Source organism: Terriglobia bacterium, assembly GCA_035712365.1.
GTDB lineage: Bacteria > Acidobacteriota > Terriglobia > UBA7540 > UBA7540 > SCRD01.
The window spans coordinates 1-47,822 of the sequence record DASTAW010000014.1; the positions used below are offsets into that span (position 1 = coordinate 1).

Sequence of the window (47,822 nt, forward strand, 5' to 3'; positions counted from 1 at the left end):
TCGAGTCCACGCCGGATAAATTCAGTACCTTCATGCACCGGCAGCCCGAGCACGTCGAGATCGCTGGCGCTCTGGGATTGGGCGTATGGGACCGCGACAAAATCGACTTTCGGCAGGCGAAGGTCTAAACGGCAACGGCGGTTTTGTGAATTCGCCGGTGAGGCATGTCAGGCTGACGGTCCGCAACACTTCTTATATTTCCTGCCGCTGCCGCAAGGGCAGGGATCGTTTCTTCCAGGCTGTCCGTCGCCGGGGCTTTCTTCTTCCCGCATTCGGACCCAGTCCATCACGTTCGCGGGCGCTTTGCCCTGCTGGAGTTCCCCGGCCATAAACCTCATGCACGGATCGATGTGGCGGAAAAACTTCTTGTATCCTGCGCACAAGTAGTTCAGGCCTTCCTCCCCGTCCGGCGTCCGGATAAAGCGGTGCTTGGGACACTCGCCGTTGCAGGCAAAGCGCACTTCGCATTCCCGGCAGTATCGCGGCAGCTTATCGAGCTTGTCCTGGCCGAATTTGAGCTGCTGGGGAGAAGTGACAAGCGAACTGAGGGGATTGTCCATGATGTTGCCCAGCTTGTTTTCCGGATACACAAAATGGTCGCAGGAATAGAGGTCGCCGTTATGCTCAATGGCCAAGGCTGATCCGCAGGTCTCGCGAAAAACACAGAGGCTGGCCGGGTATCCCATCCAGCTTTCAAGCGCCACGTCGAACATCTGGACAAAGCAGCGACCCACATCGTTGCGGACCCATTCATCGAAAATCGCGCACAGAAATTTCCCGTACTGCAGCGGCTCCACAGACCACTTTGATACCGGCGCGGACTCCTCCGATTCAGGGCTGATCAGAACCAGGCCGTCCGGATTCGGCGACTTGGCCATTCTTTCCACGATGGGAATGAACTGCATAAAGCCGCTGCCGTGCTCTCTCAGAAAGCGATAGACCTCCAGCGGATGGTGCGAATTGTGGCGCTGGACCACCGTCAGTGTGTTGAACTCCACGCCGTGCTTTTTCAGATACCCCAGGCCGCGCATTACGCGCTTAAAGGTTGGCTGCCCGCCCTTGTCCACGCGATAGTGGTCGTGCAGTTTTTGCGGCCCGTCGATTGAAAGACCCACCAGGAATCCATTTTTGGAAAGAAACTCGCCCCATCCGTCATCCAGCAGAACTCCATTGGTCTGAAAGGCGTTTTCGATCCGTTTCCCATCCGCATACTCCTTCTGCAGTTCGACGACTTTCTCGAAATATTCAACGCCCAGCAGGGTGGGCTCGCCTCCCTGCCACGCAAAGGAAACCTGAGGCACATTCTGGGTTTGGATATACTCCCGGACGTAGGTTTCCAGCACGTCTTCGGGCATGGCCCAACTGGAAGTTCCTGGGTAGAGATTTTCTTTTTCGAGATAGAAGCAGTAGCGGCAATCCAGGTTGCAGATGGGACCCACGGGCTTAGACATGATGTGGAAAGCCGTGAGCGCTGGATGCCCGGTTTGCGGCTTCTCAGCGACGCTGCTGCGGGGTGGCGGAGACATACAGGGTCAGTCTATTCCATGCGGCAAACACGTGCAACCAAGCCCCCTGTCGTCCGCAGTCCAGTGCTGATCATTCAAGCCACGGCGCTGATGCCACGCGCTGATTGACGGAAAACGGTGCGCATGCTATTTTCAGGGTCGCTTTCAGGCCCTCGATTGAAAGGATTCCAGGCCCGCAATGATTTCTGTCGTCATTCCGACTTACAAAGAGGCGGGTTCGATCCAGGATGTCATCCGCCGCTGCGGCAAAGCCCTGGCAGAGTCCGGCGAAGAATATGAGCTGATTGTCGTTGACGACAACAGCGGCGACGGGACCGCCGAACTGGCCGAGCAATTGAGCAAGGAATTCCACGTGCGTGTGCTGCGACGCGCCGGGCGCCTGGGACTTGCCACGGCCGTGGTGGATGGCTGGAAGCTCGCCCAGGGGGACTTGCTCGGCGTGATCGACGCAGACCTGCAGCACCCGCCGGAGATCCTCGTGGCGCTGGCGGCCGCTCTGCGCCAGTCTAACGCCGACCTGGCGATTGCCAGCCGCTACACCGCAGGGGGCGGGACCTCCGATTGGGAATTCATCCGCCGGGTGATTTCCGGCGGCGCCACCCACCTGGCTGCTTCCGTTTTGCCTCTCAAGCTTTCTGCAATCAGCGACCCCATGTCGGGCATGTTCGTCGTACGGGCGGCGGCGATTTCAGGCGTGGAGCTTTCACCGTTGGGCTACAAAATCCTGCTGGAAGTTCTGGCCAGAGGCCGAATCGAGCACGTCGCAGAAGTCGCTTACCAGTTTGAAGAGCGGACGCGCGGCGCTTCCAAGCTGGGCGCTCGCCAGTACGCAGAGTACCTGGCCCACCTGGTTCGGCTCGCCTTTGCCACGGGCCAGTTCCGCGCCTGGGCGTTGTACAGCCTGGTGGGGATCACTGGAGCCGTGCTGGACGTCGGCATTATTCATTGGGCGGCGAGGCGTGCCGGAGGCAGCATCGTCTGGGTCGTTCCGGTGGCCGTTGAGGTTGCACTGCTGTGGAACTTCCTTTGGAACCAGCATGTCACCTTCGCGCGCCGCCTCCGCAGTCCTTCCGGGGAAGTCGGAACCATCTCCCGTCTGTGGCGTTATCAGAAAGTGTGCCTGCCTGGGGCCGTCCTGAATGTCGTCCTCACGCTTGTTCTCGACTCACAAGGCGTGCAGTTGCTTCTCGCCGCAGTAGCCGGGGTGCTCCTCGATGGTGTCGTGAATCTTGCCTTCAATGTCCCCTCCATATGGAAAGTCTGGGGCCCGAAGCCTTCTACCCCCAGCGACCGGGTTGGAAGCCAGTCTGGAATCGAGAGTTTCTAGTTCTGAATTTTCTTGCCCTCACCCGCATCCCCGATCTTGCCGATAAATAGCTTGATCGCGCTATGCGCAAGCTCGGCGAAACTTCGGGCGGTCCTGATTCGTTGCGCGACTCTCGAATCTGGCTGATTGCGGCCATGGCTGCGGTTTTCATCCTCTCCCTGCCCAATCTTCAATATCTCATCGGCCGTGATCAGGCGACCTATTGTGTGATTGCTGAGGGCCTGCTGAAGGGCAAGCATCTCTACCGTGATCTTTGGGACAACAAACCGCCGGGGATCTTTTATCTCTATGTTCCCATCGTTACGCTACTGGGGCGGGCAACCTGGCTGGTGGGCGCGGTGGACCTGATTTGCACTTTGGCTGCTGCAGTGGCCACATTTCATTTCTGCGAGCGGTATCTGGGACCGCAGGCGGGCGCCCTCGCAGCCGTGCTTTATGCATATTGGCACGACAGGAAGGGTTACATCGACGCTGCGCAGCCGGAGGTCTTCGTCGTCTTGTTCGTATTTGTGGCCTTCTTCCTATTGCCTTGCGAATGGCGCTTTACCAAGTGGCGGAGCTTCGCTGCAGGGCTGGCGCTGGGCGCGGCTTTCTGGATCAAATACAATGCGCTTGGATTCCTGCCTCTGGTCATCTTGCTTCCTTACCTCGATACCAGACGCGTCGATGCACCTTCTCCGCGATTGTCGCTGACAATTCCAAGGCGGGAATGGCTCACCCGGACCGCTGTACTGCTCGGCGGGCTTGCCCTTACCATCGCAGCGGTCCTGGCCTGGTTCCAGCTATCGGGCGCGTGGCCGGCCATGATGGAAGTCCAGTTTCAGGTTCTGCCGCGCTATGCCGCGATGGTTGTTGAGCGAACGCCTCACTATTTTCTCTGGTCGCTCGGCCAGATCAACTTCAATCTTGGAAACTGGCCGGAGTCGGGCGTAGCACTGGCTCTGTTCATCACCTGGAGATGCCGCGACCTCCATCGCACCGCTCCAATTTTCCTGGCCGCCGCCTCAGGGCTGCTGGTAACGGCGTCCCAGGCGCGATTCAACGCCTACACCTTTGAAACCTTCTTTCCATTCTTGGCCATGCTCTGGGCCTATGTGGCCGTACAGACTTTTCAAGGCTTCCGCGCACTTTCCGGGCATTTCGTCGGCAGCGGTTGGCGCACCGCAAGAATCGGCGTATGGCTGGTCTTTATCAATTGTGCTTACTTCCCACTTCCCGTGCCGGCCATGCGCCAGGTGGAACGATACCAGGGTCTCGTGAAGTGGTGGCGCAGTCCCGAAGAGTCATATGCAAGCTACTGGTGGCCGCTGGGGATTGAACACTTCGGCGGAGAGCTTCAGGTCGTCCGTTACCTCCAAAACCATTCCGTCCCGGGCGACAAGGTCTACGTGTGGGGAACCGCACCTCTCGTGTACTTTTTATCCGGGCGCGAGTGCCCATCGCGCTTCGTTTCCAACCTCGCACTGGTTTCAGACTGGGCGCCGGCAGCGTGGCGTGAGGAACTCGTCCAGACGCTGAAGTCAAAGCGGCCGCGCTTCATCATCGTCGAACACCGTGATGCCATCCCCGCCGTTTCCGGAACCACGCTCGATTCCCAGGAATATCTCGTGCGGTATTCTGCACTGGCTAACCTGCTCCATCAGCGGTACCGTCTGGCTAAGGTCTTCAGGAACTTCACCGTCTACGCGCGGCTGCGGGCGTCAGCAGCAGGCGGCGCGTGGTGAACTCCGATCGGCCATCTTCGCGCGGCTGGTTTCACGCGGCCGGCTCAGGACGCTGGCTGGCGCTGGCACTCGGGCTAGTCCTGCTGATGGCCATTCCGAATCTCAGCTACCCCATCGGGCGCGATCAGGCGACGTATTGCGTGATCGGGCGTGGCCTTCTCGACGGAGCGCGGCTCTACCGGGACCTCTGGGACAACAAGCCACCCGGCATCTTTTATCTATACGCAGCCATAGTGAAGGTCTTCGGGCCTGCGATGTGGAGCGTCGGGCTGCTGGATATTCTCTGGTTGCTGGCCATCTCGGTCTGCATATTTCGCTTTACGGAACCAAGCCTCGGCAAGGCCGCTGCGTTCTTCGCCGTCCTGGTGAACGCAGCGCTGCACATCCGGGCGGGCTACTGGGACGCGGGCCAGCCGGAAACTTTCCTCATGCTCTTCGTCTTCGGCAGTTACTTCCTGCTTTCCGGCCGCGGCCGGGGGATGAAGCGCAGGGAAATGCTCGCCGGAGTGCTGTTCGCCGCCGCCTTCTGGCTGAAGTACAACGCCGCCGTGTTCCTGCCTTTCTTGCTACTGGCACCGCTGCTGCAGGCGGGCGAGGCCGGCGACACCTCGCTGGGGGGAAGGCTCGGAATTCCCTCTATCAATTGGACTTCCTCTGTGTTCAGGTTTGCAGCCGGCTTCCTTTTGGGCAGTTTTTTGGTCGTCTCCGGCTGCTTGTTCAGTGGCGGATGGAGCGGATTCATCGAAGAGCAATTCCAGGTGCTTCCGCGGTATGCCGCCACCGCGTCCGCCGGCGTGCCGGATTATTGGGCATGGGCGGCCGGACGCATCGAATTCTGGTTGGGCTTCTGGACGCTTGGGGCGGCGCTCGCGGCCGTCATCCTGGCCTGGAGGCAGCACCACCTGCTCCGTCTGGCCCCAGCTCTCGTGGGCGCGGCTGCCGGGTTTGCGGCGCTGGCTGTGCAGATCCGCTATCAGCCCTATTATTTTGAAACCTGCTACCCGTTCTTTGCGATCTTCTCGGCCTATCTCATTGTCCAAACGTACGAAGGTGCGCTGACGCTGGCGCGTTACTTTGCCCGCCGCAACTGGCAAGTGGCGCGCGTACTCACCTGGGTTGTGTTTGCGAACCTGGTTGGCCTCTGCGTTCCGGGGCCGTTGATGCGAATGGTGACAAACTACCGGGCGTTCAACCAGTGGCGGCAGAATCCGGTCAAGTTTTACTCCAATTATTCCTGGCCGGGCGCGGCGGAAGACTTCCACGATGTCCTGCGCGTCGTTGATTACCTCAAGCGCCATCCCGGCACCGCGAATGGCGTCTACGTGTGGGGCAACGAGCCGCTAATCTATTATCTCAGCGGCTACCGGCCGCCCGTGCGCTTTGTCTGGAACCTGCCTCTGATCGCTTCCTGGCGGCTGCCCGGCTGGCGGCGGGAACTGGTCAGCCAGTTCAGCGGGACCCGGCCCGGTTACATCATCGTGGCGAGGCGTGACGAGGTCCACGATCTATCGGGCACCTATCAGGATTCCGCCCAGGCGCTCCGCAATTTTCCGGGACTTAACGATTACCTCCGCAACTTCTATCAGCCATGCGCAGACGACGTAACGTTTGAAATCTACTGCCGCGCGCCGGGCGCGGCAACCGCCGCCTCCACCGGCCCGCCTTCCTGAATCTCCTCCGCCCGCTCGGCCCCACCGTCATCTTCGGAGCGGCGCTCGATCACCGCAACCTGCAAATCCAGCCAAAACAGAATCCCGCACAGCGCCAGCGCACCAAGCGAGACTGCCAGTCCCGCCCCAAGTCTGCGCTGCCGGTAAAAGAAGCGGACGGTGTGCTGGCCGGTGCTCGCCCGAACGGCGCGAAACAGGAGGTTGGCGCGCAGGGTCGGCACTTCCTGCCCATCAACGGTGGCGTGCCAGTTGGGATCGAACCGATCCAGCAGCACCACATAGCCGGGCCGCGAGAGCGTCACCTGCAAAGTGACGGTGTTCGGCTGGCGGTCGAACGACTCCACCTGCCCGGCGGGATACGAAGCGGCTGCGGGAGGCCCCGCTATCTCCTTCGACGCCAGCAGCACCGTGTCGCGCGCATCAAACCGTGGATCGGCCAATCGCGCCAGCGTTTCGTCGGGATTGGGTGAATAGACGGCGCTGCCTGCCACGTAGGCCCTGGGCAGGAAGCATCGGTTCTCGTAAAGATAGCTCGGAAAGGGCGTGCCATCCGCCACGGGCGCGACCTCGTGTGCCGTTTCATAACTGCCCGGCCGGCCGAGAATCTCGTAACGCACGTTGCTGCGCCCCATCAGGCATAGCGTCTGGGCGGGACTCGCGGCCTTGTGCAGCGCGAACAGCCAGAACCGGTAGAGCGGCACCGGGAAGCTCCATTCGGGATCGACGTTTGAGATGCCCTCGGCGCCTTCCAGCATGCCGCCGTGCTCCAGCAGCAGCCGTTCCTGGAACGCCGCAGGCGCGGGCGCATCAAGATTCCGTACAGCAGGGACGGAGGAGAAATCCAGCGACTGCTCCAGCGCATCGGTTGAGACGGCCGCCAGCGCCGAGCCGCCAAAAATATCGCAGTAACGGTATGGCATCGGCGACGGCGCGAAGTGCCGCAGCACCGGCGGTCGATAGGCGTAGAAAGCGGCGGGAACGGTGGGGTTGGCGGAATAATTCACCAGCAAAAGCTGACCGGCCCCGACAGCGAGTGCCAGTGGCAGCCCCAATCGCACGCGGCGGTCGCCCCGTTTGAGTCCAGCGAACCAGAGCGCTGCGCCCAGCGTCAGCCCCGCGAGGCCCGGTGCCTGCCACCGCAGCATGTTCAGGAAATAGCGCGCTGCGCCGTCCACGGCCGTGCGGCCATACGCCGCCAGAGGATGGATTCCCATGGCCGTAATGGCGTGGCCGAGCGCCCGCCCTGCGGCCAGCTCCACCCATTGCGGAGCGAGCCACGACGCTCCCCACACAAGCCAGGCCACAGCCGCCGCAACAGTCAACATCCCGAAAACGCCCGTGGCTTTTCCCGACCGCAATGGGCCCGGCTGGCGCACCACATCAATGCCCCAGCCCGCCAGCAGCGCCACCGGCAGCATCACTGGGACCAGCAGCTTGATGGGAAAGCGCACCAGCTTCAGGATAGGCAGCGCCACAAGCGCCAGCCTGTAAAGCGGCGTGAATCGCCCAAAGGCGAGCAGTAGCAGGACCAGCGCAGCCCAGCCTGCAAATCGCCGTCGGCGGTCGCGGCCCAGGGCGAAACCGATAAAGGCCAGAAACAGCGGCACAAATCCCAGAAAGAGCGACGGGAAATAAGGCTTGTTGTCGAAATTCAAAACCGGCGTCCACAGCGACGTCGCGGTGAACATGGGGTCGGGAAAACCCGCGACGAATGTTCCGATCAACTGCAGCGGATGGAGCGACCAGTAGGTGTTCTGGCTGAAAGGGAATCCGATGGCTCCGCGCAGCGAGCGATGCAGCAGCACCGTGGCCGGAAACAGTTGCACGGCAGCGAGCGCCATCATCAGCCCGCCCGAGCAGACGAAGGCCGCAAGCACCCGCAGGTTCGCTCGCGCGAGCGGCCGCCGAAAGAACCCTGCCTGAAAGAGCGCGTACGCGAAGCACAGCCCGAACGTTGCCAGCAGCGTGAATGGCTCGCCGGCCAGAAACTGCATCAGGAATACCAGCGTCAGCAGCATCCAGGACCGAATCGACCGGCCGGCGATGGCGCGGTCGGCGGCGAGCAGCGCCCACGGAATCCAGGCTGCGCAGGCGGCTTCATTATAAAAACTTCCAAGCGACAGTACCGGCCCGCTGAACATGAAAAACAGAGCCGCAAAAAACGCCGCCAGGTGCGATTGCCGCCAGCGCCGCGCCAGGCAGTATGTCCCGGCCGCGGCCAGCAGGAAGTGCAGAACAAAATGCAACTGGAAAGCCAGACGGACCGGCAGCAACACAATCAGCAGCGTGGTGGGGTAGAAGAAGAGCGCGTTGGGATTTTCCAGGATGGGCTGGCCGAAGTTCAGGTACGGGTTCCAGTAGGGCAGCGAACCGCTGCGGCAGATCTGGTGAATGAGGCGCGCGAGGGGATAACTTTGGTTCAGGATGTCGCGGTAAAACAGCATTTGGGAAGCGAACAGCACCTTCCAGAACATCAGCGCCACCGCGCCGGCCAGCATGGACAGGGCGTAATAGTCCCGGCGGTCAGGGAAAGGGGCGGCGGCGCTCAGCCCGGTTTCGGGCTCGCCGTAGGCTTGCGATGTTTCGCAAGGCCCGCGGCCAGGAAAGCTCTGGCCGCGGCTCCCGTTGCCACTCGTGCGCCGCCCGGGATTTGTGAGGGAGAGAATTCGCATAGCGGCCGGAACCAACGAGACGCCGCCACGGCGGGTCCTAATGAAGGAAATCGTCGGAATCGGCCTGAGGGTTTATGGGTTTAGTTTTGCGTGGGGTGGCACAGGCATTATGCCTAGGCTTAAGTGGTCAGCGTAGCTGGGTGGGGTTAAAAGGTCATACGGTGACGCTGAAGTACTGGCGGCACTGTCGCATCAGGAAAAGGGGGCCAGGAGACGCAGCCTCCTAAAGTCGATTCGCCAATTCCTGGAAAGCCGTAATGATAAAGGGCATCTGCGGGAGGATAGTGCTGATGTCCACATTCACACGCGGGTTATGGGCCGCTGTGTCCCCGAGGAACTTTATTCCCTTGATCTCGTGTGCTGTTTTTGGTACTAGGAATGGTATCCCATTCAGTTTTTCACGCGCAGCAGTTTCCATCAAATCCTTCAGCCCTACCCAACCGCCAGGCCGAGAGCGATCCTCAAGCAGATGTTCTTTCCCGTGCTTGGCAAATACGATAATTATCAGCTTCTCAAGAATCTTCCTGAGGAGAAACGCAGTGCAGTTCCCGTTCCTGCCAAAATTTTCTCGGAGTTCAACCAGTTCTTTCCCAAAGTCCTTTTCGAGCGATTTGGTGAGTTGTTGGGAGAAAAGCTCTTCCTCGATTTTTCTGATCTTTCCCTTCTTCTCGATGGCCCTCAGAGCGTCCTCTGGATCAACGCAAGCGAGAACCCAGTAGTTGCCGTTGTGACCTGGCCGCTTGACAGCCTGGATGATATCTTCCTTCATGAACTTCTTCATATAAGTGTGCACATGATTTGTCTTCCATCTTTTACCCGACTTGGTGAGAATTCGCGACACCACCATCTCGCTCGGCACCGGAGAGTCGAAGAAACCGCCCAGGATTAGCTTTTGCAGCTGGCCGTGCCTACTGTGGGGATCAATTGGAAGGCTTCGAGCGTTCTCTTTTAGCAGTTCTGCGGACATGAAACATCTCCTCTTTTATCGTTAGTCATCGAGGTGTCTCATCTTTTCCCCTCGAGATTTCTCCTCGACGAGCGGATATTTTTGGATGTATTCATAGCATCCTCTCGTCCCCCTGCGAGTGAGGTATTCGGCCCTTTTAAGTGCCATCCCAAGCTCGGGCGCTCCAAAATTATGGCCCGTCCCAGCCAGATGGGTGACGATTTGTGGCTGGGTCTTCGGCGTCCGGAACAATCCATCTCGCCAAAGCATTCTTAGTGCCTCCGTTGCGGTTTTGGCGACTGTAATTTTCGGATTCCTCATTCTTTTCACGCCTCCCTTTACGACCATCTCGTTGCGATGCTCTCCATTTCCGTTAGGTGGCGATAGACATTTACTCGTCATCAAGCATTGGAATACTTCCAAACCTTTTTCTTCCCTTCGACAGCCTTTTGCCGCCGCAGTTCGCGACGCTGCACGAGGTCCTGCAAGACTCCGCTCAGCGCAGTCAGTGGGTAGTGCCATCCGTGTGTCGCGAGCTCTTGCCGGACTTCACTGATGGTCCGTTGATCACGGAAATAATCTTCGTTCCTTAGCTCCAAGATGCGATCCCGCTTTGAGGTCGGGACCGCCGCTTTCTTCCTTGCCCGCCCTTCAGCTGAATCCAGGTGCGCGGCTGGGCTTTCTTCCCTGCGAACCTGCCTGTGCTCCCTGGCGAGCAACAGGTTGGTCAGGATCACCTCAAATGCTTTCAGCTTAAGCTCGCCTTCAGGCATATCGGAAACCGCTTCCTCGGCCTTACGCCTCAACTTGATCATCTGTTCCGCGTCCATCTTCACCTCCTTGTACTTGCAACAAGACCGTTATCGCGCCGCGCGACTCGGAAGCCTTCAAGCTCGCGGCGGGAACTTCTGTACGAATGAATAGGTGCCCCGTTTACCAGTCAACGCAAGGAACGGAGCAGCTTTCAATGCCATGAATATGCTCTGTCTACTGAAGTTGTAGCCTTCTTCGCGAAGCCTCGCACAGACATCTGGAAGTCTGCGAGACTCCTTGAAGAAACCACCTTTATAAAGGAACTCAACACTCCCGGAGGGCTTGGTAGCGTAATCACCCGGTGATGGCTCCGCAGAGGCACGAGTCATCGCGTGTACTTTCCGAGCCGCCACGGCTTGGACCTCTACTTCGCCGACGTACGTCTGGCCCTCGTGCATAATCGTTAGTTTGACCAACATCTGACTTTCCTCCACTCCGGGGCTCATTCGACTTGCAATTATCTTCCAATTTGCCCGTCAGATTTGAACAGATTCTCTCTCCTGCAAACGTCAATTGACGCCATTTAACAATATACACTGAGATTTTATATATGTCAAACGATATATGCGTAAAATGTTTAGGGTATCTAAGAGCCGATGCTATTTCATCACGGAACGGATCTTTCCCACAGCAGACCGAATTCGGCGGTCTGCGGTATGGATCGAGTCAACAGCTTCTCGCCCGAGGTGGCGCTGTGACAGCTCGGCATCGTGGTGTAACTAGCTGCATGAAAACATGTTGTCTTGAAAGCTCGGCTTTCGTCCACCGCCTGAGTGACGTTGCGCTGGTGTGGCGAAGGGGCCTACTGCCAGGTTCGAACAGCTGCGAACGCAAGGGAAGTTTGATGGGTTGGAGATGCAGACAGGTCGATTAACATTTAATATAAGGAACACTTAACAACTGCTTAAGCGTGGTCTTAGCTTTATACCGATCATAATTAGCACAAACTAATAGTGATACTTATCACAATATGTGCTGGTCCTTCAGAGTCTTGAGATATCGTAAATTATTACGTTCGTAAAATTCAATGTAATCTCGCAGCCCAGGCTATTTCATCACGAAACGGACCTTTCCCACAGCGGACCGAATTCGGCGGTCTGCGGTTTGGACCGAGTCGACAGCTTCCCGCCCGAGGTGGCGCTGTGACAGCTCGGTATCGGGGTGTAACTAGCTGCATCAAAAGCTGTTGTCTGGAAAGCTCGGCTTTCGTCCACCACCTGAGCGACGTTGCGTTGATGTGGCGAAGGGGCCTGCTGCCAGGTTCGAACAGCTGCGAACTCAAGAGAAACGTGATTGGTTGGAGAGCTCTAGGGCAGAAAGTGATTTTAATGCGGGCCCGCGTCAGATCCATACCGTTCTCGAAGAGGACGAGCCGAGGCGCCTGCTCACCCAGTACCCAGCAGATTGTTCAAGGCAGACCCGGCGGTGACGGGCTACGTCCCGGACCTGGCCATTTTCCCAGGTGTCTACCCAGCCGTTTGGCTGATGTGGAAGCATTGCAAATCCTCCAGAATGGTTCTGGAGGTAGAAAATGCAAAACGCATTGGTAAGTCTTTCAGACGAGCTTACAAAGCTCGTTGAAGAGTTTCAGTCTGAAGTTGTGGCTGTCCACGCGCGTCCTCGATACCCATCGAGCGGCGTTCATTTGAGGCCGGGGCTGGTGGTAACGGCGGACCACACCATTCGCCGGGAAGAGGACATCCAGGTGACGCTCGACGGCGGCAAGACGGTCAACGCAACGCTCGCCGGCCGCGACGGCGGAACGGACCTTGCGCTGCTGAAGGTGGATGGCCTGGGCTCCCCGCACGCTCGGACGAATGACGGCGAATCTGCGCGAGTGGGCGAGCTGGCGCTGGTGCTCGGACGTTCGCCGGATAGCGGCCCGAATGCCAGCCTTGGAATCATCAGCGCCGTTTCCGGCCCCTGGCGCACCTGGCGAGGCAAGCGCCTCGACCAATACATTCGTCTTGACGCAAATTTCTTTCCCAATTCATCCGGGGGCGCGGTAATTGATGGCCGGGGGCGCCTGGTGGGAATTGCCACGGCGGGCCTTTCGCGGATTGCAGGCCTGGCGATTCCGGCTGCGACGGTCAACCGCGTGGTCGATGCTCTGCTCGAGAAGGGGCATGTGCCCAGCGCCTACCTGGGCGTGGGCGTTCAGCCGGTTGGCATACCGGATGCCCTTCGAACCAAGCTGTCGCTGGCGAACAGGAGCGGAGTGATGGTGGTGAGCGTCGAGCCTGACGGCCCAGCCAGCCGGGCAGGTGTGTTGCTGGGTGACATTCTGGTGAGCCTGAGCGAAATACAAATCGAGCAGATTGAAGATCTTCAGTCTGTTCTAGATTCGCTGGGAGTTGGCAAGGCGGCCAAAGCGCGGCTGATCCGCGCCGGAGCGCTGCTGGAAGTGACGATCACATCGGAGGAAAGGCCGGGAAAGTGAGGTACAGGCATGGCGCTCTATGGATTCGGCGAGATTGCCGAACAGTTGCGCCGGTCGACCGTCGAGGTGAAGAGCGGCCGGCGCGGGCAAGGGTCAGGATTCATCGTAAAATCAGATGGGGTCATCGTGACCAACGCGCACGTGACAGGCAATGCCGGGCTTTCGGTGCGGCTGTGGGATGGGAGTTCATTCCCGGCGCATCTTGCGGCGCGAAGCACCCGGCGCGACCTGGCTCTGCTTGAAATTCCTGCGCGAAATCTCATGCCTGCCACGCTGGCGAATTCGGATGAATTGCGGGTGGGCGAACTGGTGATGGCGGTGGGCAATCCGTTCGGGTTTACTGGGGCCGTGACCACGGGCATTGTCCACGGCATTGGACGCCTGCCGGGCCTGGGGCCGACCAAATGGATCCAGGCGGACGTGCAACTCGCGCCGGGAAACTCGGGCGGTCCATTGGCTGATGCGCGCGGGAACGTGGTCGGCGTCAATACAATGATCGCAGGCGGGCTGGGGCTTGCGGTGCCAGCCAACGCAGTGGCGCGCCTCATGGCGGGGGACCTTGAGCAGGCGCCGCTGGGCGTGGTGCTGCGTCCCGTAGTGGTCAGAGTGTCGGGAGCGGAGCGCCTGGGACTCCTGGTTCTTGAAGTGGTCCCGAACGGCGCGGCGGAATATTCTTCCTTGAGCGCCGGCGATATTCTAACCGGAATCGAGGGGCGGGCGATCAAGTCGCTTGACGACCTCGAGGAGAAGCTTGAAGGCAGTGGCGAGCGGCTGTTGCATCTGCAATTCGTCCGGGGCGATCCGGGCAAGGTTCGGAATGTGACGGTACGCCTCGGCGCTCCGCAGGCGGTCATGGCATGATTCGCGTGCTGGTGAAAGCATCGTCCACGATCGCCCGGGCAGGCCTCGAAAGCCTGGTCAGAGAGCATCCAGGTTTTCAATTGATCAGGGATTCGCCCGGCGGCGGTTCTGCGGGCGGCGCGGAATCGCTGGCGGACGTTCTGGTTGTCGAAGCAGAGAGCGTGGCTGACGACTCCGCGCGGGAGGCTTTGGACTGGGCAAGCGCCAACGGGGCGGTGGTCCTGCTGGTTCGGAACCTCGCCAGCGAGTCAATTGCTGAGGCGCTGCGCGAAGGCGTCAAGGCGGTGCTCCCAGCGGGCTTGACGGCGGCAGAAATCGCCGCAGCCATCGAGGCAGCAGCCGCAGGCCTGGTGGTGCTGGATGGGATTGGCGCGGAGGCGCTGGTGCGCTCGGCGGCTCCCGTTGGCGGCGGCGAGGTGAAGCCGTTGATCGAAGCGCTAACGCCGCGCGAGATCGAAGTGTTGCGCCTCGTTGCCGCAGGGCTGGGAAACAAAGAGATTGCTTCGCGTCTCGAGATTTCCGAGCACACCGTCAAGTTCCACGTGGCGTCTGTAATGGGCAAGCTGGGCGCCTCAAGCCGTACCGAAGCCGTGACTCTCGGAATCCGCCACGGCTTGATTATGATTTGATCCGCAATCCGGGACAGCCACGCCCTGGCGTTCCGCTCCCCCGCGAATGGGTCAATGGTGTGGTAAGATGAGGGCGTGAAATTGTTCACTTATCCGATTACGGTGGAGCGCGAAGGCCGTACCTATTACGCCTACAGCGAGGACTTTCCGGGCGTGTACGGAATCGGGAAGTCTATCGAGGAAGCCAAAACGAGCATCCTTGAAGCCATGCGGATTTATATCCGCGAATGCCGCGCCCGCCGAAAGCCCGTGCCTCGCGCCAGGACGGTGTATACCGAAACTGTATCGATAGCTGTCTAGGCTTGAGCAGGCGTGTCCGTGATTTGTTAGTTTGTTAGCCCTTCAGGAAGTTGTCTTCGGTAAATCCCGCGTCCTTAAGAATTCTCAGGAACAGCCCGCGAGGGATATCTCCCTTGTGGACTGGAATTACCAGCATGCGCCGCGAAGGGTGATCAAGTATCAGATGGGAACCCTTCTGCCTCTGCTGAACGTACCCCTGCTTTCGCAGAAATCGAAGAAGTTGTTTCGCAGTCGGCATAAGGCAAAAAATCCGCGTTCCCTTAGCGCGCCTCGCCGTTGCCGGAGTGTGGCTGAGCGCAGGCGCGCGCTGCGGCTGGGCATCGCGCTATTTTAGCCACACTAAGCTTCGCTGAACAAGGCGGATTCCTCTTCACCCTCGCGCTGGCGAGGCTCCTCGGGATGACGGGGCTGAATGCGCTGCCCATCATAGTCAAGAGAGACTCGACCTTCTTGCGAAGGGTTACGCCTGGGAGCGGGCGAGTGTGCCGGCCTGTTTCTGGATTTTTCTGATGGCCTCTGCGATCTGGTCCATGTCGCTCCGGGGGCCCAGGAACATGGTTTGTTCGAGCCACACCGCCCGTTCGCAGAGCTTGTCGTTTTCAGGGCAGTGGTTCCGCTCCGCGTACTCGGCAAGTTCCTTCTGGGTGTAAATAGCCTTGAAGGCGCGCGAGCCGAGGGCCTCTTTCAGGAAAGGTTCCTTGTTCAGCGGCGTATATCCACCGGAAGCTGGAACGCCTTCCGCCTCGAGCGCCTTCAGGAACCGCGAGCGTGGCAGGCCGGCAAAATGCGCGCTGTCATAATGGAACATATAGAGATGGTAGGCGTTCCGGGTGCAGCCGTCGTACATACGGGCGGGCGAAATTCCGGGAATCTCCTTCAGTTGCTTCGTCAGGTATTCGGCGTTCTCAGTCCGCCTCCGGCTTTGAGCTTCCAGGCGGGTCAATTGCTGCAGCAGGAGCGCGCCCTGAAATTCCGTCATGCGGAAATTCGCTCCGTTCCGCACGTAGCTCAAACCCGAATTGTATTTCCCTCGGCCCTGGTTGTGGAAGCTCAGGCAATATTCGTAGAGATCGTGATCGCTGGTGAGGATGGCCCCGCCTTCGCCGGAGTTCAAATTCTTTGAGGCCTGGAAACTGAAGCAGCCGAGATTGCCGAGCGTGCTCACCTTCTTGTGCCGCCACTCGGCCAGATGGGCCTGGCAGGCATCCTCAATGACAAAGAGCTTATGCCGATTTGCTACATCGAGAATGGCGTCCATGTCGGCGGCCGATCCGCCCAGATGAACGGGAATGATGCAGCGCGTCCGTTTGGTAATGGCAGCCTCGACCTTGCGCGCGTCAATCTGGAAGGTTTCGGGATCGGTATCAACAAAAACCGGAAGGGCGTGCTGCAGCAGGACGATGTTTACCGTCGCCACAAAGGTGTAGGGCGGCACGATAACTTCGTCGCCGGGACCGATGCCCAGCGCGTTGGCCGAGGTCAGCAGCGCCGTTGTGCCGCTGGCAGTGGCCAGGCAGTATTTCGCGCCCAGCAGCCGCGCCCAGGTGGTTTCAAACTGGTGCGCAAAGTGGCCGTCCAGCCGGTTCCATTTGCCGGTCATCAACACCTGCATCCAGCCCTTTTCGTCGTTCTGCTCGATCACGGGCCATGATGGAAAGAGTTTTGTCCGTACGGGGCTGCCGCCCAGAATCGCCAGGCCCGCGCCTGCCGATGATTTCGGCGGAGCCTTCGGAAAGGCGTTTGCAGGCGCTGCCAGTCCCGCAGCCACGCCGACCGCGCTCCCTAGAAAATCACGACGTGTAAGATTGCTTTTCATATTTCCTCCCTGAAATTCCGCTTGAAATACGGGGATGCGTCTCCCGCTTCGCGGGATCAGCATGACAGATCAGAGTCTCACTGCTCCCGGAGCTTTCCAATCACCTGGTGGACCTCGCCGATGATGGTTTCTTCAATGCCGGGAGCGAACGGGCCGGGCTGCCCATAGTAGATCATCGCTCCACCGCCTTCGTAACCGCCTTCCTTAAGGATTCGTTCCGAAGGAATATAGGCAAAGACATCGTTGCTGTACCCGGCCACCCAAAGCTTGTCCGCTCCCAGTTCCTTCTTCAACCTCAAATCGTAATCGACGACCACCTCGCCCGCCAGGCCGACCAGGGTGAGGCTTCGCCCGAATTGCCATACCTCGAGCGAATATGGATAGCTGGATGGCACATGGCCCTGCTGGTCAATAATCTTCAGCATGTCCTCGGCATGCTTTCGAACGTAAATGTCGTCGCTCTTGAGCCGTGATTCATAGTCCGCGCGGGTTGGCGGGCCGGCGAACTGGACGGGGAAGACCTTAAACGCCGTCCTGAGCGGCCCGGTGATCGGAGCCAGAGGACCGCCCGCCGCCTTTTCGACTGCTGCGGCCATTTCCTGGCCGTGTTGCTGCGCGAGTGGCACTCCGCTTCGCTCCTTGTCCCAGCGCGGATAAGGATTGGCGTCTGCTCCGCATCCCTCCACAAACATGGCGACCGCGCCGCCGTAGCGTTTCTCCAGCCGCTGCTGGGCAAAGCCAGCGTAATCGCCGCTGAACTTGTAAAAATTTGAGCCGATGGTGGTGTTGTGGCAGGCGTAACCGAAAAGGATGCCGAGGATTTTGCCGCGCTGATTGCGAACAACCAGGACGGGAACATCGTGATCCACGGGACCGTCCCGGTTGACGCCTCCAACGTACCCGGCGGCGGTTTTTACGCGGCGGTTGATGGCGAAATCGGCCTGCCCATGGCCAAGGCTGAGCGTGGCCGGCCGCAGCTTGTGGAGAGCTTCTCCCACCACTTTCACCATCTGGTCCTCCAGATGGCCGGTGTATGCCTGCACGGCTTCCCACTGTTCGGCGTTGATGCCGTGCTCGCCTTCGTATGCAACCGACAGCATGTTGCCGATCACCGGCCCGGAATGCGTGTGCGAGGAGTTCAAAAACAACTGATCGCGGCTGAGGCCATACTTCTGCTTGACACGGCTGGCGACTGCTTCGCTGACGGGCCGAGGAAGTCCCAGCAGGTCGGTGGAAACCAGCACGGCACGGCGGCCTGTCTCGTCTTCGAGCGCCAGGGCCTTGGCGTGCAACTCGAGAAGCGTTCCCTCGGAGGCGTGGGTCCTGGCGGCATAACCGGCCATCCAGAGCGGGCCGTGGGGCGTAATGTTGATCTTGGCGAATCCCGCTTTCCAGGCCGCGCGAGCAGGAAGGGCCGCGCCAACGAGCAGCACAGAGAGCATCAAAGGAATTGCGGTGTTGAACAACCTGGGATGTCGCAAAGTCTCCTCCTCGCGCGCCGGCAGCAAAAATTTGTCTGCCTTCCGGCCGGTCTTTGCACGACTTGCAAATAATATGCGTACCCAGGCCATTTGCAAGAGGCGCGGCGCGCTCGCGGGCTTGTGCGCTACGTCAGACGGCGCTCAGGCCCAAGCCGCCGAGCCTCTCGGTGTGCAGTTTGCCATCACGCACCTCGAACAGCCCGGGAAATTTTTTCAGCCACGGCTTGTTGGCTGCCGGCACGTACTCCCGCCCATTCGACTCCAGCAGATTAATCGGTGCAACGTGGGCGGCGATGCCTGCGGACTGTATCAGCGACGCTCCAGGGCAGGTGAGGTCCTGCGCTGACATATACATTTTGAACTTCTGCGCGGCGGCGTTCAGCAGCACGGTCTGGCTCTGCCCCTTGCAGGCCTTGAGGGCCACGCCCGTATATCCAAGCTTGCGGCCCCGCAAAAGCGCGTCGTAGCCGGTCAGCGATTCGTCCATCACCACGGGCTTCAGCTTGGAGACTTCGAAGAGCATTTGTGACGGATTGTCGATCAGGTCGCGCGACTCCGGCTGCTCGAGATAAAGGATGCGCTCGTAGCCGCCGGGCGACTTTTCCTTGATGCGGCGGATCGATTCCATCAGGTAATCGGCGTTCGGGCACCCCTCGTTGAAGTCCAGCGTGTAATACCAGTGGCGGACGCCGCGGCGGGTTTCCGCCTCCGTCGCTACACGGTCAATGCGCAGCACCCGGGCGACATCGGGTCCGAGATTGTTGCCGTCGAGCTTGATTTTGAAGTGCGTGAGCCCGTCCGCCACAATCCATTCAGCAAGCGTTTGCGGCAGTCCGTCATTCAGGCGCTTCTTAACGTCGGAAGCATCGATCGGATCAGAGGCTCCCACGGAATGATTGCACCACACCCAGGACTTGGGCTTTTGCAGCAGATACCGGCTGGGATACTCGCCTTTGAATTGCGGCGCGAGGTAATGGCCGAGGTCATGGCTCATGAACTCCGGGCCGTAGGTCTGGTAGCAGTTGAGGCCGTGGGCCTTTCCGAAAGCATCGTGGATGGCGGCGTCAAAGGCGCTGGCGGTGACCAGCGTGCAAAGTTTGGGGATGGGCTGGCCAAGATTCGATTCCTTGGTGACCTCGTCCGCCGCCCGCAGATATTCCGGCTCGAGCGCGAAGTTGATGTCAACGGGGTGGCCCGGCTGGTTGTAATCCGCGGTGATTTTGGAGATGCGCCCGGCCAGCCGCTTCATGGCCTCGAGCGTGGCGTCGTAGGAGAGCGTTTTCGACGGGAAAGCCCATTCATTGCCCATCGTCATGGAGCCGAATCCATGGGCCACGCGGCCGCCAAGGGTCTCAACGGTGCAATGAACGTCGAGGAGCGTCACTTTATCAACGCTGCGCCCGCCGAATTCATAGGGAGTGCGATAAGGGAAGTCCTCATAGCTGACGCGAATCTCCTTCACGCGAATGTCGCTGGGTTTGCGCTTTGGCGCGGCCATGGTGATTCCCGCTGCCAGCGGCGAGAGCGATGCTGCCGCGGCAGAGGCAGCTTTCAGAAAATTCCTCCGCGTGATTTTACAGCGCGGTTGCAAACTCACCTCCTGTTAAGGGTTGCTGAACAAATGTCCTCGCCGGTCATTCCGAGGGCGTTCTTCTTTATCGCCCCGAGGAAGCTGCTTTGTTTTAAGCGCACAGAGCAAAAGCAGATTCCTCGCTTCGCTCGGAATGACGGAGTCCAAAGCGTCTGTAAGCAACCCGTTAAGCCCCTCCATAGGCCTCGTGAATGACCGATTTAATGTAATCCAGATTTTCTTTGATCGCTGCCATCACTCTGGGAACTTTATCACGCGACAGCACAATTCCCGATGGGTGAGAGTAGCCGGGAATTCCATACTCATGCTGGTAAGAGATGGGGCCATGGAAATCGGACTTGGCGAGGAGTTGGAAAAATTCCTTCCAGCGGGACATCCCCTGGCCCATGGGGCAGATTTCAGCTCGCCACTCGTGAGGCCCGGTGCTTTTCCAGACAAAATCCTTGGCGGCCACCATCTTCAGACGAGGCATGACGAGATTGGTTGAAACTCTCCATCCGCTTTCTCCGCCCTCGATGGTGGCCTGGCACAAGTCATAGTAGTAGCCGCACCACTGCGCATCGAGCGGTTCGATTACCCTTGCCATGTCCCAGATGGCTTCGCCGATATAGCGAGGGTGATTATGATACCCCACCTGGATCCCGTGGTCCCTGGCCAAATCGACGAGGGTGCGGAACTGCCGCCCGGCCTCGTCAACCTCCTCCACAACGTTGATCAGCTTGTACTTGTAATATCCCGGCTTCAGATAGGGGATGTGAAGTTTGCTGGCCGTGCTGATGATCGGTTTCGCTGTGGGATCATCGCCGGAGAGCAGCTCGGTTGTAATCATTGGGACTTTAAGCCCAGCCTCCCGGATGGCCTCCACCGCCTTCGGAAGATCGGTCTCCGCGCGCTCGGGAAGGACGTGGCCCTCCGGGCGTACGGTCAGGTCGATCCCGTCAAAGCCCGCGCGCCTGGTGCTCTCCGCCAGCTCCTTCCAGTTCAGTTGCGGGACGGGCTTGGAGAATAAACAGAGGGTGCCCCGGAACGGCCCGCGTGTGGCCGCTGCCGCGGCTGTGCTCCGCGCCTGAAGCGCCACAGTTCCCCCCAGCGCGCCAGCCGACGATACCTTTAAGAATTCACGTCTGGAAATATCTTCGTCCACTGTGTTTTTCCTCCTTCAGGGCAGACCAAAGCACAAGATGTTGGCACCGACTGTAAGCGCCACGTACTGTTTTCCGTTCACCGTGTAAGTCATGGGCGATGCCTTGTTCAACCCACTGGTTGGGAAGCGCCAAAGCGTCTTCCCGTTGCGGGCATCGGCAGCCACAACGTAGCCGCTCGGATCGCCATAAAAAAGAAGCCCGCCTGCGGTCGCCAGGATTCCCGAATCCTGCTCTTCCGCATCTGTGTCTGAGCCGGACCCGAACTGCTGGACCTCCCACGCTGTTTTCCCAGTGTCGATATCGATCGCGCGCAGATATTTCCTCGCCGGCTCTGCCTTGAGGTTTTCGGTGTTCCGGCGGCGGGACGAGAGCCTCACCGTACACGCATCCAGCGCCATCACATAATACAGGCGGGTGAGGGGACTGAAAGCCTTGGCGTTCCAGTTGGTTCCAATTCTCGGGCAGACCGGGCCGCTTTCGGGCAAAAGCTGGGGACGCCCGTCCGCGCCGATGCCGCTCGCCCATGTCACTCGCGCAAACGGGCTAGCGAGCAGAACTTGGCCATTCGTCCGGTCGAGCACGTAAAAAAAACCATTCTTGTTCGTGTAAAGCAAAAGCTTACGAGGCTGCCCCTGATAATGGGTATTGACCAGCACCAGCGGCGCGGTGGCGTCCCAGTCATGAACGTCGTGTGGCGTGACCTGGTAATACCACTTCAGTTTTCCAGTCTCCGGCTCCATAGCCAGGATGCAGTTGGTGTAAAGGTTATCGCCCGGCCGGATGCCTCCATTCGAGTCCGGGTAAGGATTGCCGGTGGTCCAGTAGAGCGTGTCGGTTTCGGGATCATAGGAGCCGGTTAGCCAAGTGGCGCCGCCTCCCACGTTTTTCGGCAGATTCCCGCCCCAAGTCTTCACCTCAGGATCGCCGTCGTCTGGAATGGCCCGGCGCCTCCAAACGAGTTGGCCATTCGAGGCTTTATAGGCGGCCACGAATCCGCGCACGCCGGGCCAGTCGCCGCCGGAAACACCAGCGATCACCATGTCCTTGACGATCAACGGCGCCACGGTTGAGCCATAGTTGGTGAGCTCTCCGGGCGGCATGACCACGTCCCAAACGGGCTTTCCCGTGGTGCGGTTCAAGGCGATCAGATGCGCATTCTGCGTCACCTTGAGAACCTTGTCGCCGAGAATGGCCACGCCGCGATTGGTGCCAAGCGCCGCGTCTCCCACGTTCAACTCCGGCGGGCGCGGACGCCGGTAGTCCCAGATTTGCTGTCCGGTGCGGGCGTCGAGCGCGAAGGCCTGGTGCGGGCCCGTTGCGTACATGATTCCATCCGCAACGATTGGCGTGGTCTCCACGCCAAAATGCTCCATTTTGCTGCGGAAATAAGCCGTGTCAGGAGGAAGCTGCTTCCACAGCGGTACCGTAAAGATCCACTTCAGGCGCAACTGGTTGATGTTTGATGGGTTGATCTGCGCAAGCTCGCTGTATCGGTTCCCGCTCAGATTGCCGTTGTAAGTCAGCCAGTCGCCCGGCCGGGGATGGAGAATTCGGGAGAAAGGAACGTCGCCCTCGCCCGAGGGCCCGCTGCCCATGGCCGCCGTGCCCGGCTTTACACCGGCGAGGCCGCTGAGAAAGGCGACGAGGTCCTGGAGTTGCTCAGCGCTTGCTTTGGCCGGAGGCATCTGGGATTCGTGGCTTTCGCTGAGGGCTGAAATCTCGTCCATCGGCAGCAGGTGGAACTGCCCCTTCAGGTCCTGCACAACGATCTCAAAATTGCTGCGGCTCCGCGCAAAACCGCTCAAGGTGGCTCCGTCGCGCAGGCGCGCCGTCACCATCTGATAGCCGGGAGCAATATGCTCGCTCGGTTGCAGCAGGCTCGACCGAATCTCCTCAGTGGTCATCTCGCCGCCAGCATCAGACAGATCGGGCCCCACGGCTGATCCCTTGCCGTAAACCATGTGGCAAGAGGCGCATTGTCCCGCGCCGAAGAAATACTCTTCCCCGGCCGCGCGATCGCCGCGAACGCTGTTTTCAGCAGCCGGCGAATTCAACGAGTGGACCAGCGCGGCAAGCGCGTCCAATTCGCCGGCCGGCAGGGTGTTGAACGCCGGCATGCCTCCGGTGGGAATTCCGTCGTGAATTGTGCGACGCAACCAGGAAATTGAGCGTCCTTGCAGCCTGCGGTTGGCTGCCAGGGGAGGCCCATACTCGCCGCCCCGCGCGTCCACCCCGTGGCAGCCGGAGCACTGCGTTGCGTAGATGTCGCTGCCTGGCGTCTTTGACTGGCTGGCAGGCGTTTGGCCCCTTAGCATCGCCAGGCTAAAGGCTACGGCCACGAGCGCCGGGCCAGCCGCCCGCCGGAGTCGTGATTTGCGGATCCGTTTGCGCACCGTTGAACAGAACCTCGTTGACAATGTCCGGGTCTCCAGAGCCGACGAAATAAGTTAAGCGCCGGTCGGTTGCGCCAACTCTTACCGGAGGTTTATCTATCCCGGCGCGCGGCTCAGGTCCGTTTTCTGCCGTAGCCGGTCAGGGCATCGCAGGCAGTAATTATTAGCTTTCTTTTTCCCGTGCATCCCGAGACCGGCTCCCATTGTACTCCTGGGTTCAAGAATGTAGACGTTTTCTGCTGGGGGAGATCGAATTAGCGCAGGCGCGAGCCGTGGGGACAAGGAGAGAAGTCCGGAGCCGGAAGGCGGTAGGCGGCAAAACCCCGTCCAAGCGTCGAAACCCCCGAAGAATGCCGAAAACGACGCTTCAAAGCAACCTTTCACCACCCGGATTGCGTCAGAAAGTAGTCCTGGCGTTTGACTATGGCCTGAAGAATTGGTGTGCCATGCCTCGGTGCCGCCGGTAATTGGCGCCTCCTGGCCTTGTTATAATGTCCGGCTTGATACCAGCAGCATCCGGCAACCGCCGGAATGATGATGTTGCATCGGGAACCAACAGGTTGTATTGTATTTTGAATATCAGCGTATCAGGAGATGGACTTTGTCCAGCGCGCGGGGCAGGTGCGGAGTTTTCGTCGCTAAGGCCTTGTGCTCTATGCTAAAGGATAAACCAAGTGGGGAAAATCTACAGGGTACTGCTCGTCGCCATACTTATCTTCTGGGTCCCAGTTTGCAGCAGGGGACAGGACTCTCAAGACCAGCAGGGCCAGGAAGCTCAGACTGCCGCGGCGGCGAGTCCGACGGGGCCGACGGCCTTCGCCGCTGTCGTTGGCAAACACTCTAATCTGGGAGGGGTCTACAGCGCGGGCATCGGTATCGGTTACAACATCACCGAACATCTCGGGGGCGACGTCGGCGCGTCGCTCTACACGATTCAAAGCCCCTTTTCCGTGATTTCGAAGCGCGACTGGACCTGGACAACCCTTGCCGGGGACCCCTTCGTGGACCTCCGATACACGATGAAGTGGCATGGGTTGGACGCGACTTCCGTTCTTACCGGAACCATACCCCTTTCGAACCCCCAGCGCGTTTTCACCACGGGACGCTTCGGCGTGGACTGGTATAACCACGTCAGCGCGAATTACGCCGGGTTCACTCCTTTTCTGAATTTCGGGGCGGCCAACGAGACCGTTGACCGATGGCTTTTTCCGCGTCCTTACAATATCGCCCGGCCGTATCAGATTTTTGGCCCCAACGGGAATGCTGAAGCCGGAGCCAGCTTCACCATATTCAAACGCTACACGGTTGGCGCTTCCGCATACGGCATCGTTCCTGTCGGGAAGCAAAAGGTTTTCAGCAGGCTGGTCACCCCTAACACCAGTGTTGTCGGAGACGCGGACCACAACCGCGTCTGGAACCATGCCTTTGAAACCATCGGCGACTCCAGGCTCGGGCGCGACAACGGCTATTCCGGGTGGCTGGACGTCGCCCGGGTCAAGAACCTGACCGTCGAGGCTGGGTATACCTATAGCACTCATTACAAATGGGGCTCCGCCTACATCATGCTGAGATACGACGGGACTCGGCTGATTCGGTTCCTGACGGCAACCGAGTAGATGCGTGGCAGGGACAGTGAAGCCCAGTTGCGGCCGCCTGAATTCGAACAGGCGAACCCAGCGAACTTTTCTGGAGCGAAGGGAAAGAAGATTTTGAAAAGGAACACGGTCGTCTGCCTCCTGACATCCATCTTCATCGGGCTCGCGACCTGGTCATCGAGCCATGGCCAGGAGAAGGCCCAGGTCCGTTTGCAGCCCGCCGCGGGCCTTCAGGCCAGGCAAGCCGTTTCGTATGGCCGCCTTCCCCTCAGCTTTGAGGTCAACAGAGGCCAGGTAAGCCCGCAGGCCCGATACCTCGCTCGCGGCCAGGGGTTTACGCTTTTTCTTACTCAGGCCGATGCCATTCTGCAATTCACGAAATTCATGCCAGACAATCCAGCAGTCGGGGCGACGGCTTCAGGGTTTAAGAACGATCAGGCGGAAGCGGCATCGCCGGGGACAGCCGACGTGCTTCGCCTGAAACTGCTGGGGGCAAACCATCGGGCCAGGATTACGGCCTCGGAGCGGCTTCCGGGGAACACCAGCTACTTCCTTGGAAACGACCCTGGGAAGTGGGTTACCAATGTCCCCAACTACGCCCGCGTCCGCTATCGCCAGATTTATCCCGGTATTGATCTCGCCTACTATGGCCGCCAGGGACAGCTAGAAAACGATTTCATACTAGCCCCGGGATCTGACCCAAAGCTGGTCCGGCTGGCTGTGGAAGGCGCCAGGAAGGTGCGCTTCAACGCCTCCGGGGACCTGGTGCTCACGGTGAGCGACGGGGAAGTTTATTTTCGGCGGCCTCGTGCCTATCAGGGCAACGGAGCCAATCGCCGGGAGGTTGCAGTGCGCTACGCGCTCCAGGCGGAGAACAGCGTTGGATTTGCCGTTGGCCCCTACAATCACCACGAGGAACTTGTCATTGACCCTGTACTGTCATATTCGACCTATCTCGGAGGAAGTGGCGGGGATGATGGGCTCGGGATCGCAGTTGATGCCGCGGGAGACGCCTTTGTAACAGGCACGACGGCGTCGGTCAATTTCCCCAAGACGGGCGGACAGGCTAACCTCGGCGGAGGCAAGGACATCTTTGTGGCCAAGCTCAATCCCTCGGGGTCCGCTTTTCTGTATTCGGTATTTCTCGGCGGAGGTAACCTGGACCGGGCAACCAGCATTGCGATTGATTCCTCGGGGAATGCCTATTTGGCCGGTTACACCACGTCCACCGATTTCCCGACCACTTCGGGGGCCTACAAGACAAGCAATGCCGGAAGCACGGATGCTTTCGTTACCAAGCTGGACCCAACGGGCGCCAGCCTGGTTTACTCGACTTATCTCGGCGGCGGCGGCATCGATTACGGGCGAGGAATAGCCGTGGATGCCTCGGGCGACGCGTTTATCACCGGTTCGACTCAATCAACAAATTTTCCCACGGTGAATCCGCTCCAGGTGGGAAATGACGGCGGCTCGGACGCCTTTGTCGCGGAGTTCGATCCGACCGGCGCCTCCCTGCTCTACTCGACATACCTCGGCGGGAGCGGCGCGGATGAGGCGCTGGCCATTGCGCTGGACGGTTCGGGGAACGCCTATGTGGCTGGCTACACATTCTCTTTAAACACTTTCCCTACGCAAAACGCCTTGCAATCCTCCCTGTCGGGGGCCTCGGACGCTTTTGTGACTGAGATCAATCCCGCGACCTCCTCGCTGGTGTTCTCAACCTATCTGGGCGGAAGCGCGGACGAAAGCGCTCAATCCATTGCCATCGATTCGGCTGGCAGCATCTACGTGACCGGCAAAACTTCGTCGAGCAGTTTCCCGGTGACCAACGGGGCGTCTCAGGCGGCTTATGGCGGGGGAACGGATGCCTTTGTCACCAAGCTCGCCCCCGGCGGAACGCAGATGGTCTACTCGACCTTCCTGGGCGGCAGCGGTTTGGACCAGGGGAATTCAATAGCTCTCGACTCGTCGGGGGACGCCTTCATCACCGGCTTTACGCAGTCAAGCGACTTGCCTTTGACCAACGCCCTGCAACGGGTCCTGGGCGTTTCCGGAGCCAGTTCGTGCGGCACGACTCCCTGCGCGGACGCCTTTATCACGGAACTCGGTCCCTCCGGCAATGTAGTCTTTTCCACCTTCCTTGGAGGAAGCGCCACGGACCTTGGGCAAGCCATCGCAACCGACCCTTCAGGGGCAGCCTACCTGACCGGCAGCACGAGTTCTACCAACTTTCCCGTCATTGCAGGAGCGCCCCAGTCAACTTATACGGGAACAAATCAAAGCAACAACGTCTTCATCGCCAAAGTCAGCCCTCAGGATGCACCGGCCGCAGCCCTCAGCCCCCAGACCCTGAACTTTGGCAACCAGGTGATCCTCCACGCCAGCAGCCCGCAGACGGTGACGCTGGTCAACGCCGGGAGCGCGCCGCTGGGCATCACCAGCATTTCAGCCACCGGCCAGTTCACCCAGACCAATGATTGCGGGTCCGTTGTTCCAGCCGGCGGCGGAACGTGCTCAATTCAGGTGACCTTCACGCCCACTCAAACGGGCTCCGTAACAGACCAGATCACCATCACGGACAATGCTGCCGGAAGCCCTCAGGCCATTACGGTCACCGGGGGCGGTGTCACATCCGCGGGCACCCTGTCGATCACCCCAACGTCTCTTACCTTTGCTGCGCAGACGGTGGGGCAGGCCAGCCCTGCACAGACCGTCCAACTGACCAACACGGGCAATACAGCCATCAACATCAGCAACATCACGACCAGCGGAGACTTTGCGCAAACCAATTCCTGCGGGACCCTGCCCACCGTGCTCAACGTGGGCGCCACGTGCAGCATCAGTGTCACCTTTACCCCGGCATCCACGGGAAGCCGCACAGGATCGCTGACCATCGACGACGATGCCAACAACAACCCGCAGGGAGTGTCGCTGACCGGGACCGGCAACGCGGTGTTTACGCTCTCTTCCAATGTGAGGTCAAGCGTGGTGCTGATAGGGACAAAGTCGGCCACGTTCACGGTCACCGCTGCGGCCCCCAGCACCTTCCAGGGCGCGATCAACCTCGCTTGCACGACTGGGACATGCGCCTTTAATCCTACGTCCATCTATGCGGGGCAGTCGAGCACGGTCACTGTCAGCGGCTTGTCGGCAACCACGGCGAACCCCTTTGATTTTTCGGTTAAGGGTACCAGCAGCGGCCAGGACACAACCGTGGCCTTGACCGTCTTCCTTGCGGACTTCACGCTGTCGCAAACGCCGCCTTCGCCGGCGCTTCGCACGGTGACTGCCGGCGATGCCACAACCTATACGGTTACTGTGACGCCGATCAACGGGTTCAACCAGGTGGTGCTGCTCGGCTGCGCGAACCTGCCGCCGCAAACTACCTGCACCTATTCTCCGCCGGGCCTGACCCTGGGCGGGTCAAGCCCGGTTACTGCGACTGTGACCGTCCAGACGACCGCTGAGACGCCCACCCAGGTCGCGCCGCGGCCGCCGGGAGGGACGCCCCCGTGGGGACCCGTGAATTTCCGCTGGTGGAGTTGTGTTCTGGCACTCTTTATGATTTTTGCTGCTGCCTTTGCCCTGGGCAGGCGCCGCCGGTCGGGCCAAACACCAGCAAGGCTTTGGGCCGGAGTTGCCGTGCTTGCCATGGCGGTATCGGTGGGTGCTCTCTCGACGGCCTGCAATGACACTTTTGTCGGCCCCAAGACAACTCCCGTGACAACGGGCACTCCGGCGAATACCTACAAGATTACCCTCGTGGGTACGCTGGGAAGCGATGGCAGTATTAAGAGAGCGGCGACGGTGAACCTGGCCGTCGCGCCTTGATGGGGCGAGGACGGGACCGCGGTCGCCGGCGATTCAGGCCATGACACGCCTGAGAGAACTTTCGGAGCTGCAGGGGAGAATTCCAGTATGTTCAAGGAGAACAGTGTGAAATCGAAATGTTCTACCGGGAGGGGGCCCAGCAAAGCCCGATGGGCAGTTCTTCGGGGGCGGCGCCTTGCGGGGCTCAGCATCTTTGGCCTCGCACTCATCGGCCTGGGTCTGGCGCTGAGCAAGACGCAGGGACCTTCTCCTCGCGATGCCCGCAATCCGAAAGCCTGGAGCAGCCGCTACGCCCAGCTTCCACTCAGCTTTGAGGCCAACCACGGGCAGACCGACTCGCGGGTTAAGTTCCTTGCGCGTGGGCAGAACTACACGTTGTTTCTGACCGGGCATGAGGCCGTACTCTCCCTAAGCTCTGGGAAATCCGGCCGCGCGGCAAAACACCCTGCCTCCTCCGCGGTCGTGCGCTTCCGGCTGTTGGGCTCCGCGCCTGCCGCGCCTGTTACCGGCCAGGACTTGCTGCCGGGGACCAGTAACTACTTCCTGGGGAACGATCCTAGCCGATGGCACACCGGGATTCCCAATTATGCAAGCGTCCGGTACCACCAGGTGTATCCCGGCATCGATCTTGTTTATCACGGCAACGAGGGGCAACTGGAAAACGATTTCGTGGTGTCCGCGGGTTCGGACCCCAACCTGGTCCGCATCGGGCTCGCGGGTGTAGACGGCTTGCGCCTGGACCGCTCCGGAAATCTCGCCCTGAAGGTCGATGGAGGAGAGGTCCAACTCCGGAAACCGCGCGCCTATCAGGGAAAGAATGAGGTGCCGGTTAGTTACGTGCTGAGGGCCGGCAACGAGGTCGGGCTGAGGCTTGGGGCCTATGACCATCGCCAGCAACTGGTGATTGACCCGGTCCTTGCCTATTCCACCTACTTCGGAGGCAGCGGCGGCGATATTGGATACGGCATTGCCGTCGATTCCGCTGGCGACGCGTATATCACTGGAATTTCAAACTCTGCCAATTTCCCCACTTCGACAGGCTCGCAGAGCGGAGCTTTTGGGGGCGGTGGCGACGCTTTCGTCGTGAAACTGAACCCGGTCGGAACAGCATCCAGCTCATCATCCACGCCGCAGCGCGTGTACTCGACGTTTCTGGGCGGGAGCGGGACAGACTCCGGCAATGCCATCGCGGTTGACGCCGGCGGCGATGCCTATGTCACCGGAAGCACAAATTCTTCGGACTTTACAACCACCACCGGAGCATTTCAGACGGTTCCCGGAGGCGGCAGCGACGCTTTCGTGGCCGAGTTGAACAGCACGGGCGCCGGACTGGTTTATTCCTCTTACCTGGGCGGCTCCGGGGACGACGCCGGCCAGGGCATCGCAGTCGATTCCTCAAATAATGCCTACGTTACAGGCTCCACGCAGTCGCCAAATTTCCCCACCTTGAATCCTTTGCCAGCACACAACACGAATGCGGGATCCTCAGACGCCTTCATTGCCAAAGTGAACTTTACCGGCACCGCCCTCCTGTATTCCACTTACCTGGGTGGGGCGAAGGCGGATGTCGGCCAGAGCATCAAGGTTGATGGTTCCGGGAACGCTTACGTGGCAGGATACACATTCTCCAACGATTTCCCGATCCAGGGGCCTGTGCAAGGCTCCAACCTCGGAACGGTGAACGCGTTTGTTACCGAACTGAACTCGGCCGGTTCGGCGATCACTTTTTCCACCTACCTGGGAGGAAGCGGAGACGACCGCGCCTTCGGGCTGGCGTTGGACTCAAGTGGAAACATCTATATCGCCGGCGGGGCGCAATCAAATAACTTTCCCACCACCGTTGGCGTGTTTCAGGGAGCCAACCACGGACAATCTGACGCTTTCGTCGCAAAGATCAATCCCGCGGGGCCAACCCTTGTCTACTCCACGCTGCTCGGGGGTTCGGGCGTCGACCAGGCCAATGGCATCGCCGTGGACTCTTCCGGGGATGCTTTTATAACAGGTTTTACAAACTCGAGCCCGACCGACTTTCCACTTTTTAGCCCCATCCAGAGCACCCTGGGAATTTCCGGAGGCAGTTCTTGCGGCGCCTCCGCCTGCTCCGACGCCTTTGTCTCGGAGCTGAACCCCGCGGCTACCGCGTTGATCGAGTCAACCTACCTGGGAGGGAGTGGCGCTGATTTTGGCCAGGCGATTGCCCTCGGCCCCACGGGCATCCCTTACATCACCGGAACCACTGCCTCTACCAACTTCCCCGCGAGCGCGGGAGCGTTTCAGGCCAGCCTGACGGGCGTTGCCGGCAATGCCTTCGTCGCCGAGATTAAGCCCGACAACGCCGCGGGCATTTCGGTTGTGCCTCAGTTGGTCGACTTCGGGAACCAGACTTTGAACGTCCGCAGCGCCATCAAAACCGTCGCCGTCACCAACGAAGGCACTGCGCCCCTGAATATCACCCAGATCACCTTTACCGAAACGGACACGGGCGGCACCACCGATTTCGCCGAGACGGACAATTGCGTTGGGACCGTGGCCGCGAGCGGCGGCGCCTGCAACATCAACATCACGTTCACTCCGGGTTCAGCGGCTGCCAAGACCGGGACCTTCAGCATAACCGACAGCGCGGCAGGAAGCCCGCATACCATCAGCGTTAAAGGCGCCGGCGTCAGTTCGGCGACCGCGGTCACCGTGACCCCTTCGAGCCTTTCTTTCGGCAACGTGACCGTGGGCGCTGTCAGTACCGCTCAGAGCGTGACGATTACAAATACGGGTACGCAAACCCTGACTTTCACCGGCATCAGTGCCGGTGGTGATTTCTCATCGACGAACACTTGCACCACCAACGTCCTGAATGTTGGCCAAAGCTGCACGGCCAGCGTCACCTTTTCCCCCACCGTGTCCGGCGCCCGGGGTGGCAGTCTGTCCATCAGCGACAACGCGGCAGGGAGCCCTCAATCCGTGGTGCTTTCGGGAACGGGCGTCGCGCAGTTTACGATGTCTTCGCCGTCGCCAAACGTCACCACCCTCATCGGAAGCGGCTCTACGACATTCACCGTCGCGGCCGCAGGACCCAGCAGCTTTACCGGAAGCATTACTCTCGCCTGCCCGGGCGGCCTGTCATGTTCCTTCAATCCGGCAAATATTTTTGCGGGGCAAACCAGCACTCTGACGGTCAGCGGACTCACGGCCTCGATGGCCAATCCCTTCGTTTTTGCCGTGACCGGCACCAGCGGATCGCAGGCCGCCGCGGTCAATCTGAACCTGCTGTTTGCTGATTATGCGCTCTCAGCCTCACCGGCGCTCAACACCATCGTCGCGGGATCTGCGGCAACCTACACCATTGCGGTGAACCCCATCAACGGGTTCAACAGTCAGGTGCAGCTTGCCTGCGGAAACGGCATGCCTCCTGGGGCAACCTGTACCTTCTCACACTCCTCGGTGACTCCAAGCGGCGGAGCTGCCACAGTCACACTGAGTTTGCAGACCACCAAGAATGCCGGCGTTCCACCGCCACCGGCTGTTCCGCCGGGCATGGTCCCGCCCCTGATGGTGTTCCTCCTCGTGGTTGTCCTGGCGGGACTGGTTGTCTTGCGCCGCCGCCGCAATCGCTTCCCGCGTCTGGCTGGAAGGCGGTGGGTGCTGGTTCAGGTCTCGACGCTCTGCCTGCTGATTGTGTGCGAGACCTTCCTGGTGTCCTGCCGGAGTACTCCGACGGCCACCGGATCGACAACCGGAAATTACATCATCACCATCAATGGCACGCTTGGCTCCAACTCGGCTGTTGTCAGGACCGCGACGATCGACCTGTCCGTGACGTAGCAGGAAGGTAAAGAAAGTCTTGCAGGTAACGCGGCGTCCGGATGTCAACCACTTGATGTGGCTCCGGACGCCGCTTCTGTCTCTGGGGATTTTAGTTCAAGCGACCGTGAGGCCGGGAAGCATTTTACGGTGGCGCCCCAATAACTTGTTACAACACGGCGTGACGCCGTCATTCCGATCCCGCAACGCGGCAGAGGAATCTGCTTTTGCTCTGGCGCTGAAGCAGATTCCTCTGCCGGGAGAGTACCCGCCCTCGGAATGACGGGGCGCGCTTACTTTGCGGGATCGTAGTTGAGGTAGGGGCCCAGCCATCGCTCAAGGGTCGGCAGGTCCATGGCCTTGCGACGCTGGTAATCAAGCGCCTGGTCGCGCCCGATCTTGCCCACGGCAAAATACCGCGATTCGGGGTGTGAAAAATACAGGCCGCTGACCGAGGCGGCAGGATACATCGCAAAACTCTCAGTGAGCCGCACGCCCGCGTCCCGCTCGGCTTGCAGCAGATCGAACAGGGCGCGCTTTTCCGTGTGGTCGGGTTGGGCGGGGTAGCCCGGGGCCGGACGAATGCCGCGGTATTTTTCGTGGATAAGGTCATCGTGATTCAAGTTCTCTTTGCACCCGTAGCCCCATGCGTCCCGGGCGCGTTTGTGCGTGAGCTCGGCCAAAGCCTCGGCCAGGCGGTCCGCCAGTGCCTTCGTCATAATGGCGTTGTAGTCGTCGTTTTCTTTTTCGAACCGTTCCACCAGCCGCTCGATGTGGATGCCCGCCGTTACCGCAAAGGCCCCCAGGTAGTCCGCAAGGCCGGTGTCGCGCGGCGCAATGAAGTCCGCCAGGGCAAGGTCCGGCTCGCCGTCGGGCTTCTCCATCTGCTGGCGCAGTGTGTGGAAAGTTGCCCTGACTCCCGTGCGCGCTTCGTCTTCGTACACCTCAATATCATCGCCAACGCCCGCGGCCGGAAAGAAGCCCACCACCGTGCGCGCTTCCAGCAGCTTCCCGTCAACAATACAATCGAGAAGTTTCTCTGCGTCGTCAAACAATTCCCTCGCCTTCGCGCCCACCTCGGGTTGGTCGAAAATCCGTGGGTAGATGCCGCGCAGCTCCCACACGTGGAAGAAGGGCGTCCAATCGATGTAAGGAACGATCTCCTCGAGCGGCACGGGATTGCACACGCGAATCCCGGTGAACGAAGGCCGCGGCGGGCTATAGCGAGACCAGTCGAATTGCAATCGCCGCCGGCGCGCCTCGTCGAGCGTCCGCAGTTTTTGCGATTTTGGCGCTCCGTGAGCTTCCCTCAGCTTTTCCTGCGAGCCCTGGTTCTCCTTTACAAGCGCCGGCTTCAGCTCCGCGCTTGACAGGCGTCCCACCACGCCAACGGCGCGCGACGCATCCAGCACGTGGACAACCGGCTGCGAGTAAGCAGGGGCAATCTTCACAGCCGTGTGAGCGCGGCTGGTGGTCGCGCCGCCGATCAGCAGCGGAATGTCAAAACCTTCGCGCTCCATTTCCCTGGCCACGTGTACCATCTCGTCGAGCGAGGGCGTAATCAGGCCGCTCAGGCCGATCATGTCGGCGCCCGTGTCGCGCGCCGTCTTCAGGATTTTCTCGCTCGGCGCCATGACGCCCAGGTCCACCACCTCGTAATTGTTGCAGCCCAGCACCACCCCCACGATGTTCTTGCCGATGTCGTGTACGTCGCCCTTCACGGTGGCCATCACAATCTTCCCGGCGGCCTTCGCGCCCCCGGTCAGGCGCTTTTCGGCCTCGAGATAGGGCAGCAGGTACGCCACCGACTTCTTCATCACGCGCGCGCTCTTCACCACCTGCGGCAGAAACATCCGGCCGGAGCCGAACAGGTCGCCCACCACGTTCATGCCCGCCATCAGCGGCCCTTCGATCACCGCCAGCGGCCGGCCGTATTTGATGCGGGCCTCTTCCGTATCGGCTTCGATGTAATCCACAATTCCCTTGACGAGTGCGTGCGCCAGGCGTTCGTCCACCGTCCCTTTGCGCCAGGCGTCTTCCTCAACTTCCTTCCTGCCGCTCTGCTTGACGGAGTCGGCAAAAGCGAGCAGCCGCTCGGTTGCGTCCGTGCGCCGGTTGAAGATCACGTCCTCCACCAGCCCAAGAAGGTCTTTGGGGATCTCCTCGTAGATGCCCAACTGGCCCGCATTGACGATGCCCATATCCATGCCGGCGTGGATGGCATGATAGAGAAACGCCGTGTGCATCGCCTCGCGCACAACATTGTTGCCGCGAAATGAAAATGAAAGATTGCTGACGCCTCCGCTCACCTTGGCGTGCGGCAGCGTCTCTTTGATCCGGCGCGTGGCCTCGATGTAATTCACCGCGTAATTGGCGTGCTCCTCCATGCCTGTGGCGATGGTGAGGATGTTGGGATCGAAAATGATGTCTTCGGGCGGAAAGCCCACTTCCTGCGTCAGAATGCGGTAAGCCCGCGTGCAGATTTCAACCTTCCGCTCCGTAGTGTCCGCCTGGCCGCGTTCGTCGAAGGCCATCACAACTACCGCCGCGCCGTAGCGGCGCACCAGGCGCGCGTGGCGCTTGAAGACCTCTTCGCCTTCTTTCAGGCTGATGGAATTCACCACGCCCTTGCCCTGCACGGCGCGCAGGCCCGCCTCAATCACACTCCACTTGGAACTGTCAACCATGATGGGCACGCGCGCAATGTCCGGCTCGGAAGCCACATAATTCAGGAAGGTGGTCATCGCCTGTTCCGATTCCAGCATGCCCTCGTCCATGTTGATGTCGATAATCTGCGCACCGGCGTCCACCTGCTGACGCGCCACGGTCAGCGCCTCTTCGAACTCGCCGTTCAGAATGAGCTTGGCAAATTTCGGCGAGCCCGTCACGTTGGTGCGCTCGCCGACGTTCACAAAGTTCATGTCGGGACGGAAGGTGAGCGGCTCAAGGCCGCTGAGCCGCGTGGCATGGTCCGGCTGCACCAGGCGGTGAGGCTCGGCGCCGCGCACGGCCGCAGCAATGGCCCGGATGTGCGCGGGAGTGGTGCCGCAGCATCCTCCGACGATGTTCAGCCAGCCGTTCCTGGCAAACTCGCCTAGGTCCCGCGCCATGCTCTCCGGCGTCTCGTCAAATCCGCCAAAGGCATTCGGCAGGCCGGCATTCGGATAGCAACTGATGTAGACCGGCGCAATCTGCGAAAGCTCTTCGAGGTAGGGCCGCATCTGCTTTGCTCCCAGCGCGCAGTTGATGCCCACGCTGAGCATCGGAATGTGCGAAACGGAAATCCAGAAGGATTGGATGGTCTGCCCTGAAAGAGTGCGACCGCTCTGGTCCACAATGGTCACCGAAACCATCACCGGCACGCGCCGCCCCGATTCCTCGAAGTACTGCTCGACCGCAAACAGCGCCGCCTTGGCATTCAGCGTGTCAAAGATCGTCTCGAGCAGCAGCAGATCAACGCCGCCTTCCACCAGCGCGCGCGCCTGCTCGTAGTAAACAGCCCGCAACTGCTCGAAGTTGGTGCCACGGTCGGCAGGACTCGAAACGTTCTGCGAGACGGAAGCTGTCCGGCTGGTGGGGCCCATCGAACCGGCCACGAAGCAGCGGCGATCCGGGTTCTCTGCGGTGAATTTTCCCACCGCGCGCCTCGCCACCGCCGCGGCGGCAGTGTTCAACTCGTGGATGTGATTCTCAAGTCCATACTCCGCCATCGAAATGGCGTTTGAGTTAAAGGTGTTCGTCTCAATAATGTCCGCGCCCGCTTCAAGATACTGCCGGTGAATGTCTTCGATGATGTGCGGCTGCGTGATGCAGAGTACGTCGTTGTTCAGCCGCAGGTCGCGCGAATGGCCGGCAAACTCAGCGCCGCGATAGTCCGCCTCGGCGAGGTTGTGCGCCTGAATCATGGTACCCATGGCCCCGTCGAGCACCACAATGCGCTCCCGCAGGAGGCTTTCAAGCGGATTGTCAGGATTTTCGTCAGCGCTCATGCGGCTAATATTTCCCTTTCTCAACCCTCCGGTATGAAACGGTGGCGAGAGCAGTCAGCAGTCAGCAATCAGCAGCCCGATGAGGCCCGGATTTCGTCCCCATCTTTTCAGTATAGCAAGAGAACCCGCGCGCAACGGGCCCGCAGGTCCGCCCTTGGCCGCGCTGAAAAATGCCGATTTGTCATGCTGAGCACGTTCGCCTGTCATCCTGATCCCGCGGCGCGGGAGAAGGATCACCGCAGTTCGCTCAGGGCCGTTCTCAAATTGAGGACGAACGCGCTCAGGATGACACGAGCAAAAGCCTTTGTTGGCAAACTGTTAGATGCAACTGCGGCCTGAAAGTTTCGCCTGATCGCGACGTTCACTCGCCCCGGACTGCAACTACCGCCGCGGCAGGCTGTGGAGCAGCGGGCCGAGGGCATTCGACATCTGATAATTGTCTCCCCGGTCCGCCTGGATGTTCCAGAACATGACGCCATTGAAATTGCGATAGCCGCCGTTGCGCTGCAGGCTGTACTCGCCCCCGAAAGGCTTGCCGGTGATCAGATACTTCACGGACTTCTCGATTTCGCTCAGCTTCGAGCGACCCACCAGAAACCCGACCGCCACCTTCTCGGGCGCGAGCGGCGGGAAGTAGGACCTGGAATTTCGTCCGACATGGAAGCCGTGGACCAGCATCTCCGTCATCGCCACATAATAGTCGGCCGTTTCCGGCATGTAGTAGTTTCCGTCCATTCCCTCGAGCGGCGGCGTATTGTAATCCTGCACGTCAACGAACGACAGCATGTTGCGCGTGGCATAAATCACCGGCAGGAATGAGCCGAACTGCCCCGCATACGCCACGTACCCCGCCGGAACCTGCGGACCCTCGGGGACCTCTGCCAGCATAAACTTCGGTCCAAAGCGATTGCGAAGCTGCCGCATGGCCTCGATCAAATTCACCACGCACGGCGTCGTCGGCTTGCGGAAGTCCGTATCGCCCGCATCCAGAATCAGCGATGGCGTCTCGAGATCGAGATCGACGCCGTCAAAACCGTAGTCCGCAACCACGGCCCCGACGCTCTCCACAAAATTCTTCAGGTCTTCCGCCCTGTCCAGCTTTACCACCTGGCCGCCGCCACCGAGCGAGATAAGAATCTTTTTCCCCTTGCGCTTCATGGCGGCGATCTCATCCCTGAACTGCTCTTTCGTATAGCCGGCGGGCGTTTCGAATTGCAGCGTGCTGGTTGAGCCTTTAACCGGCGCGGCAAAGGCCACGATAATGATGTCCCATTGCGGTGAAACGTCGCGCAACGGAATTGTCTTCGAACGCGAATATCCCACCCAGTAGCCGATCAACTGGTGGCCGTTGGGCGCGTGCGGGTTCGGCGCTGGCGATGCGGTCGGCGTGGCCTCCAGCCGCTGCCCGCGCGGCGCGCAAGGTTCGGCGGCAGCTTTCAGCACGCCGGTATCAGGAAAGCTGTAGGCGCCCTGGTAGCTATCGGGATGGGCATTTTGCGCATACCACGGCAGCAGGGCGACGTTCTCCAGGTGATACTCGCCCGCCTCGGTCTTCACCACGGTCGCATTCGATTCCGAAACGCCGTCGGTGGGCAGCGCAAACCTATAGTGCGTGCCGATCCCTTGCCCTCCGCAGCCTCCTTTCGCAACCGGTTTCTGCCATGCCGGGAAAGTATTCTCCTGCTGGCCGTGCAAGGGGTCATTCATCCACGCGGCAAGCTGCTGGGTGAGCGGCTGGATGTCGTCGTAATCCGGCACGACGCCCGGGTCGAGATACGTGCTCAGAACAAACGGTTGAAGCGCCTTGGACGAAGCATCGGACTGCGCTCCGTGGGCGCCCCAGGTGCAGCAAACCGTCGCATCGTTCAATTCGTAGAACTCTGTGTTCTTCGTCAAAGCAATTACCAGTTCGTCCGGCCTGGCCTGCATTTTCGCGAGATCGTTGAACAATTCTTTCTGGACGAAATCGAGGTCCACAATGGCCAGCAAATTTCCGGTCTTCTTTGATGTCAGCAGGTATCCGTTGGCGGGCGGAATCGTGATCCGCAACGAAGAAGTGACGCGAGGCTGTCCCAGCATCGTGTGCCAGTCCTTCGCCGAGGCTTCGTTGTAAAACTGCGCGCGCTGGACGGCGTCGCCGTACTGCGTGTCGCCGGTTGCGAATGCATACTTTTGGAAAATAGGAGACTGCGCCACCTTTTGCACGTCGTCGGCCGCGCTGATTTCCACCTTCTTCCCCGCCTTGCCCGCTGGCGCGTCAAAAACCAGCGACACCGGCACTACCACAGTCGGAATGGTGAGTGTTCCGCCCTGCGCGGGATCTTTGCCCACCACCGTGTAGTGGTACTCGTGGCCGGCAGCCGCGAACGATCGGATGAAAGTGGGCACGGCAATCGTCGGTCCCGAGGGCGCCTTCTTTTCGCACCCCGGGCTGAGCGCAACGCACACCGCCAGCAGCAGGTAAACATTGGCACGCCGAAACTGGAAACAACCGTTGCCTCGATCTTCACCGGCCATGGCACACTCCCTGGCAGAAATCAGATTTGTGTTTACGTCCAGGCCACTGACCATAACACTTCGCCGACCGGACGACAATCCGCCAACGGTGGCACATTGACTCACGCCCCCGCCCGGCATAGGATTCTTGGGCTGTCGAAATATCCCGCAGTGAGGGCGTAGCGCGGCGGGTTTACCCCGCCAGAGAGTCCGCGCTTTCAATCTGGGTTGGCGGCGTAAAGCCGCCGCTACAGCGACAGACTGTCGGGTCTCAGTATTGGAAGCTTGCGAGATGCCGCGCGCCATCGATAACTCCGCGACTGTAAACCTGAACAAGAATCCGGTGGTGTCGCTTGTGCTTGTCCTCTTCCTGTGTGTTCCTTCGCTCTCGGCGCAGGATAAGCCCCGCGATGCGCTCGTAGAGTGGATGAACCGAATTGCCCAGCAGCAACTCCAGCAGCGAGCGGAATTAATCCGCGGGATCCGCACGAAAGCGCAGGCGGAGAGCCGAAAACGGTGGGTGCGCAAGCAGATGCTGGACGACATGGGCGGCCTGCCCGATTACCGCGGTCCGTTGAACGCGAGGTTTACCGGCCAGCTTCGTAACAATTCTTACACCGTCGAAAAGGTGATCTACCAGAGTCTGCCGGGTCTTTACGTCACGGCCAATGTCTACCGGCCGAACCAGCCGGGCCGTTATCCTGCCGTGCTGCTGCAGGCCGGCCACACGCAGGAGGGGAAACCGGAAGACCAGCGGATGGCCGCGAACCTGGCGATGAAGGGCTTTGTGGCTTTGTGTTTCGATCCCATCGGGCAGGGCGAACGCGAGCAAACGTACAGCCCACAGCTCGACGCGCCGCTCGCCGGCTGGTCTGTTCCTGAGCACATCCAGATGGGCGCGCAAGCGCAATTGATTGGCGAGGGTTTGGCCCGATACTTCATCTTTGACGCGATGCGGTCGCTCGACTATCTTTCCAGCCGGCCTGATGTGGACGCCTCGCGCCTCGGCGCCGCAGGCTGCTCGGGCGGCGGCGCGTTGACCACGTTCCTCGGCGGCCTCGACCCGCGGGTCAAAGTGGTGATTCCGGCCTGCTATCCCAGTTCTTTTCAGACGTTGTTTGCCACCTCGGGTCCTGACGTGGAAATGGTGTTGCCGCGCTTTCTCGCGAGCGGCCTGGACACCGCCGATTTCGTGGAGCTCCCCGCACCAACGCCGTGGCTGCTGCAATCAACCGAACATGATGAATACCACTTCAGCCACCAGGGCGTGCGGCTGGTCTATGATGAGGCCCGAAACTGGTACGCGCTTTACGGCGGGCAGGACAAGGTTGGATTTACGGTGGGGCAGGGACCGCACGGCATGCCGCTCGAGGCGCGGGAAGCCGTCTACCAGTGGATGATTCGCTACCTCAAGAACGGGCAGGGTGATTTCCACGAACAGCCGGTCGAAATGTATACCAACCATCAGCTTCAGGTAACGGCCAGCGGCAACGTTGAGAATGAGCCGGGCAGCCGGAAGCTCTACCAAGTGCTTCGCGCTGAATTTAAGGCGCGCAAACGTGCCGGAACCGCGGCTGAGTTGCTGGCGAAGCTGCGCGAACTCAAGATTCCCACCGATCGCTCCGCGCCAAAAATCCAAATTCTCGATCAATCGAGTGATGCCGCCGGTCAAAAGGAGCGCATCAAATTTGAGAGCGTGCCAGGCATCTGGCTCCGCGCCACTTTGCGCATCCCTTCGTCTCCCGGAAAAAAGCCCGCCGTATTGGTGCTCAGCGGCGGCAACATGTTTGGCCTGATGCCGACGGCCACCATCGCGGAACACATGGCCAAAGCCGGCCGCGTGGTGCTCGAGATGGAGCCACGTCGATCACAGATGGAAATCCACGAGGGGCCGTTTGCCGGAGATTATGTCGCCGACGTGCAGGCCAACCTGATCGGCCTCGATCTGCCGGCCATGCGCGCGCACGACATTCTGCGCGGCGTTGATCTATTGGCGGCGCGCTCGGATGTCGGTCCCGGTTCGATTCGCGCCGCCGCCCGCGGCGTAAGCGGCATCTGGCTGCTGCTCGCCGCCGCCGCCGATCCGCGCATCGGCAAAATCTGGATTGACCGGACGCCTTCGAGTCTGCGCTCGGCGCTCGACAACACCATGGCCGCCGACCTTTGGGACGCGGTCATCCCCGGTTTTATTCTCCATTGGGACCTGAACGATCTCGTAACCGCCATGGGGAAACGGCAGGTGATGTGGACCGACCCCACCAACTGGCTCCGCCGCGTCGTCCCGCTTGGCGCGGGCTACGAGTATCGGTACGTTCTCGGCGACACCACCGACCTGGCCCAGGCGCAGGACGACGCCTACATCCGCGAGCTTTTGCAGTAGCCAAATATGCCGGTCAGTGATCGATGAGACGAGATTCAATTTGCCCGCGGCGATCGAGCGTCATTTCTTAATACCCGATGTTGTGGCACTGGCCGCAGGAAACCGTGGCTTTGCGCAGATTGTGGCAATTGACGCAGCTCATCATGGAGACGTCTTTCGCCTGCCGCATGGCGTCCATGCCGCGCACCACGCCGTGGCACACCGCGCAGTCCACTTTGGCGTCAAGGTGTTTCTGATGGCTGAAGAAAACGAAGTCCGGCAGGTGATAGACGCGCACCCACGGAATGCTGCCTCCCGCCTTTTGCAGGCTGGCGAGCTTCTGGATGGCCGGACGCTCCGTGGCTATCCCTTGGTGGCAACCCATGCAGTAGTTCGCATTGGGAATCTGCATCTGCTTGCCGTCTTGTGCCAGCCGGTGGCAACTCTCGCACGGGAGACCGGCGTTTGAATGCGCCTTGTGGCTGAAGGGAATGGGCTGCACCGGCGCCGCAGGCTGCGGCATGATGTCAACCGGTTCGCTTCCCACGCCTCCCGGGACCACTCCCAGCTCAACCGGTAGCCGTGTCTGGGGTTGCAGCTTTGCCTGCGCCGGGCTGGTTTGGCCTTTGGGAAAAAGCGTATAGGCCGCAACCACGGTGGGAGCCGACGCGCCGGTGCTGAAGCGCGAACTCGGCCCGACCGCCAGCACCACAAACTGCTTCCCGGTTTTCTTTCCCATATACGTCAGCGGCGTTGCGTAGCCGTTGGCTTCAAGTTTGCTCACCCACAGTTGTTTCCCGTTCTGCGCGTCAAACGCTCTGAAGCGGCGGTCGGCTGTGGCGGCGATGAACACCACGCCGCCGGCGGTGACAATCGAGCCGCCCAGGTTGTAGATGCCAGTTTGGGGAACGCCCTTGGCCGCGAGAGCATCCACAACTCCCAGCGTCACGCTCCAGGCAATCTTACCGGTGTTCAAGTTGACGGCGTTCATGGTTCCCCAGGGCGGCTGCTGGCAGGGATAATGGTTGTCATCTTCAAAGCGCGCGTAGGAGCCCCATTTGCTGGTCCGCTCATACGCTTCAGGAGAGCCTGCGGGCTGCTTCTTCATCATCCCCACCGAGCCCAGGTTCGTCGCATTGGCGTACATGTAGCCTGTCGAGGGATCGAACGAAACGCCGCCCCAGTCGGTGCCTCCCATGGTTCCCGGAATAATCACCGTAGTATCGAGGCCCCAGGGATTGAAAATTCGCCCCGGGAGGGCCGACCCGAAATTTTCCATGCAGTATTTGCGCGACTCAGGCGTGACGCTCGTGATGTCATCGCGCGTCACCAGGATTTTCGCCAGCGGCGGGATGGCCGTCGGAAACGGCTGCGTGGGCGAGGTGGCTTCGCCGGGCACTTTGCTTTGCGGCACGCTGCGTTCTTCAATCGGGTAGAGCGGCTTGCCGGTCAGCCGGTTGAACACAAAAACGAGTCCCGTTTTGCCCACCACAACGACGGCGGGAACCTGCTTGCCATCGCGATGAATGGCAACCAGCGACGGCTGCGAGCCCACGTCCATGTCCCAGATGTCGTGATGAACAAGCTGATGGTACCAGGCCAGTTTTCCGGTGTCCGCCTTCACCGCCACCAGCGAATTCCCGTAAAGCGTGTTTCCCTTCCGGTCAGCGCCGTAAAAATCATACGAAGGCGAGCCGACGGGCAGGAAGACAAGTCCGTTCTCAATGTCAACGCTCAAGGGCGGCCACGCGTTCACGCCCGAGCGGTCCTTCCAACTGTCTCCCTGCCAGGTGTCGTGCCCCGGTTCGCCGGGCTGCGGAATGGTGTTGAACGTCCACGCCAGCTTGCCGGTGTGCACGTTGAAGGCGCGCACCGCTCCGCTGTTGCCCTTTGACGGAAACTCCTGCAACTCCGACCCCGTGATAATCAGGTCCTTGTAAATCACCGGCGGCGACGTCAGGTCATATTGGCGCTCCGGATATTTCGTCGCCACGCCGTCTCGAAGATTGATCGAACCAGACTGGCCAAACTCTTTGCAGGGTTTGCCGGTGGCCGGGTCCAGCGCGAACAGGCGGTCGTCAGGAGTGGCGTAGAAAATCCGGCGGTCATCGCCGTCGCGGCGGCCGTCGCAGGTTTCGGAAGATTTCCCTTTCCAGTAAGCCATGCCGCGATTGGGCAGCGGACGCACCTTGCCGCTGGCGGCCCCGTAAGGATTAAACGTCCAGAGCTGCTTGCCCGTTTCGGCATCGAGCGAGATGGCCATTCCCGTCTGGGTGGCGAAATAGAGCGCGCCGTCCACCATCAGCGGCGTGCTCTCAAAAGCCTGCAGCCAACTGTTCGGCGTGGTGGGGACCTCGTAGGTCCAAGTTCGCTCGAGGCGCTGCACGTTCGCGCGATTGATCTGGCGGAGCGGCGAATACCGCCTCGCTCCCGGATCATGCCCCGCCACCGGCCACCCCTGCCCCGCGCCGCCCGCCGCCTGCTGCCCAATCGCCAGCCCACACCCCATCAGCACAGTGATGGGGAGGTAAATTGTCAGCCCTCGTCGCTTGTTAAATCTCATTCCTCCCTCAATGTTCAATCCACCATACACTAACCACTCATCACTAACCACTGCTTTTATGCTATGGTTTGCCGCAAAGTAGCACAGCCGCTCCTGGCTGTGGGCGTGGGATAAACACGAAACGTAGCACAGCCACTCCTGGCTGTGGGATGTTAGGATCGAATAAAGACACAGGCAAGAGTGCCTGTACTACGGCTACGGATATAGCGCAATGACTTTCTATCGCCGCAACCTTCCACACTGGCATCCTGAAGGTAAAGCTATTTTTCTGACTTGGAGGCTGTTTGGGTCACTGCCCAGGTCAATCCAGGCCGCCGGCAGAATTGCAAGCGCGGGTGTCACCAAGTCTCGTGTTATCCAGACCACCGGCAGGAGTGCCGGTGCCACGAGCGCCGGTGCCACAAAGGGTGGCATCACTGAAGCAGGGAAAAGGTTTCGCCGGTGGGACGCTGAGCTTGACAAGGGCCTTGTCGGTCCGGTCTGGCTCCGGGACGCCAGGATTGCCCGGTACGTCGAGCTGGCCATCCATCGCGGCGAGCAGTTGGGGCATTACAAACCCTACGCTTATGTGGTCATGCCGAACCACGTTCATGCGCTCCTTGTCCCGCTTGTTCCGCTGGCCCGCATCACCAGGGGAATCAAAGGCGTCTCCGCGCGTGACGCAAACGCGGTGCTCGGACACCAGGGCCAGCCCTTCTGGCAGAACGAATCCTTTGATCATTAGGTACGAGACGACAGCGAATTTGAGCGGGTTCGAGCCTATATCGAATGGAACCCTGTTGCAGCCGGACTGGCCGCAAAGCCTGAAGAGTGGCAGTGGTCGAGCGCCAGAAAGTAGCACAGCCGCTCCTGGCTGTGAGCGTGGGATGGATGAACACAGAAAGTAGCACAGCCACTCCTGGCTGTGAGGATGGGATAAAGACACAGGCAAGAGTGCCTGTGCCACGGATAAGGTGAGGCAGGTTTCTCATCTTTCCGGCCCATCACTCATCACTTACCATTCTTCACAGCTTTTTGACCGGCTGAGGGATCTTTTCACGCCTTTCCACTAATCACCAACCACTATCCACTATCCGCTGCTTCTTCGCTTGCATCTGTGCCACCTCCGGGTGTATATAGGCGTGTCGCGACCGCTCGCCGTGGCTCCAGGATGGCCGGGCTTCAATCTTCATTGCCGCCGGCTCTTTGTTCTGGAATCTTAAATCTTGAATTTGAAATCCCACGGAGGGTGGCCGCGCATCGCGATCGGGGAGAGGTGTTTTCAGGAGGGCCGTGCTTCAGCTCGACCATAACGCGCTGTGCCGCAAATTTAGCCAGCTCTCTCCGAACGGAGAGGGTGTCGCGCAGAGCCGCGACGGGTGATCGAGCATTTTCGTAGCGGCGACTTTACGTCGCCATCGTGGCAGGCTAAACCCGCCGCTACAAGGCGACAAGTGCTCACGCCTCTGCCCGCCCTCGAAGCCAAGGCAGGAATGAAAGACGAGTATCAGAGCAAGAGTAAGTGATTGATCGCCGCGCTGGCTGGGCCGGATGAGGAGGTGCAGGTTTGGAAATCCTCGGTGTCATATTTTTGGCCATTCTGCTTTTGTGGATTTATTCAAAGGTGAGAGGCGCGCGCCCGGCCCCCTCCGTTCAAGGTGGTTATTCCTCCACGAAGGTCGCTCTGGGCGAAATCCTACCGCCGGAGCTGGCCCAGCTCGAAATGGAGGATCACTATATTGTCAGGGTCGCGGGCGTTTCTCACCAAAATGACGATGGGACCAGCCGCCAAGAAATACTCGCACGGTGCAAGGTTCCCGAGCTCCTCGAATTACGGAGACAGCCAAACCATCGTCATGACAAGAATGCGGTTCAGGTTCTAAGACAGAACGGCGAAATGCTGGGATTTATTCCGAGAGATGAAGCGGCCATCATGGCGCCGGAGTTGGACAAAGGCAGACGATACGTCGCTTTGTTGACAGCCCTAGACGGAGGGAGCGGCCAGAAGCGATTTCGAGGCGCGGGGGTGTTGATCGTCAAGATCAAGGAGGACGCCAGCGCGTAGGCGTACGGCAGAGACAGCACAAGGTGAGTGCCTGCGCCACCCGCGGGATTGGTACCGCAGGCCGCAGAGTTAGAGAACAACTCTGCGCTACCAAAGCCTACGGAAATCGTATAGCCTAAAAAGCAGCCTCTGCGCCAGCCCCGGCACCACAACCGCTTGGTAGTCGCCAACTTCCACAGTCAAGAGGGGCCGACGGATATGGAGCTCAAAAGCGTGTCTCTCGCTTCGCGAGATCGCAGAAGCGACAATGCGACCATCCGTGACGCGTGACGCTATACAAATCTGAACTCAGACTAGATGGGGGCCCATTCATGCCACCGGTAGAACCTACGTCACGCCCACCAATTGTCCCACCGGAATTGATTGATTTTCAAAAGACGATGTATGACAAGGCGACGACGTACACGAAAGTCATAATGGGCCTGGGATACGGTGGCTTTTTCGCCGCGTGGTCGGGCACAAAGGGTTACCTTTCACCTAAATTGCTTGTGGGTTCAGCGCTGCTAGTGACGTTCTCGCTGGTCCTGTTTGTCCTGTACGAAATCTGCGAAACCATGATCTCATCCTACCTTTCGGTAGACTTTGCGAACACCTTGAGCAAGCCTGGCATAAACGTGTCCGCAGCCTTATTGGCACATAAGGACAAGATGTCAAGGTCGGTAAGGCCGTTGCTGTCATTATGGAAAGTCACTTTTCCGCTGAGCGCGTTAACCGGTCTGTCAGGTGCCGGGATTCTGATCTATGCATTTGTTGCCAGCCTAGTCCGTATGTGGGCGGCGTAGGGGCTAGCCAAAGCACCGGGTTAGCTCAGTGGGCTTTTTGCGCGCGGGGATTTGCGAGCCAACAGATGAAGAAAACACCCCTCACCTGCCGTCGTACCTCCGGCACCCTCTCCCCTTGGAGAGGGCCTTAATTTCTACGAGGGAGTCGTACCTCCGCCACCCTCTCCCCGGGGTAGAGGGCTTTCATTTTTTGGAGGGAGTGACCCCTCACCCGTCACGCCAGGTCGTGACACCCTCTCCCCAGGGTAGAGGGCCTTGTTTCTTTTGGGCGGGTCGCTTTTCCGAGTCGCTGCGGTTACAATGCCGGCGTCAGCCAATGGATATTTGAAGGCTGAGCCCTCTCCGAGGGGAGAGGGTGCCCCGTCCCGCCTTGCGGGACCGGGGCGGGTGAGGGGTCATTTCAACCGTGCGAATCAGCACCCAGCGCGTTCGCGAATTGCGGCACGCGCAGACAGAAGCCGAAAGGCACGCCTGGCATCTGCTGCGTGACCGGCGGCTGGGCCTGAAATTCAGGCGGCAGCATCCCATCGAGAATTACGTTGTCGATTTTTACTGCTGCGAACTCCGCGTGGCCGTGGAACTCGACGGAGGCGTCCACTCGCAGCCCAGCCGGATGAGAAAGGACGCGGCGAAGGATGCGTACCTTGGAAAGCTTGGTGTGCGCGTGCTCCGGCTGCCGAATGGGTTGGTGACCGAGGACCCGGAAAGATTTGTCCGTAAAGTGCGCGAAGCGGCGGCAGAGAGGGTGCGGGATAAAGACCGCCGAAGTAAGTGACCCCTCACCCGCCGTCGTAGCTCCGGCACCCTTTCCCCAAGGGAGAGGGCATTGCATTTTGGGGGGAACGGGTAGATTCTCTCTTGAATTTCAAGGGTATTTTTTCTTTTGAAGGTGAAGGAATCTTTTCTTTTTTGCATTAGGCGGCGGCCTCTGCTGTGGAAATTTGCGCTGCGGGGAGCGGGTACAGCTTGTGGCCGTCGAAGGCGGCTTGGTGTTTGAACATGCCGAAGATGGCGTGAAGCAGTTTACGCATAAC

General features: G+C 60.0%; 29 protein-coding genes. 15 read left to right on the forward strand and 14 right to left on the reverse strand.

Features of this window, described 5'->3' with window-relative positions; genetic code table 11:
• Positions 1-167 precede the first annotated feature (167 nt).
• On the reverse strand, positions 168-1,526 hold the full coding sequence (locus VFQ24_03615) for an anaerobic sulfatase-maturation protein (protein ID HET9177424.1): 1,359 nt from the start codon (positions 1,524-1,526) through the stop codon (positions 168-170).
• Positions 1,527-1,704: 178 nt separating this feature from the next.
• Here VFQ24_03615 and VFQ24_03620 point away from each other — a divergent pair, with 178 nt between their 5' ends.
• From VFQ24_03620 to VFQ24_03630, 3 genes are all read left to right on the forward strand, one after another.
• The gene (locus VFQ24_03620) at positions 1,705-2,853 is read left to right on the forward strand and encodes a polyprenol monophosphomannose synthase (GenBank protein ID HET9177425.1); all 1,149 of its coding nucleotides are present in this window, start codon (positions 1,705-1,707) and stop codon (positions 2,851-2,853) included.
• Positions 2,854-2,915: 62 nt separating this feature from the next.
• Positions 2,916-4,577 carry a hypothetical protein gene (locus tag VFQ24_03625; protein HET9177426.1) on the forward strand — a complete coding sequence of 554 codons (1,662 nt, stop codon included), beginning with the start codon at positions 2,916-2,918 and terminating at the stop codon, positions 4,575-4,577.
• Positions 4,571-6,247: a glycosyltransferase family 39 protein gene (locus VFQ24_03630; protein HET9177427.1), complete on the forward strand. Its 1,677-nt coding sequence runs from the start codon at positions 4,571-4,573 to the stop codon at positions 6,245-6,247. Before VFQ24_03625 ends, VFQ24_03630 begins: the two co-directional genes overlap by 7 nt.
• On the opposite strand, the gene VFQ24_03635 is transcribed toward VFQ24_03630, so the two are convergent.
• The 4 genes from VFQ24_03635 to VFQ24_03650 all read right to left on the reverse strand — a co-directional run bounded on the left by VFQ24_03635 (position 6,193) and on the right by VFQ24_03650 (position 10,695).
• Positions 6,193-8,919 carry a hypothetical protein gene (locus VFQ24_03635; protein ID HET9177428.1) on the reverse strand — a complete coding sequence of 909 codons (2,727 nt, stop codon included), beginning with the start codon at positions 8,917-8,919 and terminating at the stop codon, positions 6,193-6,195. The two genes, VFQ24_03630 and VFQ24_03635, sit on opposite strands and share 55 nt — an antisense overlap.
• Before the next feature lie 223 nt (positions 8,920-9,142).
• Entirely contained in the window at positions 9,143-9,886 is a 744-nt protein-coding gene (locus VFQ24_03640) for a hypothetical protein (GenBank protein HET9177429.1), read from the reverse strand.
• A 21-nt stretch (positions 9,887-9,907) separates the two neighbouring features.
• Positions 9,908-10,135 carry a hypothetical protein gene (locus VFQ24_03645; protein ID HET9177430.1) on the reverse strand — a complete coding sequence of 76 codons (228 nt, stop codon included), beginning with the start codon at positions 10,133-10,135 and terminating at the stop codon, positions 9,908-9,910.
• Between the two features lie 131 nt (positions 10,136-10,266).
• Positions 10,267-10,695, reverse strand: coding sequence for a hypothetical protein (locus VFQ24_03650; GenBank protein ID HET9177431.1), 429 nt, complete (start codon positions 10,693-10,695; stop codon positions 10,267-10,269).
• Between the two features lie 1,514 nt (positions 10,696-12,209).
• Between VFQ24_03650 and VFQ24_03655 the strand changes: the two genes are divergently transcribed.
• The 4 genes from VFQ24_03655 to VFQ24_03670 all read left to right on the forward strand — a co-directional run bounded on the left by VFQ24_03655 (position 12,210) and on the right by VFQ24_03670 (position 14,908).
• The gene (locus VFQ24_03655) at positions 12,210-13,118 is read left to right on the forward strand and encodes a S1C family serine protease (GenBank protein ID HET9177432.1); all 909 of its coding nucleotides are present in this window, start codon (positions 12,210-12,212) and stop codon (positions 13,116-13,118) included.
• A 9-nt stretch (positions 13,119-13,127) separates the two neighbouring features.
• Positions 13,128-13,979 carry a trypsin-like peptidase domain-containing protein gene (locus VFQ24_03660; protein ID HET9177433.1) on the forward strand — a complete coding sequence of 284 codons (852 nt, stop codon included), beginning with the start codon at positions 13,128-13,130 and terminating at the stop codon, positions 13,977-13,979.
• Positions 13,976-14,608, forward strand: coding sequence for a response regulator transcription factor (locus VFQ24_03665; GenBank protein ID HET9177434.1), 633 nt, complete (start codon positions 13,976-13,978; stop codon positions 14,606-14,608). The genes VFQ24_03660 and VFQ24_03665 overlap by 4 nt, the downstream gene beginning before the upstream one ends.
• 75 nt (positions 14,609-14,683) lie before the next feature.
• Positions 14,684-14,908: a type II toxin-antitoxin system HicB family antitoxin gene (locus VFQ24_03670; protein HET9177435.1), complete on the forward strand. Its 225-nt coding sequence runs from the start codon at positions 14,684-14,686 to the stop codon at positions 14,906-14,908.
• A gap of 34 nt (positions 14,909-14,942) precedes the next feature.
• On the opposite strand, the gene VFQ24_03675 is transcribed toward VFQ24_03670, so the two are convergent.
• From VFQ24_03675 to VFQ24_03700, 6 genes are all read right to left on the reverse strand, one after another.
• Positions 14,943-15,146: a type II toxin-antitoxin system HicA family toxin gene (locus VFQ24_03675; GenBank protein HET9177436.1), complete on the reverse strand. Its 204-nt coding sequence runs from the start codon at positions 15,144-15,146 to the stop codon at positions 14,943-14,945.
• Between the two features lie 222 nt (positions 15,147-15,368).
• A complete protein-coding gene (locus VFQ24_03680) occupies positions 15,369-16,724 on the reverse strand; it encodes a DegT/DnrJ/EryC1/StrS family aminotransferase (protein ID HET9177437.1) in 1,356 nt (451 codons plus the stop codon).
• A gap of 77 nt (positions 16,725-16,801) precedes the next feature.
• Positions 16,802-18,205: a neutral/alkaline non-lysosomal ceramidase N-terminal domain-containing protein gene (locus VFQ24_03685; protein ID HET9177438.1), complete on the reverse strand. Its 1,404-nt coding sequence runs from the start codon at positions 18,203-18,205 to the stop codon at positions 16,802-16,804.
• A 130-nt stretch (positions 18,206-18,335) separates the two neighbouring features.
• A complete protein-coding gene (locus tag VFQ24_03690; GenBank protein HET9177439.1) occupies positions 18,336-19,796 on the reverse strand; it encodes a twin-arginine translocation signal domain-containing protein in 1,461 nt (486 codons plus the stop codon).
• 166 nt (positions 19,797-19,962) lie between these two features.
• A complete protein-coding gene (locus tag VFQ24_03695; GenBank protein HET9177440.1) occupies positions 19,963-20,940 on the reverse strand; it encodes a sugar phosphate isomerase/epimerase family protein in 978 nt (325 codons plus the stop codon).
• A gap of 15 nt (positions 20,941-20,955) precedes the next feature.
• Positions 20,956-23,334, reverse strand: coding sequence for a PQQ-binding-like beta-propeller repeat protein (locus tag VFQ24_03700; GenBank protein ID HET9177441.1), 2,379 nt, complete (start codon positions 23,332-23,334; stop codon positions 20,956-20,958).
• Positions 23,335-24,008: 674 nt separating this feature from the next.
• Here VFQ24_03700 and VFQ24_03705 point away from each other — a divergent pair.
• The 3 genes from VFQ24_03705 (at position 24,009) to VFQ24_03715 (ending at position 32,576) form a co-directional block, all read left to right on the forward strand.
• Positions 24,009-24,950: a hypothetical protein gene (locus VFQ24_03705; GenBank protein HET9177442.1), complete on the forward strand. Its 942-nt coding sequence runs from the start codon at positions 24,009-24,011 to the stop codon at positions 24,948-24,950.
• Between the two features lie 93 nt (positions 24,951-25,043).
• Entirely contained in the window at positions 25,044-28,760 is a 3,717-nt protein-coding gene (locus VFQ24_03710; protein ID HET9177443.1) for an SBBP repeat-containing protein, read from the forward strand.
• Positions 28,761-28,865: 105 nt separating this feature from the next.
• The gene (locus VFQ24_03715) at positions 28,866-32,576 is read left to right on the forward strand and encodes an SBBP repeat-containing protein (GenBank protein ID HET9177444.1); all 3,711 of its coding nucleotides are present in this window, start codon (positions 28,866-28,868) and stop codon (positions 32,574-32,576) included.
• Between the two features lie 272 nt (positions 32,577-32,848).
• Here VFQ24_03715 and metH read toward each other — a convergent pair whose 3' ends face one another.
• Positions 32,849-36,544 (reverse strand): methionine synthase, encoded by a 3,696-nt coding sequence (gene metH / locus VFQ24_03720; protein ID HET9177445.1) that lies wholly within the window; start codon positions 36,542-36,544, stop codon positions 32,849-32,851.
• A 381-nt stretch (positions 36,545-36,925) separates the two neighbouring features.
• Positions 36,926-39,061, reverse strand: coding sequence for a glycosyl hydrolase family 18 protein (locus VFQ24_03725; GenBank protein HET9177446.1), 2,136 nt, complete (start codon positions 39,059-39,061; stop codon positions 36,926-36,928).
• Between the two features lie 271 nt (positions 39,062-39,332).
• Here VFQ24_03725 and VFQ24_03730 point away from each other — a divergent pair, with 271 nt between their 5' ends.
• Complete coding sequence (locus VFQ24_03730) at positions 39,333-41,420, forward strand: acetylxylan esterase (protein ID HET9177447.1); 2,088 nt, start codon at positions 39,333-39,335, stop codon at positions 41,418-41,420.
• Between the two features lie 67 nt (positions 41,421-41,487).
• Here VFQ24_03730 and VFQ24_03735 read toward each other — a convergent pair whose 3' ends face one another.
• On the reverse strand, positions 41,488-43,962 hold the full coding sequence (locus VFQ24_03735) for a PQQ-binding-like beta-propeller repeat protein (GenBank protein ID HET9177448.1): 2,475 nt from the start codon (positions 43,960-43,962) through the stop codon (positions 41,488-41,490).
• Positions 43,963-44,173: 211 nt separating this feature from the next.
• Between VFQ24_03735 and VFQ24_03740 the strand changes: the two genes are divergently transcribed.
• The 4 genes from VFQ24_03740 (at position 44,174) to VFQ24_03755 (ending at position 47,563) form a co-directional block, all read left to right on the forward strand.
• Positions 44,174-44,686 carry a hypothetical protein gene (locus tag VFQ24_03740; GenBank protein ID HET9177449.1) on the forward strand — a complete coding sequence of 171 codons (513 nt, stop codon included), beginning with the start codon at positions 44,174-44,176 and terminating at the stop codon, positions 44,684-44,686.
• A gap of 822 nt (positions 44,687-45,508) precedes the next feature.
• Positions 45,509-46,006, forward strand: coding sequence for an HIRAN domain-containing protein (locus VFQ24_03745; GenBank protein ID HET9177450.1), 498 nt, complete (start codon positions 45,509-45,511; stop codon positions 46,004-46,006).
• A gap of 311 nt (positions 46,007-46,317) precedes the next feature.
• On the forward strand, positions 46,318-46,788 hold the full coding sequence (locus VFQ24_03750; GenBank protein HET9177451.1) for a hypothetical protein: 471 nt from the start codon (positions 46,318-46,320) through the stop codon (positions 46,786-46,788).
• A gap of 406 nt (positions 46,789-47,194) precedes the next feature.
• Positions 47,195-47,563: an endonuclease domain-containing protein gene (locus VFQ24_03755; protein HET9177452.1), complete on the forward strand. Its 369-nt coding sequence runs from the start codon at positions 47,195-47,197 to the stop codon at positions 47,561-47,563.
• Positions 47,564-47,822: the final 259 nt, after the last annotated feature.

Excerpts from the sequence above, each read along its gene's own strand:
- VFQ24_03740 (HET9177449.1), top strand. The coding sequence starts at position 44,174 with ATGACTTTCTATCGCCGCAACCTTCCACACTGGCATCCTGAAGGTAAA.
- VFQ24_03625 (HET9177426.1), top strand. The coding sequence starts at position 2,916 with ATGCGCAAGCTCGGCGAAACTTCGGGCGGTCCTGATTCGTTGCGCGAC.
- VFQ24_03620 (HET9177425.1), top strand. The coding sequence starts at position 1,705 with ATGATTTCTGTCGTCATTCCGACTTACAAAGAGGCGGGTTCGATCCAG.
- VFQ24_03655 (HET9177432.1), top strand. The coding sequence starts at position 12,210 with ATGCAAAACGCATTGGTAAGTCTTTCAGACGAGCTTACAAAGCTCGTT.
- VFQ24_03650 (HET9177431.1), bottom strand. The coding sequence starts at position 10,695 with ATGGACGCGGAACAGATGATCAAGTTGAGGCGTAAGGCCGAGGAAGCG.
- metH (HET9177445.1), bottom strand. The coding sequence starts at position 36,544 with ATGAGCGCTGACGAAAATCCTGACAATCCGCTTGAAAGCCTCCTGCGG.
- VFQ24_03615 (HET9177424.1), bottom strand. The coding sequence starts at position 1,526 with ATGTCTCCGCCACCCCGCAGCAGCGTCGCTGAGAAGCCGCAAACCGGG.
- VFQ24_03645 (HET9177430.1), bottom strand. The coding sequence starts at position 10,135 with ATGCTTTGGCGAGATGGATTGTTCCGGACGCCGAAGACCCAGCCACAA.
- VFQ24_03660 (HET9177433.1), top strand. The coding sequence starts at position 13,128 with ATGGCGCTCTATGGATTCGGCGAGATTGCCGAACAGTTGCGCCGGTCG.
- VFQ24_03640 (HET9177429.1), bottom strand. The coding sequence starts at position 9,886 with ATGTCCGCAGAACTGCTAAAAGAGAACGCTCGAAGCCTTCCAATTGAT.
- VFQ24_03750 (HET9177451.1), top strand. The coding sequence starts at position 46,318 with ATGCCACCGGTAGAACCTACGTCACGCCCACCAATTGTCCCACCGGAA.
- VFQ24_03665 (HET9177434.1), top strand. The coding sequence starts at position 13,976 with ATGATTCGCGTGCTGGTGAAAGCATCGTCCACGATCGCCCGGGCAGGC.
- VFQ24_03735 (HET9177448.1), bottom strand. The coding sequence starts at position 43,962 with ATGAGATTTAACAAGCGACGAGGGCTGACAATTTACCTCCCCATCACT.
- VFQ24_03730 (HET9177447.1), top strand. The coding sequence starts at position 39,333 with ATGCCGCGCGCCATCGATAACTCCGCGACTGTAAACCTGAACAAGAAT.
- VFQ24_03725 (HET9177446.1), bottom strand. The coding sequence starts at position 39,061 with ATGGCCGGTGAAGATCGAGGCAACGGTTGTTTCCAGTTTCGGCGTGCC.
- VFQ24_03680 (HET9177437.1), bottom strand. The coding sequence starts at position 16,724 with ATGAAAAGCAATCTTACACGTCGTGATTTTCTAGGGAGCGCGGTCGGC.
- VFQ24_03635 (HET9177428.1), bottom strand. The coding sequence starts at position 8,919 with ATGCGAATTCTCTCCCTCACAAATCCCGGGCGGCGCACGAGTGGCAAC.
- VFQ24_03675 (HET9177436.1), bottom strand. The coding sequence starts at position 15,146 with ATGCCGACTGCGAAACAACTTCTTCGATTTCTGCGAAAGCAGGGGTAC.